This is a genomic window from Prescottella agglutinans (assembly GCF_004011865.1).
Taxonomy (GTDB): Bacteria; Actinomycetota; Actinomycetes; order Mycobacteriales; family Mycobacteriaceae; genus Prescottella; species Prescottella agglutinans.
Genome location: NZ_RKLP01000010.1, coordinates 1 through 56493, shown reverse-complemented (window position 1 = coordinate 56493; position 56493 = coordinate 1). Strand labels below are relative to the sequence as shown.

59 protein-coding genes, 1 rRNA gene and 1 riboswitch are annotated in these 56493 nt (G+C 69.7%); of the genes, 15 read left to right on the top strand and 45 right to left on the bottom strand.

Features of this window, described 5'->3' with window-relative positions; all coding sequences use genetic code 11:
• Positions 1–276 precede the first annotated feature (276 nt).
• The 21 genes from EGT67_RS18525 to EGT67_RS18425 form a co-directional block, all read right to left on the bottom strand.
• Positions 277–1140, bottom strand: a complete 864-nt coding sequence (locus tag EGT67_RS18525; protein ID WP_127917564.1) for an RNA polymerase sigma-70 factor — start codon at positions 1138–1140, stop codon at positions 277–279.
• A complete protein-coding gene (locus tag EGT67_RS18520; protein WP_127917563.1) occupies positions 1137–1715 on the bottom strand; it encodes a carboxymuconolactone decarboxylase family protein in 579 nt (192 codons plus the stop codon). The genes EGT67_RS18525 and EGT67_RS18520 overlap by 4 nt, the downstream gene beginning before the upstream one ends.
• 90 nt (positions 1716–1805) lie before the next feature.
• A complete protein-coding gene (locus EGT67_RS18515; RefSeq protein ID WP_127917562.1) occupies positions 1806–2999 on the bottom strand; it encodes an acyltransferase family protein in 1194 nt (397 codons plus the stop codon).
• Positions 2996–4846, bottom strand: coding sequence for a hypothetical protein (locus tag EGT67_RS18510; RefSeq protein WP_127917561.1), 1851 nt, complete (start codon positions 4844–4846; stop codon positions 2996–2998). The genes EGT67_RS18515 and EGT67_RS18510 overlap by 4 nt, the downstream gene beginning before the upstream one ends.
• A gap of 95 nt (positions 4847–4941) precedes the next feature.
• Positions 4942–5883 carry an esterase/lipase family protein gene (locus EGT67_RS18505; protein WP_164877611.1) on the bottom strand — a complete coding sequence of 314 codons (942 nt, stop codon included), beginning with the start codon at positions 5881–5883 and terminating at the stop codon, positions 4942–4944.
• A 74-nt stretch (positions 5884–5957) separates the two neighbouring features.
• Positions 5958–6311, bottom strand: a complete 354-nt coding sequence (locus EGT67_RS18500) for a histone-like nucleoid-structuring protein Lsr2 (RefSeq protein ID WP_127917559.1) — start codon at positions 6309–6311, stop codon at positions 5958–5960.
• 129 nt (positions 6312–6440) lie between these two features.
• Complete coding sequence (lysS, locus tag EGT67_RS18495) at positions 6441–7949, bottom strand: lysine--tRNA ligase (RefSeq protein WP_127917558.1); 1509 nt, start codon at positions 7947–7949, stop codon at positions 6441–6443.
• A gap of 229 nt (positions 7950–8178) precedes the next feature.
• Entirely contained in the window at positions 8179–8601 is a 423-nt protein-coding gene (locus tag EGT67_RS18490) for a rhodanese-like domain-containing protein (protein ID WP_127917557.1), read from the bottom strand.
• Positions 8598–9155 carry a cysteine dioxygenase gene (locus tag EGT67_RS18485; RefSeq protein ID WP_127917556.1) on the bottom strand — a complete coding sequence of 186 codons (558 nt, stop codon included), beginning with the start codon at positions 9153–9155 and terminating at the stop codon, positions 8598–8600. The genes EGT67_RS18490 and EGT67_RS18485 overlap by 4 nt, the downstream gene beginning before the upstream one ends.
• Positions 9156–9308: 153 nt before the next feature.
• The gene (locus EGT67_RS18480) at positions 9309–10121 is read right to left on the bottom strand and encodes a type III pantothenate kinase (protein ID WP_127917555.1); all 813 of its coding nucleotides are present in this window, start codon (positions 10119–10121) and stop codon (positions 9309–9311) included.
• Positions 10122–10125: 4 nt separating this feature from the next.
• Entirely contained in the window at positions 10126–10548 is a 423-nt protein-coding gene (gene panD, locus EGT67_RS18475; protein WP_127917554.1) for an aspartate 1-decarboxylase, read from the bottom strand.
• Positions 10549–10580: 32 nt separating this feature from the next.
• Complete coding sequence (gene panC / locus EGT67_RS18470) at positions 10581–11525, bottom strand: pantoate--beta-alanine ligase (RefSeq protein ID WP_127917553.1); 945 nt, start codon at positions 11523–11525, stop codon at positions 10581–10583.
• Positions 11526–11532: 7 nt separating this feature from the next.
• Positions 11533–12459: a Rossmann-like and DUF2520 domain-containing protein gene (locus EGT67_RS18465; RefSeq protein WP_127917552.1), complete on the bottom strand. Its 927-nt coding sequence runs from the start codon at positions 12457–12459 to the stop codon at positions 11533–11535.
• Between the two features lie 159 nt (positions 12460–12618).
• Complete coding sequence (locus EGT67_RS18460) at positions 12619–13692, bottom strand: DUF6779 domain-containing protein (protein WP_127917551.1); 1074 nt, start codon at positions 13690–13692, stop codon at positions 12619–12621.
• 80 nt (positions 13693–13772) lie between these two features.
• On the bottom strand, positions 13773–14240 hold the full coding sequence (locus EGT67_RS18455) for a DUF3180 domain-containing protein (protein WP_127917550.1): 468 nt from the start codon (positions 14238–14240) through the stop codon (positions 13773–13775).
• Positions 14241–14245: 5 nt separating this feature from the next.
• The gene (gene folK, locus EGT67_RS18450; RefSeq protein ID WP_127917549.1) at positions 14246–14752 is read right to left on the bottom strand and encodes a 2-amino-4-hydroxy-6-hydroxymethyldihydropteridine diphosphokinase; all 507 of its coding nucleotides are present in this window, start codon (positions 14750–14752) and stop codon (positions 14246–14248) included.
• The gene (folB, locus tag EGT67_RS18445) at positions 14749–15150 is read right to left on the bottom strand and encodes a dihydroneopterin aldolase (protein ID WP_127917548.1); all 402 of its coding nucleotides are present in this window, start codon (positions 15148–15150) and stop codon (positions 14749–14751) included. The genes folK and folB overlap by 4 nt, the downstream gene beginning before the upstream one ends.
• Complete coding sequence (folP, locus tag EGT67_RS18440) at positions 15143–15991, bottom strand: dihydropteroate synthase (RefSeq protein ID WP_127917743.1); 849 nt, start codon at positions 15989–15991, stop codon at positions 15143–15145. The genes folB and folP overlap by 8 nt, the downstream gene beginning before the upstream one ends.
• 32 nt (positions 15992–16023) lie before the next feature.
• Entirely contained in the window at positions 16024–16641 is a 618-nt protein-coding gene (gene folE, locus EGT67_RS18435) for a GTP cyclohydrolase I FolE (protein ID WP_127917547.1), read from the bottom strand.
• An 84-nt stretch (positions 16642–16725) separates the two neighbouring features.
• The gene (gene ftsH / locus EGT67_RS18430; RefSeq protein ID WP_127917546.1) at positions 16726–19092 is read right to left on the bottom strand and encodes an ATP-dependent zinc metalloprotease FtsH; all 2367 of its coding nucleotides are present in this window, start codon (positions 19090–19092) and stop codon (positions 16726–16728) included.
• A 271-nt stretch (positions 19093–19363) separates the two neighbouring features.
• Positions 19364–20716 (bottom strand): amidase, encoded by a 1353-nt coding sequence (locus EGT67_RS18425; RefSeq protein WP_127917545.1) that lies wholly within the window; start codon positions 20714–20716, stop codon positions 19364–19366.
• A gap of 121 nt (positions 20717–20837) precedes the next feature.
• Between EGT67_RS18425 and EGT67_RS18420 the strand changes: the two genes are divergently transcribed.
• Positions 20838–23132: a serine/threonine-protein kinase gene (locus tag EGT67_RS18420; protein ID WP_127917544.1), complete on the top strand. Its 2295-nt coding sequence runs from the start codon at positions 20838–20840 to the stop codon at positions 23130–23132.
• A gap of 4 nt (positions 23133–23136) precedes the next feature.
• Here EGT67_RS18420 and hpt read toward each other — a convergent pair whose 3' ends face one another.
• From hpt to dacB, 4 genes are read right to left on the bottom strand one after another with little or no spacing between them, the layout of a single operon-like run.
• Positions 23137–23691, bottom strand: a complete 555-nt coding sequence (hpt, locus tag EGT67_RS18415) for a hypoxanthine phosphoribosyltransferase (protein WP_127917543.1) — start codon at positions 23689–23691, stop codon at positions 23137–23139.
• Positions 23692–23703: 12 nt separating this feature from the next.
• A complete protein-coding gene (tilS, locus tag EGT67_RS18410) occupies positions 23704–24675 on the bottom strand; it encodes a tRNA lysidine(34) synthetase TilS (protein ID WP_127917542.1) in 972 nt (323 codons plus the stop codon).
• On the bottom strand, positions 24672–25724 hold the full coding sequence (locus EGT67_RS18405) for a zinc-dependent metalloprotease (RefSeq protein WP_127917541.1): 1053 nt from the start codon (positions 25722–25724) through the stop codon (positions 24672–24674). Before EGT67_RS18405 ends, tilS begins: the two co-directional genes overlap by 4 nt.
• Before the next feature lie 24 nt (positions 25725–25748).
• Positions 25749–27158, bottom strand: coding sequence for a D-alanyl-D-alanine carboxypeptidase/D-alanyl-D-alanine endopeptidase (dacB, locus tag EGT67_RS18400; protein WP_127917540.1), 1410 nt, complete (start codon positions 27156–27158; stop codon positions 25749–25751).
• Between the two features lie 188 nt (positions 27159–27346).
• Here dacB and EGT67_RS18395 point away from each other — a divergent pair, with 188 nt between their 5' ends.
• Together EGT67_RS18395 and lexA are read left to right on the top strand one after the other, a co-directional pair.
• Positions 27347–27838, top strand: a complete 492-nt coding sequence (locus EGT67_RS18395) for an inorganic diphosphatase (protein WP_114723448.1) — start codon at positions 27347–27349, stop codon at positions 27836–27838.
• Positions 27839–27927: 89 nt separating this feature from the next.
• Positions 27928–28590, top strand: coding sequence for a transcriptional repressor LexA (gene lexA / locus EGT67_RS18390; RefSeq protein ID WP_127917539.1), 663 nt, complete (start codon positions 27928–27930; stop codon positions 28588–28590).
• Between the two features lie 20 nt (positions 28591–28610).
• Here the strand turns inward: lexA and EGT67_RS25135 are convergent, their stop codons facing one another.
• Entirely contained in the window at positions 28611–28778 is a 168-nt protein-coding gene (locus tag EGT67_RS25135) for a hypothetical protein (RefSeq protein ID WP_164877602.1), read from the bottom strand.
• A gap of 62 nt (positions 28779–28840) precedes the next feature.
• Positions 28841–29320: a hypothetical protein gene (locus EGT67_RS18385; RefSeq protein ID WP_127917538.1), complete on the bottom strand. Its 480-nt coding sequence runs from the start codon at positions 29318–29320 to the stop codon at positions 28841–28843.
• Positions 29321–29557: 237 nt separating this feature from the next.
• Between EGT67_RS18385 and EGT67_RS18380 the strand changes: the two genes are divergently transcribed.
• On the top strand, positions 29558–30031 hold the full coding sequence (locus tag EGT67_RS18380) for a carboxymuconolactone decarboxylase family protein (RefSeq protein ID WP_127917537.1): 474 nt from the start codon (positions 29558–29560) through the stop codon (positions 30029–30031).
• A 124-nt stretch (positions 30032–30155) separates the two neighbouring features.
• Here EGT67_RS18380 and EGT67_RS18375 read toward each other — a convergent pair whose 3' ends face one another.
• Complete coding sequence (locus EGT67_RS18375) at positions 30156–31154, bottom strand: GDSL-type esterase/lipase family protein (RefSeq protein ID WP_127917536.1); 999 nt, start codon at positions 31152–31154, stop codon at positions 30156–30158.
• Positions 31155–31461: 307 nt separating this feature from the next.
• Here EGT67_RS18375 and EGT67_RS18370 point away from each other — a divergent pair, with 307 nt between their 5' ends.
• The gene (locus EGT67_RS18370) at positions 31462–31968 is read left to right on the top strand and encodes a hypothetical protein (protein WP_127917535.1); all 507 of its coding nucleotides are present in this window, start codon (positions 31462–31464) and stop codon (positions 31966–31968) included.
• Here EGT67_RS18370 and EGT67_RS18365 read toward each other — a convergent pair.
• The 5 genes from EGT67_RS18365 to EGT67_RS18345 are packed head-to-tail and all read right to left on the bottom strand — an operon-like array spanning position 31947 to position 36074.
• On the bottom strand, positions 31947–32627 hold the full coding sequence (locus tag EGT67_RS18365; protein WP_127917534.1) for an SMI1/KNR4 family protein: 681 nt from the start codon (positions 32625–32627) through the stop codon (positions 31947–31949). The genes EGT67_RS18370 and EGT67_RS18365 overlap by 22 nt on opposite strands.
• A gap of 44 nt (positions 32628–32671) precedes the next feature.
• Positions 32672–34360 carry an MDR family MFS transporter gene (locus EGT67_RS18360; protein WP_127917533.1) on the bottom strand — a complete coding sequence of 563 codons (1689 nt, stop codon included), beginning with the start codon at positions 34358–34360 and terminating at the stop codon, positions 32672–32674.
• Between the two features lie 33 nt (positions 34361–34393).
• Positions 34394–35224 (bottom strand): crotonase/enoyl-CoA hydratase family protein, encoded by an 831-nt coding sequence (locus EGT67_RS18355; protein WP_127917532.1) that lies wholly within the window; start codon positions 35222–35224, stop codon positions 34394–34396.
• Between the two features lie 39 nt (positions 35225–35263).
• Positions 35264–35701 (bottom strand): carboxymuconolactone decarboxylase family protein, encoded by a 438-nt coding sequence (locus tag EGT67_RS18350; protein ID WP_127917531.1) that lies wholly within the window; start codon positions 35699–35701, stop codon positions 35264–35266.
• A gap of 19 nt (positions 35702–35720) precedes the next feature.
• Entirely contained in the window at positions 35721–36074 is a 354-nt protein-coding gene (locus EGT67_RS18345; RefSeq protein WP_127917742.1) for a VOC family protein, read from the bottom strand.
• A 230-nt stretch (positions 36075–36304) separates the two neighbouring features.
• Here EGT67_RS18345 and EGT67_RS18340 point away from each other — a divergent pair, with 230 nt between their 5' ends.
• Positions 36305–36826 carry a 2-oxo-4-hydroxy-4-carboxy-5-ureidoimidazoline decarboxylase gene (locus tag EGT67_RS18340; RefSeq protein WP_127917741.1) on the top strand — a complete coding sequence of 174 codons (522 nt, stop codon included), beginning with the start codon at positions 36305–36307 and terminating at the stop codon, positions 36824–36826.
• Positions 36827–36830: 4 nt separating this feature from the next.
• Here EGT67_RS18340 and EGT67_RS18335 read toward each other — a convergent pair whose 3' ends face one another.
• Positions 36831–37475, bottom strand: coding sequence for a TetR/AcrR family transcriptional regulator (locus EGT67_RS18335; RefSeq protein WP_241566111.1), 645 nt, complete (start codon positions 37473–37475; stop codon positions 36831–36833).
• 182 nt (positions 37476–37657) lie between these two features.
• Here EGT67_RS18335 and EGT67_RS18330 point away from each other — a divergent pair, with 182 nt between their 5' ends.
• The 3 genes from EGT67_RS18330 to EGT67_RS18320 all read left to right on the top strand — a co-directional run bounded on the left by EGT67_RS18330 (position 37658) and on the right by EGT67_RS18320 (position 39827).
• Entirely contained in the window at positions 37658–38659 is a 1002-nt protein-coding gene (locus tag EGT67_RS18330) for an ABC-2 transporter permease (RefSeq protein WP_241566123.1), read from the top strand.
• Between the two features lie 15 nt (positions 38660–38674).
• A complete protein-coding gene (locus EGT67_RS18325) occupies positions 38675–39148 on the top strand; it encodes a YbaK/EbsC family protein (protein ID WP_127917530.1) in 474 nt (157 codons plus the stop codon).
• Between the two features lie 127 nt (positions 39149–39275).
• Entirely contained in the window at positions 39276–39827 is a 552-nt protein-coding gene (locus tag EGT67_RS18320; RefSeq protein ID WP_127917529.1) for a flavin reductase family protein, read from the top strand.
• On the opposite strand, the gene EGT67_RS18315 is transcribed toward EGT67_RS18320, so the two are convergent.
• On the bottom strand, positions 39821–40321 hold the full coding sequence (locus EGT67_RS18315; RefSeq protein WP_127917528.1) for a hypothetical protein: 501 nt from the start codon (positions 40319–40321) through the stop codon (positions 39821–39823). The genes EGT67_RS18320 and EGT67_RS18315 overlap by 7 nt on opposite strands.
• A 239-nt stretch (positions 40322–40560) precedes the next feature.
• Positions 40561–40704 carry a hypothetical protein gene (locus EGT67_RS25365; RefSeq protein WP_241566125.1) on the bottom strand — a complete coding sequence of 48 codons (144 nt, stop codon included), beginning with the start codon at positions 40702–40704 and terminating at the stop codon, positions 40561–40563.
• Here EGT67_RS25365 and EGT67_RS18310 point away from each other — a divergent pair.
• From EGT67_RS18310 to EGT67_RS18300, 3 genes are all read left to right on the top strand, one after another.
• Complete coding sequence (locus tag EGT67_RS18310) at positions 40664–41791, top strand: alpha/beta hydrolase family protein (RefSeq protein ID WP_241566122.1); 1128 nt, start codon at positions 40664–40666, stop codon at positions 41789–41791. The two genes, EGT67_RS25365 and EGT67_RS18310, sit on opposite strands and share 41 nt — an antisense overlap.
• Positions 41792–41881: 90 nt before the next feature.
• Positions 41882–42667, top strand: coding sequence for an SDR family NAD(P)-dependent oxidoreductase (locus tag EGT67_RS18305; RefSeq protein WP_127917526.1), 786 nt, complete (start codon positions 41882–41884; stop codon positions 42665–42667).
• A gap of 18 nt (positions 42668–42685) precedes the next feature.
• Positions 42686–43444 carry a class I SAM-dependent methyltransferase gene (locus tag EGT67_RS18300; RefSeq protein ID WP_127917525.1) on the top strand — a complete coding sequence of 253 codons (759 nt, stop codon included), beginning with the start codon at positions 42686–42688 and terminating at the stop codon, positions 43442–43444.
• Positions 43445–43455: 11 nt separating this feature from the next.
• Here EGT67_RS18300 and EGT67_RS18295 read toward each other — a convergent pair whose 3' ends face one another.
• The 4 genes from EGT67_RS18295 to EGT67_RS18285 all read right to left on the bottom strand — a co-directional run bounded on the left by EGT67_RS18295 (position 43456) and on the right by EGT67_RS18285 (position 46584).
• Positions 43456–44091 carry an LLM class oxidoreductase gene (locus tag EGT67_RS18295; RefSeq protein WP_127917524.1) on the bottom strand — a complete coding sequence of 212 codons (636 nt, stop codon included), beginning with the start codon at positions 44089–44091 and terminating at the stop codon, positions 43456–43458.
• A 42-nt stretch (positions 44092–44133) separates the two neighbouring features.
• Positions 44134–44217 (bottom strand): putative leader peptide, encoded by an 84-nt coding sequence (locus EGT67_RS25635; RefSeq protein WP_421958147.1) that lies wholly within the window; start codon positions 44215–44217, stop codon positions 44134–44136.
• Positions 44218–44282: 65 nt separating this feature from the next.
• A complete protein-coding gene (locus tag EGT67_RS18290) occupies positions 44283–45599 on the bottom strand; it encodes an aminotransferase class V-fold PLP-dependent enzyme (protein ID WP_127917523.1) in 1317 nt (438 codons plus the stop codon).
• 54 nt (positions 45600–45653) lie between these two features.
• Positions 45654–45768: riboswitch (SAM riboswitch) on the bottom strand.
• A 213-nt stretch (positions 45769–45981) separates the two neighbouring features.
• Positions 45982–46584 (bottom strand): phosphatase PAP2 family protein, encoded by a 603-nt coding sequence (locus EGT67_RS18285; RefSeq protein WP_127917522.1) that lies wholly within the window; start codon positions 46582–46584, stop codon positions 45982–45984.
• A 314-nt stretch (positions 46585–46898) separates the two neighbouring features.
• Here EGT67_RS18285 and EGT67_RS18280 point away from each other — a divergent pair, with 314 nt between their 5' ends.
• Positions 46899–50831 carry a Pls/PosA family non-ribosomal peptide synthetase gene (locus tag EGT67_RS18280; RefSeq protein ID WP_127917521.1) on the top strand — a complete coding sequence of 1311 codons (3933 nt, stop codon included), beginning with the start codon at positions 46899–46901 and terminating at the stop codon, positions 50829–50831.
• A complete protein-coding gene (locus tag EGT67_RS18275) occupies positions 50828–52156 on the top strand; it encodes a M1 family metallopeptidase (protein ID WP_127917520.1) in 1329 nt (442 codons plus the stop codon). The genes EGT67_RS18280 and EGT67_RS18275 overlap by 4 nt, the downstream gene beginning before the upstream one ends.
• Here the strand turns inward: EGT67_RS18275 and EGT67_RS18270 are convergent.
• Genes EGT67_RS18270 through EGT67_RS18255 form a run of 4 tightly spaced genes read right to left on the bottom strand, consistent with a single transcriptional unit; the run spans position 52142 to position 55678 of the window.
• The gene (locus EGT67_RS18270) at positions 52142–53428 is read right to left on the bottom strand and encodes an MFS transporter (RefSeq protein WP_127917519.1); all 1287 of its coding nucleotides are present in this window, start codon (positions 53426–53428) and stop codon (positions 52142–52144) included. The genes EGT67_RS18275 and EGT67_RS18270 overlap by 15 nt on opposite strands.
• Complete coding sequence (locus tag EGT67_RS18265) at positions 53425–54078, bottom strand: GntR family transcriptional regulator (protein WP_127917518.1); 654 nt, start codon at positions 54076–54078, stop codon at positions 53425–53427. The genes EGT67_RS18270 and EGT67_RS18265 overlap by 4 nt, the downstream gene beginning before the upstream one ends.
• Before the next feature lie 50 nt (positions 54079–54128).
• Positions 54129–54950, bottom strand: a complete 822-nt coding sequence (locus EGT67_RS18260; protein WP_241566110.1) for an ABC transporter ATP-binding protein — start codon at positions 54948–54950, stop codon at positions 54129–54131.
• Positions 54947–55678, bottom strand: a complete 732-nt coding sequence (locus tag EGT67_RS18255) for a FadR/GntR family transcriptional regulator (RefSeq protein WP_421958146.1) — start codon at positions 55676–55678, stop codon at positions 54947–54949. Before EGT67_RS18255 ends, EGT67_RS18260 begins: the two co-directional genes overlap by 4 nt.
• 46 nt (positions 55679–55724) lie before the next feature.
• Here EGT67_RS18255 and EGT67_RS18250 point away from each other — a divergent pair, with 46 nt between their 5' ends.
• Positions 55725–56309, top strand: a complete 585-nt coding sequence (locus tag EGT67_RS18250; protein ID WP_127917516.1) for a hypothetical protein — start codon at positions 55725–55727, stop codon at positions 56307–56309.
• 61 nt (positions 56310–56370) lie between these two features.
• On the opposite strand, the gene rrf is transcribed toward EGT67_RS18250, so the two are convergent.
• A 5S ribosomal RNA gene (gene rrf, locus EGT67_RS18245) occupies positions 56371–56487 on the bottom strand.
• Positions 56488–56493: the final 6 nt, after the last annotated feature.

The window sequence follows — 56493 nt, the reverse complement described above, 5'->3', positions numbered from 1 at the left end:
CTCCGAGACCTGATGTCTCGTACCTTCCCGCCGCGTCTCGCTCCGGCACAACAGGCTGACGGCCTCCGGAACCGAAGGTTCCACGACCCCACTTCACACTCTAGTGGGCGACCCTCCGGCCTGCCGCTCCTCCACCCGTCGAACGCGCGGAGCCGACCTGCATAAAAGTCTCAACGCCGCAGGTCGCGGAATCGTTTCCCGCGCGCTGTACGCCTGAAGCGAACATCTCCGCGGGACGCGTCCGCGGCAGGAACCTCGCCGGTGCCCGGCGGGGCATCAACGCCGCAGTTCCGCCGCCTTGTCGAGCGACCCCAGCTTGTGCGGGTTGCGGATGGCGAAGATCCGGGTGATCCGCCCGTCCTCGACCACCACGCTCACCGCGGTGGGCTCGCCCCCGACGTCGATCCGGATGCCCGGCATCCCGTTGAGGTACGTCGACGTCGTCACGAAGTCCGGGAACGTCGCGGCGCGAGCCAGGAACGCCGCCACCCGCGCGGCGCCCACGATCGGCTTGCGCGCAGCCGCCGCGATACCGCCGCCGTCGGCGATCACCACCACGTCCGGCGCGAGCACCTTCACCAGCGCCTCCACGTCACCGGTGGAAACGGCGGCCAGGAACTTCTCGACCGCCGCCTGCTGTTCGTCGCGGTCGACGCGCATCCTCGGCCGGCGCGCGCCGACGTGCTCGCGCGCGCGGTGCGCGATCTGCCGGACCGCGGCCGGGGTCTTGCCCACCACTTCGGCGATCTCCTGGTACGGCGTCTCGAACACCTCGTGCAGCACGAACACCGCCCGCTCGACCGGACCGAGGGTCTCGAGCACGGTGAGCATGGCGATCGACACGTTCTCCGCGAGTTCGACGTCGTCGGCGACATCGGGGGTGGTCAGCAGCGGCTCGGGCAGCCACTCCCCGACGTACTCCTCCCGACGGCGGGACTCCGACCGGAGCCGGTTGAGTGCCTGCCGGGTGACGATGCGGACCAGATAGGCGCGCGGGTCGCGGACCTCGCCCTGGTCGACGTCCGCCCATCGCAGCCAGGTCTCCTGCACCACGTCCTCGGCGTCGGCCGCCGAGCCGAGCATCTCGTACGCGACGGTGAAGAGCAGGCTGCGATGGGTGACGAACGGGTCGCCGGTCATGTCGTCGAGCGTAGGGCGAGTGGCTTCAGCCCACACGACGCCGAGAAGCCCTGCGATTCGATGCCGAACGCGGTGTTGGTGCGGGTCATGAGGTTCGCCACCGCGATGAACGCGGTCAGTTCCACCAGCGCGGCCGGGCCGAGCGCGTCGAGCAGCCTCGCCGACAAACCGTCGGTCACGGTCGGCGGGGTCAGGGTCATCGCCTCCGCGTACTCCATGACGTCCCGCTCCAGGGGTGTGAACACCTCGGACTCTCGCCAGCGGGGAACCTCACGGGCCTTGGTCAGATCGAGTCCCTCGTTGTGGGCGTGGAAGTAGCCGAAGTCCAGGCAGAAGCTGCAGCCGACGAGGCCGGCCACCGCCATGTGGGCGAACGACTTCAGGTTCTCGTCGCACTTGTCCCACTTCTGCGCCTTGCGACCGACGGTGAAACTGAAGTTCAGCACCTTCCGGTTGTGCCACGTCACCTCGACCGGTTCGGCCACGTCGCCGAGCATCTTGCGGGACATCCGCTTGACCACCGCGCCGTAGACACCGGTCAGTTCGGCCTTCGGGATCCGGGTATTGCTGGTCATGATTCCTCCTCCGATCGCGTGCTCTCGGCATGAAGACACCGGCGGCGGAGGAAATGTGACACCGGAAACGAACGCGTCGGGCGACCTACGTCAGTCGACTCGCACGGGCGTCGGCTCGACAGCGCCGTCCGGGTCGGAATCGTCCGGGCCGGAATCGTCGCGCCGCACCACCGTCATCGCCCGCCGCTCCACGCGCGGGCCGGTGGGGATCACCCGTTCCAGGGTCCGGTGCAGCGCCCACGCGATGGGGACGGTGAACGCGACGGTGACGACGAAGACCCCGACCGTCGAGCCCTGGAACGTTCGGTAGCCGAGCATGTCGACGACCAACTCCATCACCACGAGGTGCACGAGGAAGATCTCGTAGGAGATCTCGCCGAGCCACACCATCGGGGCCGACGAGCACAGGCGCCCGAGCGGCCCCGGCCGGTCGCCGATCACGAGCGGTGCCATCAGCGTGGTCGCGAACAGCAGGTAGAGCATCGACTTGGTGACCGCCTCGGTGGCGTTCATCGGGACGATCGTCGCCTCCCCCGCCAGCGGCGTGCACGCCAGCAGAAGGAAGTACAGCGCGAGCAGTCCCGCGCCGTACGGGTTGCAGCGCTTCAGCGTCACCGATGCCAACGCGAGCAACATGCCGCCGGCGAACCACGCGACGAACCCCGGCAGCCACAGCCGGGCGGTGAACGAGATGTCGGTGTGGTGGGTGATCGACGTCCACAGCGGCGTGATCGCGACGACCCCGAGCAGCGCGAGCGCCAGCCGGACCGGATGCCACTCCCGCCGGCAGACCACGACCACCAGCAGCCAGCCGAGGAGGGGCAGCAGCAGATAGAACGTGGCCTCGACCGCGAGACTCCACATCTGGGTGAGCCCGGTGTGCAGGTGCCCGGGCCCGTAGATCTGGGTGAGCGTCATGTTCCGCAGGAAGCCCGACCAGCCCAGCCCGGTCTCCCCGGCGTCGTCCCGGAACAGGTAGATCGCGTACGTCGCGACGACGGTGATCCAGTACGCCGGCAGGATGCGTCGCGCCCGATGCCACAGGTAGGTGCGGGTCGACGGAAGTTCCCGCTCCCCCGCCGCTGCCCGCAGCCACGGCCGGAACAACAGGAATCCCGACAGGACGAAGAAGATCGCCACCCCGATCTCGAGGCGGGAGAAGGCACCGCCGGCGAGGTCGGGCGTGTACCGCCCGGTCCAGAACGCCGCGTGGGCGCCCACCACGAGCAGCGCCGCGATCGCCCGCAGGCCCGTCAGCGACCGGACGTAGCCCGACGCGCTCACGACCCCGCACCCGGTGCCGGTGCGACGGACCCGACCGGGCCGGCCCCCACGCACAGCTCGAGTCCGGGCGTCACGGTCCGCACCCGCAGCGCATCACCCGCACCGAACAGTCGCACGAACACCTGGTTCAGCCCGGCCTCCACCGACACCGTCGCGGTGTCGCCGCTGCGGTTCAGCCCCACCTCGACGACGCCGTCGGCGCTCGCGAAGTAGTTGAGTTGCGCCGTCCACTCCCAGTCGATGAGCGGGCCGTCCAGCGGCAACTCGACCGACTCGTCCTCGACGCGGTAGCCGCAACCCGGCACCGGGCCCTGCCCGATGTTGCGGGCCGGTGTGACCGCGGCGGGGATCAGCTTGCCGGAGTCGTCGAACAGTTGCAGATAGTTGGTGGACCGCGCGAACTCGGGACGCTCCCGCAGCGGCCCGAAGATGTGACTGGTCGTGTTGTGCGGGTATGCGACGGGCAGCAGCACGTAGATCGACACCGGCTGGTCCAGCAGCGGGGTGTCCTGATTCGCGGCGAGCGCCGCCCGCCCGTTCGCGAGGTAGTCGACGGTCGGGTTGTCGCGCCATCGTGCCGTGAACGTCGCCGTCGACCACAGGCTGCTCGCGACGAACAGCACCGCCAACGCGGCCACGAACACCGGGTGCGGCCGCAACAGCGGGCGCACCCCGGGCCGCCGGGGCGCGCGCACGATCAGCGCCGAGCCGATCGCGATGACGACCGCGCTGTCGGCGACGTATCTGAGGGTCTGCGCCAGTTCGTACGCGGTGTCGGGCCCGGACCGGGTGAGGACCATCGCGGCCTCGGAGACGGCGACGTAGGCGACCATCGACACCCAGATGCCCGCGGTGCGCTGCCGGTACCGCAGCGACCACGCCAGGGCCGCCGCCACGGCCAGCCATCCCAGCACCACCAGCACCGCCGGCGGCGTCGCCCACGGCGGGCTCGGCGGCCACCGATCCCACGCCCACGGCCCGCCGAGCAGGGTCGGCACCAGACCGAGGGACGTGCCGTGATGCGCCAGCCCGACCGTCTGCGTCGCCGACGGCACCACCAGGCGGGAATGGGTGAAGTACATGTATGCCGCGGCCCACCCGGCCACCACCACCGCGAGCGGGACCCACAACGCCCGCCCGCGCACCAGCGCCGCCCGGACCGGACGCTCGATCCCGTCGACGCGGTACATCAGCGCGACGACCGCGAACGCGACGAACGGCACCAGCGCCGACTTCTCGAAGAACGCCAGCGACAGCGCCGCCACGACCGCCCCCGACACCGCGAAGCGGATTCGTCCGGTGCGGCACAGCCGGATCGCGTCGCCCGCCACCCACGCCAGCCCGATCTGCATCGGCAGCGAGTTCAGGCCCGCGGCCCACCACGCGAACGACGGCAGCGTCAGCGGCGAGAACAGATAGAACGTCAGCGGCAGCAACACCACCGGCCGGGTCCCCAGCAGCAGCCGGAGCACCCGCAACACCGCGAACGACGCGAACGCCTGCAGCGCGATCAGCGTCAGCGCCGGCACCGTCCAGTTCAGCGGCGCCACCGCCGTGGAGAGCCACGCGACCAGGAACGCGGCAGGCATGAAATGACCGTCGTGGTCGTAGAACAGGAACTCGCCCGACAGCGCCGGCCACTGCCCCGACCGGCTGACGAGGATCAGGTCGTCCCAGTAGAAGTCGCCCGCGAACGCGACCACGCCCCGGACCACGAGTTGCGCGGCGACGAGGACCGAGGCCATCACCAGCACCTGCCGGGCCGACAGCCGCCACGTGCGGTTCCGTGTCGCAGGCACGCACGACTCGAGATCGTCACCCGTCGCCGCCTGCGGAACCGCTCGCACGCGCATACTCCTTCCCCCGGCCGGATCGCCGGAGCGGAACCTTACCCACGCAAATTAATGCGTCTCTGAGGGTCCGTGAGGAGGCCTGTGGAGCGTCAGCCTCCCGTGATCGGTGCGACGAACTGGCACGGCACCGGTCGCTGACGACCCGGGTCCAGCGCATTGAGCACGTACGCCGCGGCCACCGGTTCCGCGGCGATCGCCGCATGCTCACCGTAGTTCGTGCTGCACCCGTCCTGCACGACGACGTTGGTCGCGTTGGGCGCGACGAGGAACCCGCTCGTGTAGGGCACGACCAGTTCGTCGTAGCGGGTCATGATGTTGGTATAGGTCACCTGCGGCACGTAGATCCCGTCGGACTCCAGCGCCGTCATGAAGTCGGAACCCGCCACCATCTGCGTGCACGCCTCGCACAACGCCCCGATGCTGTCGTCGACGAGCGCTCCGGCGCCGGCCGCCCGCACGGCCCCGACCATCTGTGCGGCACCGAACGCGTCCGTACCGTTCCACAGCGGCGCGAGCGACACGTACTTGTCGACCTTGTCGGCTCCGCCGAGACGCTTGACGTAGTACGTCGGCATCAACGTGCCCTGCGAATGCCCGACCAGATCGACCTTCCGCGCGCCGGTCGACTGCAGGACCCGATCCACGAAATCGCTCAACTGCTGAGCACTCTGCTCGATGGGCTTCATTCCGCCGATTGCCAAAATGGGCCAGGGCAGATCTTCGAATGCGCCGTAGGTGAGGGCGAAGACGCAATACCCCTCGTTCGCGAGGAGTGGAGCGTAGGTTCCCCAATTGTCCTGTCGGTTACCGCCGGTTCCGTGAACCAACACAACTGGATTCGGGTGCCGATCGGACGGTTTACACGACCAGTCGTTCGACCCCGGCGCAGACCCGCCCGGATTGCCCAATTCCAAGGGGATTCCCGCAAGGAAGTTGTAGGACACCGGGTAGGTCTCCTGCGCCACCGCCGGCCCAGCCATACATGCCAGCGACAAAACCGAAAGCACCGCGCCCGTAATGAATCGCCTCAGCTGCACATCGCGGACCCTAGCAGTCGATCTTTACGCCCGGATCCGAATCGTCGGAAGACGTGCTCCGACCGCAATCAGTGAGCCTTGTTGTACGCCTCGGTGATTTCCGCGGAGATTCGGCCCCGAGAGGACACCGTGAAGCCATTGCGACGGGCCCATTCCCGAATCGCTGCACTCTGCTCGCGGTCCACCGATGCGCGCGTCGAGGACGCCGCAGCACCCGAGGCCGCCTTACCGCCACGACGACGATTCGTCACCTTGCGCGCATGCGAAACCCACACGTCGAGCTGCTCGCGCAGCTTTGCCGCATTATCGGAAGACAGATCGATCTCGTACAGAACCCCATCCAGTCCGAACTCGACCGTTTCATCGGCGGTGGCATCCTGATCGACGTCGTCGATGAGCGTTACAGTGACCTTCTTTGCCATGGGGTCAATTCCTTCCGAATGACGCGTCGATGCCCGGACGCGATGCGCCCCAGCCGGTAACTCGAAAGCAATGGTACCCCCGAATCACCGATTTCGAAGACTCGTCAATAGCGAATTGAAAACTCCCGGTCAGCGCGAGGGCCGGACAATTGGGAACAAGATGGTTTCCCGGATTCCCAATCCCGTGAGAGCCATGAGGAGACGATCGATTCCCATACCGGTACCGGTGGTCGGAGGCATGCCCTGCTCCATCGCGGCCAGGAACTCCTCGTCGAGGACCATGGCCTCGTCGTCACCCGCCGAGGCGAGTCGCGCCTGATCCATGAAACGCTCGCGCTGGATGATCGGATCGACCAGCTCGGAATACCCCGTCGCGAGTTCGAATCCGCGAACATAGAGATCCCACTTCTCCGTCACGCCCGGCAGGCTCCGGTGCTGACGGGTGAGCGGCGACGTCTCGACCGGGAAGTTCCGGACGAACGTGGGCTCGTACAGCTGATCGCCGCACTGGTGCTCCCACAGCTCCTCGACCAGCTTGCCGTGGCCGTATCCCTTGTCCTTCGGGACCTCCAGGCCGACCTTGGCGGCCAGCGCCAGCAGTTCCTCGACGGTGGTCTCCGGGGTGACCTCGACGCCGATCGCGGCGGACAGCGACGGATACATCTCCATCGTCTTCCACTCACCGCTGAGGTCGTACTCGGTGCCGTCGGCGAGGGTGACGACCTGTGTACCGAACGCCGCCTGCGCGACCTCCTGGATCAGCTCCCGGGTCATCTTCGCCGAGTCGTCGTACGTGCCGTAGGCCTCGTACGTCTCGAGCATCGCGAACTCCGGCGAGTGCGTCGAGTCGACGCCCTCGTTACGGAAGTTGCGGTTGATCTCGAAGACCTTCTCGATACCGCCGACGACGCAGCGCTTGAGGAACAGCTCCGGTGCGATGCGCAGGAACAGGTCGATGTCGAGCGCATTCGAGTGCGTGACGAACGGGCGGGCGGCGGCGCCACCGTGCAGGGTCTGCAGCATCGGGGTCTCGACCTCGAGGAAGCCGCGACGCTCGAGCGCGTTGCGCAGCTCGCGCACCACGGCGACGCGCTTGCGCGCCATGTCGCGGGCCTCGGGGCGGATGATCAGGTCCGCGTAGCGCTGACGCACGCGAGACTCCTCGCTCATCTCCTTGTGCGCGACCGGCATCGGGCGCAGCGACTTCGCCGCCATCTGCCATGCGTCGGCCATGACGCTGAGCTCACCGCGACGCGAGCTGATCACCTCACCGTGGACGAACACGAAGTCGCCCAGGTCGACGTCGGACTTCCACGCCGCGAGCGCGTCCTCGCCGACGTTCGCCAGGCTCAGCATCGCCTGCAGCTGGGTGCCGTCACCCTCCTGCAGCGTCGCGAAGCACAGCTTGCCGGTGTTGCGGACGAAGATGACGCGGCCGACCACGCCGACGATGTCGCCGGTGCTCGCATCCGGCTCCAGGTCGGGGTACTTGGCACGGATCTCCGCGAGCGAATGAGTGCGCGGAACCGACACCGGGTACGGCTCCTGACCCTGAGCGAGCAGACGCTCCCGCTTCTCGCGGCGGATCCGGAGCTGCTCGGGGGTGTCGTCGACTGGCTGGGCGGGTGCTTCACTCACGGGGTACAAGACTATAGGGCGGCATCAGTCGAGATGGCGCCGGTAGCACGGCGACGCTCTCGGCCACCGCACGGGATGCCGGCGCGGGGCGGAACGGACGCCCGTCCGGAGCGTCCGGACGGTTCGGTTCCCGTCCGGGCTCGCCGGACGGCACCCCGCTCCTCTGACCGAATGTCACACGCGTTCAGTCGAACTGAACCGATGTGACATTCGGCCACGGCGGCAGCGGTCAGTGCGCGGAGACCGTCGCCAGCTCGCGGACGCAGTGCGTCTGCGCGATCAGGGCGCCGAGCAGGCCGGCCGACTTGATCGCCTTGTAGCCGCCGACCAGATCGGTGACCTTGTTCAGACCCAACTGCCGCAGCGACGCCGCCGCCAGGCTCGAGGTGTAGCCCTCGGAGCACACGATCACCCACTCGACGTCGTGGTCGACGGCCAGCGCCAGGTGCGCGCTGCTGGTGGGGTCGAGCCGCCACTCGAGGACGTTGCGCTCGATCGCGAGCGCCCCGGGCAGGGTGCCTTCGAGCGCGCGCTGGGCCTGCGGGCGGATGTCCACGAAGATCGCGCCGCGGCGGACGGCCGCCGCGATCTCGAACACGTACATGCGGTCGAGCTGAGCGCGGGCGTCGTCGAGCATTTCGTCGATGGTCACTTGTGGCCCCCTTCGGGCAGATCGGTCAGCTCGGTGCGGGTACGGCGCAACGCGCTCTGCCCGGTGACCTCGTAGAAGGACATTGCGGTGAGCGGCGGCGAGTATGCGTGCACGCTCAGCGTGGGTTCGGTGCTGTCGGTGACGGGTCCGGGGGCACGCATCACGTCGTGCACCCACCCGAGCGGGAACGCCGCCTGATCGCCGGCCTCGAGCGTCCGGCGACGGAGTTCGCCGCCGGTCCAGCGGTACTCGGCGAGGGTGCCGCTCAGCACCGTCAGCGCGCCCAAAGATCCTGCGTGGTCGTGCAATTCGGTCGACCGGTCCGGGACCCAGCTGATCAGCCAGAGATCGACGTCGTCGTCGGAGTGGAGGCGGGTCGACCAGCGCTCGCCGGTCGGGAAGGACGACGGCAGCAGGTGGTCGTGGCGGCCCTCGAGGACCTCGGCGGCGGCCTGATCGGTGAGACGCAGCAGGTCAGCGGGGCGCAGCCGGGTCGGCAGCGAGCTGAAATCGGACGTGGACGTGGAAACGTCGAGAGAATACGCAGAAAGCATGAGCAGAGCTCCAGGAAAGTGAAATTGGTCGAGGCGGCGTTCAGCCTCGACAACACTCCTGGGCGCTCATGCAACGGAACATGTCGAACAGTGTGACACAACATCGGCGCGGACGGAACCCCACGCAGCCCTGCCGCCCCGGTGACGCCCGTCTCAGATCTCGGTGCGGCGCGCTCCGCGACGGGCGAGGTTGCGCTCGTACACCAGTCGCAGCCCCTCGAGCGTGAGGTCCGGTTCGTGATGCTCGACCGTCTCGCACTCCGGCATGATCAGCGGCGCGCTGTCGCCCGTCGCGATCACGGCGACGTCCGTGCCTCCGAATGCCGTGAGCTCCTGTCGAACTCGTCTGACCAATCCGTCGACCAGGCCGGCGAACCCGAACACGGCACCGGACTGCATGCATTCGACGGTGTTCTTGCCGACCACCGACCGCGGTCGCACCAGTTCGACTTTGCGGAGCGCGGCGGACTGCTGCGCCAGCGCGTCGGTGGAGATCTCCAGACCGGGAGCGATTGCGCCGCCGAGGAATTCCCCCTTCGCGGACACGACGTCGACACACGTCGAGGTGCCGAAGTCCACGACGATGCACGCACTGTCGTAGAAATGGTGCGCCGCAAGACTGTTGACGATGCGGTCGGCACCCACCTCCTTGGGGTTGTCGACCAGGAGGGGAACCCCGGTGCGCACTCCGGGCTCGACCACGACGTGCGGGACGTGATCCCAGTAGCGGCCCAGCATCACCCGGATCTCGCGCAGCACCGACGGCACCGTCGACAGCGCCGAGACGCCGGTGACCTGTTCGGCGTTCGCGCCCAGCAGTCCCCGGAACTTGAGCGCCAACTCGTCGGCGGTCAGCCGCGGGTCGGTGCGCATCCGCCAGTCCTGCACCAGCTTCGAGTGGGAACCGCTGCCGGTGAACAGTCCGAGAACGATGTTGGTGTTCCGGACGTCGACGGTGAGGAGCACCGCCCTACACCAGACTGGAGAGCATCCGGGGCGTGATCAGGCCGGAACCCTCGGGCGCGTGCGCGGGGTCCGAACCGAGCTCGACCGGCTTGTTGTCGGCGTCCACGAACACGACGCGCGGCGCGTACTCGCGGATCTCCTGCTCGTTCATCACGCCGTAGGCGATGAGGATGACGAGATCACCGGGGTTGACCAGATGCGCTGCGGCACCGTTGATTCCGATGACACCCGAGCCACGCTCACCGGTGATCACGTACGTCTCGAGGCGGGCGCCGTTGTCGATGTCGACGATCGTCACCTGCTCGCCCTCGAGCAGGTCGGCCGCCTCCATCAGATCCTGGTCGACGGTCACCGAACCCACGTAGTGCAGGTCGGCGTGGGTGACCGTGGCACGGTGGATCTTCGACTTCATCATGGTGCGCAGCATGTTCGGCCCTTCGGTTTCGGTGGGACTGGAGGTCAGTAGATGTCTGCGACGGCGGGATCGCTTGCCTGCGCGTCGCGTTCGAGGAATCCGGTACCCACCGCGACACCGACGTTGTCGATCAGTCGGGTGGTGCCGATCCGGGCCGCGACGAGGAGTCGGCCGTCGCCCCGCTCGGGGGCCACACCGAGATCCGCCGCGCGGACCTCGAGGTAGTCCACCTCGACCTCGGGCACGGCTGCGAGCACCTCACGCGCGGTCGCGAGGATCGCGTCCGCACCGCCGGCGGCGGCGTGGGCGCCGGCGACGAGCGCCGCCGACAGCGTGGTGGCCAGCTGCCGCTGCTCCGGATCGAGGTAACGGTTCCGGGACGACAGCGCCAGGCCGTCCTGCTCACGGACCGTCGGCACGCCGACGATCCGCACGTCGAAGTTGAGGTCGCGGACCATCTGCCGAATGAGCGTGAGCTGCTGGTAGTCCTTCTCACCGAAGAACGCGGCGTTGGGGGCGGCGATCTGCAGCAGCTTCGCGACGACGGTGAGCATGCCGGCGAAGTGCGTCGGCCGGCTCTGCCCCTCGAGGTCGGCGCCCAGCGGACCGGGGAGCACGGTGGTGCGCGGGCCCTCCGGGTACATCGCCGACGCGGTGGGCGCGAACACCAACTCGACTCCCTCTGCGCGCAGCAGTTCGAGGTCGGCGTCGAGCATGCGGGGGTACGCGTCGAGATCCTCGTTCGCGCCGAACTGCAGCGGGTTGACGAAGATCGACACGATCACCACCGCGCCGGTCAGCTTGGCCTGGCGCACCAGCTCGATGTGGCCGGCGTGCAGTGCACCCATCGTCGGGACGAGCGCGACCTGGCGGCCCACGCCGCGCAGCGCCTTCGACACCCGCGTCAGGATCGCGGGGTCGTGGTGCACGGTCAGTTCGCCGCGCTTGTATCCGCCCTGCAGTGCAGATGCTTCGGTCACAGTGCCCATTCCTTGCTCATCCTCGATCCTCGAGTACATCCATCAGTGCCGGCTTCGAGCCCGTGCGCTGCGCGGTTCGCAACGACAGTGCCCGGTATCCGGCGGCCAACTGCGGGTCGACGTCCCCGAGAACCTCGAGGTGCTTGGCTACCGCGGCGGCATCGCCACGCGCGACGGGCCCGGTCAGCGCCGACTGCCCGCGCCGGAGCGCATTGTCGAGCGCCGCGGACAGCAGCGGACGCAACACCCGCTCCGGCAGCCCGTTGGGATCGCCGCCGACGAGTTCCTGACCCATCAGTTCCTGGCCCTCGAGCGCCACGCGCAGCGCCTCGACCGCGTCGACGACCAGCGTGACCAGGTGGTTGCTGCCGTGTGCGAGGGCCGCGTGGTACAGCGCGCGGACGTCCTCGCGGACCCGAACCGGCTCGCCACCGATCTCCAGCACGAGCGACTGGCCGATCGCGTAGCCGATGTCGTCGGCGGCGGTGATCCCGAAGCAGGCGTCGGACAGCCGGGCGGTGTCCTCGGCGTGACCCGTGAAGGTCATCGCGGGATGGATCGCCAGCGGCACGACGCCCTGCGCGGTGAGTGGTTCGAGGATCCCGATGCCGTTGGCACCGGAGGTGTGGACGACGATCGTGCCGGGGCGCACCGCCTCGGTCGCGGCCAGACCCTTGATCAGGCCGGCGAGTTCGTCGTCGGGAACGGCGAGGATCAACAGTTCGGCGCGGGCCGCGACGTCGGGCACCGGCAGGATCTCGGTGTCCGGAAGGCGCGTCTCGGCGCGGTGGATGGATGCGTCGGAGACCGCGGCACACGCGACCACGACATGTCCGACCCGCTCGAGTGCGGCACCGATTGCTGTTCCGACCCGTCCCGCCGAGACGAGTCCAACCGTCAATCGTGCAGGCGCGGGTCCGTTAGTGATCCCGAAGGAGGTCACTTTCGTCCTCTCGTTCGTTCCAGTCCCGCTCGGCGGGTACCAGACGTCCTGCGGAGAGAATAGCGCCGCGCGAAGACGCGCCGCCACGTGCCGTCGACGTGATCTATCACTCACTCGAGCCGGGGACCGGGCCCGCGGCCCGGCCGAGCACCAGTCGGCCTACTCGGCGCGACGACGCCGGCGCGGCTCTCCGTCGCCCGAATTCGCGGACTCGAGGTTGGCCATGATCTCGGCGACCGACAGGCCGTTCGAGTGCGCGCCGCCGGAATCCTCGGCGTCCTCCGCCAGCCGGCGCGAGCGGCGCGGCGCCGGCCGCGAGTCCCCCGCCTGCGCATCCGACTCCACGACCTGATCGGGCGCGCCGACAGGCGCCTCTTGCACCACCGGAACAGGGGTTTTCGCCGGAGCCGCTTCCCTTGCGGGTGCCGGCGCCTGCACCCGAGGCGCTTCCTTCGCCGGTGCCGGCGCCTTCCCGGGGGTCGGTGCCTTCGTGGGCGCCGTCACGCGAACGGGCTCCGGCGCCTTGGCGGGTGCGGGGGTCTTCGCGCGCACGGGTTCCGGCGCCTTCGCGGGCGCCTCGGCCTCGGCGGCGTCGACTGCCTCGACGTCGATCGGCGGGATCACCGTCGTCTCCGCCGTGACGGGGTCGTCGTACGGGTTCGCGAAGCCCGGGCCCTGCGGCGCCGGCTGTCGCGACTGATCACGGGCGGACTTCTGAGCCCCGGGGACGAACAGGCCCGACGCGGCCGGCTGGTAACTGCCCGCCAACTCCTGGACCCGCGTCGACTCCGCGCGCAGTGCGACGCGGTCCTCCGGGAGGCGGCCGTCGAACAGCACCTCGAGGTTGCGGCGGAGCGCGGCAAGTTCCTCGCGCAGCGCCTTCATGGTCTCGGCCTCGGCTCCGAGTTCGCCGCGCACCCGCGCCTCGACGCCCAACTCGTACTCGCGGCGCGCGCTGATCTCGCGTTCGAGTTGCAGTTCGTACACCTTCTGCAGGTCACGAACCTTTGCCTTGTCCAGAGCCGACTCGCGGCGGTACTTCGTCATCGCGATGGCGCCCAGCGTCGCGGCCCACAGCGCGATCACCAAACCCACGCGGAGCAGTTGGACACTCTCGCTGAAGATCAGCAGCAGAGAAGCGGCAACGGCCAGCACCACGAGCCCGGCCACGATCATCTGGCTAGCACTGCGGCGGTTGCGGCGTACAGACTTAGCGCGACCCGGAACCGTCATGCAGATCAGGGTAGCGGCACTCAAGGAGGAACTCAGCGGAGCTGAACGGGGCGTTCATCCGATTTGCCCGTTTACACAGGTCAGTGGGCAGGCTGGTCCGGCGGCTCGTCCGGCGTCCGGCAACAGTGTTCGAGCCACAGCGCCGCTCCCACCAACAGAATCGCGGCGATCAATCCGATGATCGCGCCCGGGCTGTCCGAGACCGCCGCCGACAGCTCCGAGCGCTTCGGCCACAGGAAGACCAGAAAGCCCGCCCACACCCCCGCACTCGCGGCGCCGACCAGCGCCGACGCCTTCGCCAGCGCCGCGGCACGGGCGGCGGTGATCGGATGCAGCTGACGCGGACCCGGGCCGATCGCGTGGTCCCGCACCCGCGCCCGGATCACGAATGCCAACACCACCTCGATCAGCGCCACCGGGTATAACGAGGCCCCGGCGTAGGCGGGGACGGGCGGCAGCGAACCGTACGAGACGCGGACCAGCAACCAGGTGGCTACCGCGGCAACGAGTGCCAGCGACAACAAGTCCCAGATCCGCGTCGGCTTCATCACAGTTACCGTAGTTCCAGCTGCAGCGACGTCCGGCGAACTCCGGCCACTTCCTCCGCGTCGAGTCGCGCGAGCAGCGCGTCCACCCGCTCGGTGTCCCCTCCGACCGCGAGCGTCGCGTCGGGTTCCACGTCGAGCCACGGCACCAGCACGAAAGCCCGCTCGTGGGCGCGCGGATGCGGCAGCGTCAGCTCCGGGTCGTCACTGCGGATCCCGTCGCACGTCACGACGTCGACGTCCAGCGTGCGCGGCCCCCACCGCAGCTCACGCACACGGTCGGCGTCGGCCTCGAGCCGCTGCCCGCGCCGCAACCATCCCCGGCAGTCGGTGCCGGGGTCGTCGACGATCAGCGTCGCGTTCAGGAAGTCCTGCTGCTCGACACCGCCCCACGGGGCCGTCGCGTAGACGGGCGAGACCGCGACGATCCACTCGCGCAGCCCGTCGACGACGCCCTGCAGGTGCGCGAGGCTGTCCCCGATGTTGGATCCGATGGACAGCACCGCCCGGCTCACCGGGCGACCCCGACCGCGGCCCGCGAGCGCGTCGCCACGACGGCGACATCCTGGAACGTCAACGGGATCGGCGCCGACGGCTTGTGCAACACCACCTCGACCCGTCGCACCCGCCCGTCGCGCATCACGTCGTCCGCGATCTCCGCGGCCACCGTCTCGATCAGGTCCCGCGACGGACCCCCGACGATCGCGGCGGCGCGCTGCGCCAGCTCGCCGTAGTCGAACGTGTCCTTCAGATCGTCCGACGCCGCGGCCGGCGCCAGGTCCATCCACAGGGTCACGTCGACGAAGAAGTCCTGCCCGTCACGCTTCTCGTGCTCGAACACGCCGTGGTTGCCGCGAACCTTCAGTCCCCGCAACTCGATTCGATCGCCCGCGACATCACTGCCGTCACTCACTGCCACCTCCTGGCGTCTCCCCACCGCGACTCGGGCTCTGGGACCCGCGCGTCCACGCCTCCGCGACCGCGATCGCGTCGAGCGAGGCCTGGGCGTCGTGGACCCGCACACCCCACGCGCCGTGCGTCGCGGCGAGCGCCGAGATCACCGCGGTCGCCACCTCGCGGCCCGCCGGCGGCCGGACGACGCCGTCCGCGTCCGCGAGCAACGAGCCGAGGAACCGTTTGCGCGACGCCCCGATCAGCACCGGGAACCCCAGCTCGACCAGCTCCGGCAGGCGGTGCAGCAGCTGCCAGTTGTGGTCCGGTTCCTTGACGAACCCGAGCCCCGGATCCAATACCAGCGACGTGGGATCGACGCCCGCCGCCACCGCTGCGTCCACCTGGACCATCAGCTCGTCGCGCACGTCACGGACCACGTCGTCGTAGTGCGTCGATCCGCCGGCGTGCACGAACTCGCCCGCGGGACGCCAGTGCATCAGGATCCACGGCACACCCGCGTCTGCGACCACCCGGGCCATGTCGGCGTCCGCGCGGCCACCCGAGACGTCGTTGACGATGGAGACGCCCGCCTCGATCGCCGCCTGCGCCACCGACGCCCGCATCGTGTCGACGCTGACGGTGACGCCCTCCGCGGCGAGCGCCGCGATCACGGGCGCGACACGCGCCGCCTCGACCTCGGGATCGACCCGCACGGCGCCGGGGCGCGTGGACTCACCGCCGACGTCGACGATGTCGACGCCGAGTCGGTGCAGGTGCAGGCCGTGCTCGACGGCCACGTCCCGGTCCAGGAATCGACCGCCGTCCGAGAACGAATCGACGGTCACGTTGAGAACGCCCATCACGATGGGCCGGCCGGGGTTCGGTAACGCGATCACTTGCGGAGAATCAGATCCAGAGCTTCGGCACGGGACGCGGAGTTCGACTGGAACAGTCCGCGCACCGCCGACGTCGTGGTGCTCGCGCCGGGCTTGCGGATTCCGCGCATCGCCATGCACAGGTGCTCGGCCTCGATGACGACGATCGCGCCGCGCGGGTCGAGCTTGCGCACGAGCGCGTCGGCGATCTGGCTCGTCAGACGCTCCTGCACCTGGGGCCGCTTGGCGTACAGGTCGACCAGCCGCGCCAACTTCGACAGGCCGGTGACCCGACCCGTCGGCCCGGGGATGTAGCCGACGTGCGCGACACCGTGGAACGAGACCAGGTGATGCTCGCAGGTCGAGTACATCGGGATGTCACGGACGAGGACCATCTCCTGGTGCCCCTCGTCGAACGTCGTGTTCAGCACGTCGTCCGGATCGGTGTACAGGCCCGCGAACACCTCGCGGTACGCCCGCGCCACCCGACCCGGGGTGTCGAGGAGTCCCGGACGGTCGGGATCCTCGCCGACCGCGATCAGCAACTCACGAACGGCAGCCTCGGCGCGCGCCTGGTCGAACGGCCTACCCGTCATGAGCGCGACCGTCTCACTCCCCAACTGATTCACCGACAACCGACCGCACCTCCAGTATCGGGGCTGAACGCCCAGGCCCACACCAGCACGGGTGGGCCTGGGCCAAGCCTAGTTGCGAGCGAACTACTGCGAGCCGCTCGGGCCCTCCCAGACCTGAGTCGGAGAGTCACCGTCAGACCGTCCGGTCCCGTTATCGCCAGGTGGACGACCCGAACCGTTCTCGGGGCCCGTCGGTCGCTGCTGCTGCGGGGGCTCCCACTGCGGGTACGGCTGCCACCCGCTCTGCTGACCGTGCTGACCGTGCTGCCCGGTGCCGTGGTCGGTCGGCTCCCGCGGCGGCCAGCCCGGCGCGGACCATCCGGCGGGGGCGCCGTAGTCGGGTCGGGTGCCCTGCACCGGCGCCGACGGCGGCGACGGCGGACCCGCCGGGTGGGCGGGATAGCCGTATGCCGGCTCGGGGGCCGTGTGACCGTTGAGCGGCGGCGCGGTCTCGCGCTGCGCGAACGTGGGCTGCGGAGCCCGGGGCGCCGCCTGCGCGGGCTCGGTCTCCGGCGGCCACGTCTCGCCGCGCTCGATCGCGAGCTCGCGCGGCGTCTTGATCGGCGGCTTGTCGGACGGGACGCGATCCCCGAACTCGTTGAACGCGGTGATCCGCGGACGCTTCTCGACCGTCGTGAAGATCTCCTCGAGGTCCTTACGGGTCAGCGTCTCACGCTCGAGCAGCTGGCGCGCCAGCTCGTCGAGGACGTCGCGGTACTCGTTGAGGATGGCCCACGCCTCGGTGTGCGCGGCCTCGATGAGGTTGCGCACCTCCTCGTCGATCTCGCGGGCGACCTCGTGCGAGTAGTCGGAGTTCATCCCCATCGAACGACCCAGGAACGGGTCGCCCTGCTCCTGGCCGTACCGGACGGCGCCGAGCTTGGCGCTCATGCCGTACTCGGTCACCATCGCGCGGGCGATCTTGGTGGCCTGGTCGATGTCCGACGACGCACCGGTGGTGGGCTCGTGGAACACGAGTTCCTCGGCGGCACGGCCGCCCATCGCCATGACCAGTCGCGCGATCATCTCGGACCGCGTCATCAGGCCCTTGTCGTCCTCGGGAACGGTCATCGCGTGACCGCCGGTGCGGCCGCGGGCCAGGATCGTGACCTTGTAGATCGGCTCGATGTCCGGCATCGCCCAGGCCGCGAGCGTGTGACCGCCCTCGTGGTAGGCGGTGATCTTCTTCTCGTGCTCGGAGATGATCCGGCTCTTGCGGCGCGGGCCGCCGATCACGCGGTCGACGGACTCTTCCAGGGCCGCCTCGGTGATCACGGTGCCGTTCTCGCGGGCCGTGAGCAGCGCGGCCTCGTTGATGACGTTCGCCAGGTCCGCGCCCGACATGCCGACCGTGCGCTTGGCCAGCCCCTCGAGATCGGCGTTCTGGTCGAGCGGCTTGCCCTGCGAGTGGACCCGCAGGATGGCGCGCCGGCCCGCGAGGTCGGGGTTGCCGACCGGGATCTGACGGTCGAAGCGGCCCGGTCGCAGCAGCGCCGGATCGAGGATGTCGGGGCGGTTGGTCGCGGCGATCAGGATGATGCCGGTGCGGTCGCCGAAGCCGTCCATCTCGACGAGCAACTGGTTCAGGGTCTGCTCGCGCTCGTCGTGGCCGCCGCCGAGGCCCGCACCACGCTGGCGGCCGACGGCGTCGATCTCGTCGACGAAGATGATGCACGGGCTGTTCTGCTTGGCCTGTTCGAACAGGTCGCGCACGCGCGAGGCGCCGACACCGACGAACATCTCGACGAAGTCCGAACCGGAGATCGTGAAGAACGGGACGCCGGCCTCGCCCGCGACGGCGCGCGCGAGGAGCGTCTTACCGGTGCCGGGCGGGCCGTACAGCAGCACACCCTTGGGGATCTTGGCGCCCAGCGCCTGGTACCGCGCCGGGTTCTGCAGGAAGTCCTTGATCTCGTAGAGTTCCTCGACCGCCTCGTCGGCACCGGCGACGTCCGCGAAGGTCGTCCGCGGCATGTCCTTCGACAGCTGCTTCGCCTTCGACTTGGAGAAGCCCATCATTCCGCCGCGGCCGCCACCCTGCATGCGGTTCATCACGAAGAAGAAGATGCCGAGCAGCAGCACCATCGGCAGCACGAACAGCAGCAGCGACGTCAGCCAGCTCTCCTGGGTGACGCTGGTGTTGTACTCCTGCGCCCCGGAACCGGAGACCTTGTCGAAGATCTGCTCGGACGCCGCACTCGGGTACTTGGCGATGATCTCGGTCTTGCCGTCGGTGGAGTCGTTGCCACTCTTGAGCCACAGACGCACCTGCTGCTCGCGGTCGTCGATCTGCGCCTTGTCGACGTTCTTGGCGTCGAGCTGCGAGATCGCCACCGAGGTGTCGACCGACTTGAACCCGCGCGTGTCGTTGCCGAAGTACGTGAAGGCGTAGATCACCAACAGGACTCCGGCGACTATCGCCAGGTTGCGGAACACAGTCTTGCGGTTCATACAGGTTCGGCCACGGAGGCCGGTCCTTTCGGTAGTGCGGGCTACGCTCGTGCAGGTACTGAGTCACCGGTCCGGCTCGGCCGGCAGGTGGACCTTCCGGCTGTCCGGACACCTCAGATTACCGCGACGACGATGCTCGATGCCTGGTAGCAGCCAGCCACGTCGGAGAAGTCTCCGAGGAGTGGCGTCAATGGTTTCAACGCACGCCACCCCCGCTCCGGTTCCCGTTCCGGGAGGAAACCGCCCATCGAGGGACCGTTCGTGCCGCATCTCACACAGGAGCGTGGCGCGGCCAGCCCTGTCGACGCTCGAGTTCGGCGGCAACCGCGAGGACGGTCCGTTCACCGCCCGGCGGCGCGACGATCTGCACCGCGAGCGGCGTCCGGGACTCGGAATGCATACCGACCGGCACGCTCGCGGCGGGCCAGCCGAGCACGTTCCACATGGCGCTGAACGGTGCATATCGTACATTCGCGACAACGTTGGCCGCCCATGACTTCTCGCTCCACGCGAGCGCTTCGATCGGCGGCTGGGCGAGCGACGGCGTCAACACGACGTCGAACGCGGAGAAGAAGCAGAGCATCCGCTGCTCGAGCCGGTCCACCTGGGACTGCCGCACCAGACCCGCACGCTTGATCGCCCGGCCGAGAGCGACGTGCCGGCGGGTGCGCCGCTGCAGCAGCGCCGGATCGAGATCGGCGGCGTCGTCGGCGGTGCCGGCCAGCCAGCGAGCGAAGGCCGCCGTCATGTTCGGCGGATACGGCACGCGTGTCGTCTCCGTCCGGTGACCCGCCTCCGCGAGTGCCGCCGCGGTCTTGTCGAGCCCGGCCGCCCACTCGGCGTCGACCCGCAGGATCGGCGACGGCAGGCTGGCCGAGACCCCGATCCGCAGCGGCCGCGGTTCCGGGATCAGTCCGACCTCGGGGTCGTCGGCCAGCACCGACAGCATCAGTGCCGCGTCCTCGACGGTCGAGGCGATCGGTCCGTTCTCCGCCAGCCCGAACCAGGAGCTCGCACCCAACTCGGACGGCACCACCCCGCGGCCCGGCTTGATGCCGAAGACGCCGCACGCGGCCGACGGGATCCGGATCGAGCCCATGCCGTCGGCGGCCAGCGCGATCGGCACCATGCCGTCGGCGACGGCGGCGGCGGAACCGCCGGACGAACCGCCCGGGACACGATCCGGGTTCCACGGGTTCCGGGTGATCGTGCCCGGCGAGTCGACGGCGCCCCACACGCACAGTTCCGGCACCGCGGTCAGCCCGATCGGGATCGCCCCGGCCGCCCGGAGCCGCGCCACCGTCGGGTGGTCGTGCGCCGACGGGGTGGGATCGGTCGCCGCCGAGCCGTCTCGCATCGGTTCGCCCTGGACCCGGACGTTGTCCTTGATCGCGACGGGAACCCCGGCCAGGGGCAGGTCCGCGAGGTCCGGGCGCTGCGCGAGCGCCTCGGCCTCGGCGCGGGCCCGCTCCCCCCGGACCCGCACGAAGGCGTGGATCCGGGGGTCGCGTCGTTCGATCCGGCGGAGCGCATCGTCGACGGCGGCAACCGGCGACAGCACGCCGGAGCGCACCCGGGCGGCGATGGAAACGGCGGTGAACTCCACGGTCAAGGGATCTCGCACCTGCCGAGTATGCGTCCGTCGGCGATATCATTTCGAGTACCCCGAGGGGTGAGTTCGCCCCACCTTTCGTAACCTTGCGAAAATCCGGCGCACCTCCCCCATCTGCGGACGGTGGCGAGCGATGGACGGTCCAGTTCGATCGAGAGACGCCGATCCGGCGGGTACCGCGACGACGATCGACGGCGGACCCGCTCCGGATCCGGGCTCCCGCACGGTCTCGTTCCTCGCCGACGTGGTCGCCCGGTTCGCCGCCGAATGGGAGGCCACCGACGCGCCCCCCGACATCGAGTCGTTCCTGCCCGGCGGTCTTCCGGTCGGTGACGCGTTGCGCCGGGCCGCGATCGTCGAACTGGTGAAGGTCGATCTCGAGTACCGGCTGCTGCACGCCGACCTGCCCAAACCGCTGTCGGCGTACCGCGCGGAGTTTCCCGAACTGCAGTCGAAGCCGCTGCCGGTCGACCTGATCTACGAGGATTTCCACCTCCGGCGCCGCGGCGGTCACGCCGTGGACGCGGACGCGTACGTCCGCGAGTTCCCCGAGAACGCGGGACAGGTGGCGGCGATGATCGACGGCCCCGACGACTACCGCAGCACTCTGATCGCGCAGCCGGGCGCGCAGCGCGCCCTCGAGCAGGTCGACGTCGGCGACTGCATCGACGACTTCGATCTGCTGACCGCGCTGGGCCGGGGGTCCTTCGCCCGCGTGTTCCTGGCCCGGCAGCGGTCGATGCAGCGGATCGTGGCGGTGAAGGTGTCCCACGATCACGGCACCGAACCGCAGACGCTGGCCCAGCTGGACCACGACTACATCGTGCGGGTGTTCGATCAGCGGCTCCTGAGCGACCGCGAACTCAAGTTGCTGTACATGCAGTACGTGCCGGGCGGCACGCTGCTCGACGTCCTGCGGCGGGTGCGGGACAACCCGCCCGATCCGGAACATCCCCGGTCGGGGCGGCTGCTGCTCGAATCGATCGACGCGGTCCTCGAACGCAAGGGCGAGATCCGGCCGAGCGATTCGAGCGTCCGCGACGAGATCGCGGCGCTCAGCTGGCCGGAGACGGTCGCGTGGCTGGGCCGCCGCCTCGCCGACGCCCTCGACTACGCGTACGACCACGGGGTCCTGCACCGCGACATCAAGCCCGCGAACGTGCTGCTGACGTCGGAGGGGGTCCCCAAGCTGGCGGACTTCAACATCAGTTTCAGCGACCGCGTCTCGGGGACCAGTCCGGTCGCGTATTTCGGCGGATCGCTGGCCTACATGTCGCCGGAGCAGCTCGAGGCCTGCCATCCGGACCTGCCCGGCACGGCGACGGACCTCGACGCCCGCAGCGACATCTACGCGCTCGGGGTGATGCTGTGGGAGCTGCTGACGGGCCGGCGCCCGTTCGCGGACGAAAGCGGCGCCGGCGAGTCGGCGACGTCGCTCGAGCGGATGCTGGAACTGCGCCGACGCGAGATAGACCCGCGGTTCCAGGACGAGCTGCCCGACGACTGCCCGGCGGCGCTGCGCCGGGTGCTGCTGACGTGCCTGGAACCGGATCCGGAGGACCGCTGGGCGACGGGCGCGGAACTCGCGCAGCAGCTGGACCTGTGCCTCGACGCGCGGGCCCGCGACCTCGTCGATCCGCCGCCGAACAGCTGGCGGTACCGGCTTCGGCCGTGGATGATCCCGATCGTCGCGCTGGGCGTGGGTGTGCCGAACGCGCTGGCGGCGGTCTACAACTACCACCACAACCAGACGCTCATCATCGACGAACTGTCCCCGCACGCGCAGCAGCGGTTCGTCGAGATCTCGCAGGTGATCAACAGCATTCTCTTCCCGCTCGGGTTCCTGTTGATCGTGTACCTGTGCCGGCACGTGATCTCGGTTCCGCGCGGTCTGCGCAAGGGCCGGAGCTACGACGCCGCGGCCCTCGCGCGAGCGCGCGCCGACACCTTGCAGATGGGCGACCGGATCGTCGCGGTCGTCTTCGCGCTGTGGGTCGTCGCCGGTATCGCGTTCCCGGTCGCGCTGCAGATCGCGGCGGGCGGGCTGCCGCAGGGCGCCTACGTGCATTTCCTGGGATCGCAGATCGTGTGCGGCGCGGTGGCGGTCGCGTACCCGTTCTTCCTGGTGACGTTCTACGCGGTGCGCTGCCTGTATCCGTCGTTGCTGCCGCACGGCATCACCAGCAGCAGCGACGAGCGGCGGCTACGCGGGCTCGACCGTCGCAGCACCCTCTACCTCGCGGTGGCCGCGTCGGTGCCGCTGGTCGGGGTCGCCGGGGTGACGTTCCTGTCCCCCGACGAGATCTCCCTCGTCGTCTACGCGGTGCGGGTGCTGTGCGTCGGCGGCGTGATCGCGTTCGTGCTCGTGTACTGGCTGTTCCGCCTGCTCGAGGAGGATCTGCGGGCGCTCGAACGCGTGGTGTCGTAGCGGACTATCCGCCGTACACCTTGGGGTCGAGGGTGCCGATGTAGGGCAGGTCGCGGTAGCGCTCGGCGTAGTCCAGGCCATAGCCGACGACGAACTCGTTGGGGATGTCGAAACCGACGTGCGCGACCTCGACGTCGACCTTGCACGCCTCGGGCTTGCGCAGCAGCGTGACGACCTCGAGCGACGCCGGGTTGCGGGTCTTGAGGTTGCGCATCAGCCACGACAGCGTCAGACCGGAGTCGATGATGTCCTCGACGATCAGCACGTGGCGGCCGGCGATGTCCTTGTCGAGGTCCTTGAGGATCCGCACGACGCCGGACGACGACGTCGACGAGCCGTACGAGCTGACGGCCATGAATTCCATCTGGGTGGGGATCGGCAGGGCCCGCGCGAAGTCGGTCATGAAGAAGATCGCGCCCTTGAGGACGCCGACCAGCAGCAGGTCGCCCTCGGGCGCACCGACCGGATAGCGCTCGGCGATCGCCTCGGCCAGTTCGGCCGTGCGCTCCTTGATCTGCTCCTCGGAGATCAGTACCGATGCGATGTCGCCCTCGTACACGGAGCATTCCCTTCAGTCGTTCACGAACCCCGCCGACAGCCTGCCACGCCGCCGGGAAGCAACCAACCTGACTCCCGGTCTACCGCCTCCGACGGCGACCCCACCCTGCCCGCGCCACCGCCCGATCAGCTCGTCGACGGCCCGTAACTGCTTGTCGGTCAACGCCTTGGCGCCGCGCTCGAGCAGCCACAGCCGCAGCGCCCGGCGCCGCACCGCGACGGGGACCGGGGCGAGGCGCTCGACGACGAGGTCGTCGCCGTCCTTCGCGGACGCCAGCGTCTGCCCGGCGAGTGTGTCGAGCACCTCACCGTCCTCGCGGAGGTGTTCGGCGGTGCGGGCGAGCGCGCCGGCGACACCGCCGCCGAGGGCGTCCTCGAGCAGCGGGAGCACCTCGGTGCGCAGCCGAACCCGGGTGAAGCCGGGGTCGGCGTTGTGCGGATCCTCGTGGGGCCGCAGCCCCAGCTCGGCGCAGGCGCGCCGGGTCGTGTCCCGTCGCACCCCGAGCAGCGGCCGGCCCCACGGGGCGTCGTACTCGGCCATGCCGCGGATCGACCGTCCGCCCGATCCGCGGGCCAGCCCCAGCAGCACGGTCTCGGCCTGGTCGTCGAGGGTGTGGCCGAGCAGGACGGGATGCCCGCCGCGGCCTGCCTCGAGCGCCGCGTACCGGGCGGCGCGGGCGGCCGCTTCGAGGCCGCCGGGTCCGGCGACGTCGACGGGCACGACGTCGGCGCGGGCGCACCCGAGGTCGAGGGCCCGGGACGCGGCGACGGCGGCCACCTCCCCCGAGCCGTCCTGCAACCGGTGGTCGACGACGAGCGCCCGCACCGACGGTGCCTCCGCCGCGGTGGCGGCGGCGAGGGCGAGGGAGTCGGCCCCGCCGGACAGCGCGACGACCACCCCGCCGGCGGGCTCGTGGCGTGCGAGCCACGCCCGGACCGCGTGCCGCACCTCGAGGATCGCGGGCGCCTCCGGCAGGAGGGTCACCCCAGCACCCGGGCGATCCAGGCGTCGGGGTTCTCGATCTCGTCGAGGGTGGGCAGGGTGTCGGGCCCGGTCCAGACCGTGTTGAAGCGGTCCATCCCGACCCGGTCGACGACGGCGTCGACGAAGCGCTTGCCGCGCACGTACTGCGCCATCTTGGCGTCCATGCCCAGCAGCGCGCGCACCAGTCGCTGCACGGGGTTCGTCCGGCGCCGGCGGCGCGCGTCGAACGCCTGGCGGATGCGCACGACGGACGGCACGACGTCCGGTCCGACGGCGTCCATCACGTGGTCGGCGTGGCCCTCGAGCACCGTGCCGAGCACGAGCATCCGGTCGAGCGCCAGGCGCTGCGGTTCGGCCTGCGTGGCGCGGACGAGCCCGACGATGCCGCGCTGGTCGGCGGGCACGTCGTCGCCGCGGCGGCGTTCCCGCAGGGCGGCGGACAGCCGCGCGACGAACTCGGACATCGGTTCGTCCGACGCCTCGCCGAGCGTCGCGACGGCGTCGCGCATGTAGTCGGCCATCCACGGCGCCGACGAGAACTGGACGCGGTGGGTGACCTCGTGCAGGCACACCCACAGCCGGAAGTCGGCGGGCGGCACCTTCAGGGTCCGTTCCACCTGCAGCACGTTGGGCGCGACGAGCAGCAGCGTGCCGTGTTCGCCGGTGAACGGGTCGTACTGGCCGAGGATCGCCGACGACAGGTACGCGAGCATCGCCCCGGCCTGCACCCCGCCGGGTTTACCGGAGATCAGGGAACGCTGCGCGGGATCGATGTCGGATCCGGTGAGCTGCGCCATCGAGTGGGCGGCGGCGCGGATCCAGCCGGCCCGGTCCACCACCTGAGCGGACGGGATCGGCAGCCCGTCGGCCAGTCCGGTGACGTCCCGGACGGGTCCCTCGGCGCGGATCGATGCGCTCTCCAGTTCGGCGACGACGGCCTGCGCGGTGTACCGGGACGTCGACGGTCCCGCCGGAGCCAGGCGCGCGCCCGTGCGCGCGGCCAGACCCCAGTCCACCGCGCCCGCGAACCCGCTCTCCGACTCCGTCACCTGTGGCTCACTTCCCCTTGCAACTCACCTGCATCCACACTGCCGCAGAACCGCGGCGACCGCGTCGAGTGCCGGACGGCTCACCTCCGGCGGGCGATCGTTGGACATCAGCGTGAACGTCAGCACTCGGCCGTCGACGTCGACGACGTATCCGGTCAACACGCTGGCGACCGACAGCGTTCCCGTCTTGGCCCGCACCCATCCGGCGCCGGTCCGGTCGCCGGACGCGTACCGGTCGGACAGGGTGCCGGTGGCGCCGGCGACGGGCAGGTCGTCGAGCATCGGCCGCAGCTGCGGCTTCGCGTCGCCGGCCGCCGCGGTCAGGACGTCGGTGAGCAGGCGGGCCGGGATGCGGTTGTCGACGGAGAGGCCGCTGCCGTCGTGCAGGATCAGCCCGTCGGTCTTGAATCCGGCGTCGTAGAGCGCCCGCGTCACCGACTCGGTGGCGCCGGCGAACGACCGTTCGGCGTTCTTCGCGGCAGCCACCTCGCGTGCGATCGCCTCGGCGAGCACGTTGTCGGACTTGCGCATCATCTGGCCGAGCCGGTCGCGCAGCGGCGCGGACAGCACGCTCGCGACGGGGGCGGCGCCGGATTGGGCCTTGCCGAGCGTCACCCGGGCCGGGTCGACGCCGAGCGCCTGGGCGAGGACGCGTCCGGCGTCGAGCGCGGGGGTGTCGCTGCGCGGCGAGTCGTCGCCGAACGGGTCGATCCGCGCACCGTCGATCATGACCGGTTCGGTGGGCGCGATGTAGCCGGCGGCGACGTCGGCGGGCATCCAGCCTTCCGCCATCGTCGGCCCCGTGTACGCGCCGGTGTCGACGACGATGCTGTCCACCTGGGCGCCCGCACGACGGATCTGTTCGACGAGATCCGCGATGCGGGGCGAGCCCGGGTAGTAGCTCGGCTGCCCCACCGGCTGCGCGGTGAGCGTCGGATCGCCCTCGCCGACCAGCACCAGCTCGCCGGGCCGCGATCCCTGCACCACCTGGGTCGCGACACGGTGGTCGGCGGGCAGGGTGAGCAGCGCGGCCGCGGAGGTGAGGATCTTGGTCGTCGACGCCGGCGTCATCGGCGCATCGGGATTCTGGCTCCACAGCACGGTGCCGGTCTCGGCGTCGGCCACCGAACCGGTGAACGCACCGAGCTCGGGGTTCGCCACGACCGGCGCGAGTGCCGCGGCCAGGGCCTGCGGGGTGGGGACCGGGGCGTCGTCGGGCACCGGGACGACCTGGGGTGCGGCGGTGATCGGGGACGGCTCCGGCGAGGTCGCGGCGACCTCCTGCGCGGCGGTCGCGGTCCCCCGCTGCACCAGCACGATGGTGGTGCCGGCGGCGGCCAGGACGAGGACGGCGGCGAGCGACATCAGGATCCGGACGTTGCGCCGTCGGCGTTCGGCCAGAATGCCGATCTTCTTCTTTCCCTCGCCCGCCAACTTCCCTCCGAATCGCACAGCATTCCCGTTCCGCACGTCCGCGGACCGCTCAGACAGTTTCGCGCGAGGGCCGGGAGAGCGCCCGGCACCTGCATCACACAGTATCTCCGACCCGCTACCCTTTTCCCGAACCGTCACCCAGGCGGGCGAGGCAGACAGCCGGAACACCCAGACAGTGAGGACAAGACGTGGAGTTCGACGTCACCATCGAAATCCCCAAGGGCCAGCGCAACAAGTACGAGGTCGACCACGAGACCGGCCGCGTGAAGCTGGACCGCTACCTCTACACCTCCTTCGGGTACCCGGCCGACTACGGCTACATCGAGAACACCCTCGGCGAGGACGGCGATCCGCTGGACGCGATGGTGCTGCTGCCCGAGTCGGTCTTCCCCGGCGTCATCGTCGAGGCCCGCCCGGTCGGCATGTTCAAGATGGTCGACGAGGCCGGCGGCGACGACAAGGTGCTGTGCGTGCCGGCGGGCGACCCGCGCTGGGATCACATCCAGGATCTCGCGGACGTCGCGCAGTTCGAGCTGGACGCGATCAAGCACTTCTTCGTGCACTACAAGGATCTCGAGCCGAACAAGCACGTCACCGGCGCCGACTGGGTCGGCCGCGCCGAGGCCGAGAAGGTCATCGCGGAGGCCGTCGAGCGCCTGAAGGCCAACGGCGGGCACTGAGCTTCCCGGTGAAGGGGTGGGACCACGGATGTGGTCCCACCCCTTCACTGTTTCCGGGGCCGGTCACCGGCCCCACTACGATTCGCCGGGTGACCGGTTACGACGATCTCGACATGTTCGGCGGCCTCGACGCCAACACCCTGCCGCCCCGCCAGCAGCGGATCCTGGTGACGATCCGCGACTGGGCGGACGCACACGGGTGCCCGCCGAGCACTAGTGAGATCGCGGACGCGGTGGGCCTGCGGTCGACGTCGTCGGTGTCGAAGCACCTGAAGAGCCTGGAGGACAAGGGGTTCCTCCGTCGCGGTGGGTCGATGACCCGGCAACTGGACGTGCGGCCGTTCCTGGCCGGGTCGGCGCCGGGCCGGTCGGCGGAGAACTCGGTGGCGGTGCCTGTCGTCGGTGACATCGCCGCCGGCGCACCGATTCTCGCGGAGGAGCACACCGACGAGGTGCTGTCGCTGCCGCGTGAGCTGGTCGGCTCGGGCACCGTCTTCGCGCTGCGGGTGCGCGGCGAGTCGATGGTCGACGCGGCGATCTGCGACGGCGACACGGTGGTGGTGCGCCGCCAGGACGAGGCCCACTCGGGCGAGATCGTCGCCGCGATGATCGACGGCGAGGCCACCGTGAAGGTGCTGCGCCGGCGGAACGGGCACGTCTACCTCGAGCCCCGCAATCCGGCGTACGAGGTCATCGACGGCGACGAGGCGGTCATCCTCGGCAAGGTGGTGTCGGTGATGCGGCGGATCTGAGCTCCGCTCGCACCGGATGCTCACGAGCCCTTCAGGAACCTCATGTAGAAACCCGTGAACACCAGCACGATTCCGATGTTCACGATCAGCCGTGCCCAGAAATGGTTCCTGAGGAACAGGACGTCCACCGCGACCACGACGGCGACGAGGGTGAGCACGTAGAGCACGACGGTTCCCTGCCTCCCCATCCTGCTTTTCTACTCGCTGCGCGACGAGATCGCAGGCCTCGAGCACCCGCGCCGGCACGACATCAGAGCGAGATGACGGCCTCGATCGGCGGCGCCGACACGTGGGGGGTCTCGGTGCTGAGCCAGAACCGCACCCGCCCGAGTCCCGACGCGACGGACGCGGCGTTCCCGGAGGTCTGGTAGACGCGGTTCTCCCGGCTGTCCATCGGATACACGGTGCGGCTGCCGGTGACGCCGGTGTCGAGGTTCTCCCAGTGCACGGTCACCGCGATCAAGCACTGGGTCACCTGGTGGGTCAGGTCCGGGCCGTAGAACTCCGGGGACAGCAGAATGTACGCCTCGGCACCGGGCCATCCGCTGGTCAGTCCCACGGTCATCGGGATCCGGACGATGCCGCACCGCCCGATGTCGTCCGACAGCGCCCAGGTGTCCAGGGCACGCACCGGCACCGGTGCCGCGGCAGCCGCCCCGGAGCCGAGCAACGTCGCTGCCGAGAGTGCGGCAACGGCGATCGCGATGCGGCCCCCGATTTGCTTCCTCATGCGGTTCCTCCCCAATTCCGCTGCTGTGCAGCGCGACCGATCCCCATGACAGGAGATCGTTTTCGGAAGGGTACCCGCGCCGCGACGTCGGGCGGCCGGCACTGCGAGGACGAAAGGGAACCGGAGCGTTCAGCCACGTCCCCCGCGGCGATGTGTCCTGCATCACACTCGGTCACACATTTCGAACCTGCCTCGTCCTCCTTGTGACCGCGAAACAACGCACCAGGAGGAAGCACGATGAACGCGCGTCTCGACTTCTACAGCAACGAAACCGCCGTCAAGTTCGCCAAGTACATCAACTCGGCGAACAAGGTGATCAGCGACTCCACGTTGCCTGCCGCGACCCAGGAATTGGTCAAGCTCCGCGCCAGCCAGATCAACGGCTGCGGCTTCTGCACCGACATGCACACCAAGGACGCCGCCCACGCCGGCGAGACCTCCGTGCGGTTGAACCTGGTCGCGGCCTGGCGGGAGGCCACCGTGTTCACCGACACCGAGCGCGCCGCGCTGGAACTGGCCGAGCAGGGCACCCGCATCGCCGACGCCGCGGGCGGCGTCCCGGACGACGTCTGGGCCAACGCCGCCAAGCACTTCGACGACGAACAGCTCGCGGCGCTGATCGGACTGATCGCCCTGATCAACACCTACAATCGGATGAACGTCATCGCGGCCACCCCGGCAGGCAGCTACACCCCCGGCCAGTTCGGCTGAGACGTCTGCCGCGGCCGAAATCGACGACCTCACCGGATGGCTGGTCCACTACCACCTCACGGCTCGCGCTGGGCCCTGGTTGCCGGAGCCGGGTCGCTGACGAGTGATTTCCGATCGACCGCGCCTACGACCCTGACCCGGTCGAGCTGCTGGAACCGAGTGAGCCACTGGATCCCAGCGACCCGCCCGAGCCGCTGGAACCGCTGGAACCGAGCGACCCGGAGGAGCCCGAGGAACCGTTCCCACCGTCGTCCAGCAGCGGCAGGAAGGTGTCGGCGATGACCTGATGCCCCGTCGGGTTCGCGTGGATGTCCTGGTACTGCGTGCACATCCACGTCCACTCGCAGATCCGTGCCACGTTCGTCGGCAGGGTGCCGAAGCCGGGGACGTCGATCGGGGTGAAGTCGTTGTTCGAGAACGCTGTCAGCACGTTCGCCGTCTTCCAGTCGGCCGACGAGTTGGCGCGCGTGATCGTGTCGCTGAACAGATTGTTCAACGCGGCAGTCCCGGATGCCACCACGCGGGTCAGGCCGCCCTTCAGCCAGCCGGCCAATGCCGGGTCGTAGTAGTTCATACCGACGTATCGCGGCTCGTTGCCGCCGGCGTCGCGCAGCTGACGGTTCATCTCGGCCAGGTTCTGCCCCACCGTGGCGAGCGCCTGCGCGATGCAGCCCGCATCCGGAACACCGGACGAGCCGAGGGATCCGGAGCCGCCCGACAGGCAGTGATACACGTCGTTGGCGCCGATGCCTTCGGTCACGTACTTGACCTTGCCTCGGTGCGCCTCGAGGAACTTTGTCGCGGCGTCGAGCTGCGACGTCGCACCCGGATAGGTGCATCTGCCGCCGTCGATCATCGTTGCCGTCGTCTCGCCGTCACATCCCAGGTTGACGAATTCCAGGTTCGGATCAGACGCCTTCAGCGCATCGTAGATGTCGTTGGTGTAGGAGACCGGCTCGTCGTGTCCAGTGTTCGGTTGATACCCCGCCGCCAACGAATCACCGAGTGCCAGATAGTAGGTCGGCCCTCCCCCGGGGTCCGCCGCAGCAACTGTCGGCAGTCCGACCGACCCGATCGCCAGCGCCGCGGCAACCACCACGGACCGCAGAACCTTCACACGCATGTCGACCCCTCATCGCGAACCGATCGGGCCTCCGGGACCTGACCCACCGGCGGCATCGGGCTTGCCTGACAGCGTCGACCTGTAACGGTCGGCACACGAAACCGTAACAGCCGCAACGCACATCGTTCGGTCAAGTCCGGAAAGAGAGAATTCGGAGAGGGAACGGGACGAGGGACCGGGACGATCGGGAGTCGACCACCGAAGTGCTCCACGTGCCCGCACCACCAGCGGTGGCGTGAACGCAAACGCGGCAGCTCCGGTTGGTGATTCGGGCCGCCGACGCGGCCCTGGGTGCGACAATCACGACATGAGCACCGATGGGAACATGACCGGTCGGGCGGCCGTATTCACCGGCGGCAGTTTCGTTTCGGCCCGCTGCGTTGCCGCGCTGGCTTGGTTGGGCGCTCTGGGCACGCTCATCGGGCTCATCATCATGGATGCCGCCTGGTGGGAGAAGGCCCTCTACGGGTTCCTCGGCGTACCAGTCTTGATGGTCGTGGGCGCCTCCTTGTGGAGCGATGCGGGTGAGGAGAGAGCGGACTTCGCGCGACTGCGACGATCCGGCCGGCCCGCGGTCGCGGAGATTGTCGACATGGAAACGACCACCGACGGCGAGACCGAGTGGGCGGTGCTGACACTGCGGATCGCCGGGCCGGACGTACCACCGTTCGAGGGCTGGTTCCGGTGCGAACCCGAACCGGTCATGCGAGTCGGCGCCCGCCTCCAAGCTGTCGTCGACACCTCCGACAACCTGTTCACACTCAGGCCGGTTCGAGTCGGGAACGGGACGACTCAGGGGCGGTTCGCGCCGTGATCGGCGAACTCGGCGAAGCTTCCCACCTGGCCCAGTTCCGGGTCGAGCGCGCGGGCGAGCCAGAGTTCGTACCAGTCGAGGAAGGTCAGCGGCTCCTGGGTGTCGGGGTGGAATATCGGCAGCGCGGCGGCGTGCTCGTAGCTGTGCCACCACACTTGCCCCGCGGCCGGTCCGCGCAGGACCAGGAGGTCGTACATGCCGTCTCCCTCGTTCGCGAGAATGGTCGCACCGCGGTGGATCCGGCCTATGTTCTCCGCCCACTGGAACTCGGAGTCCTCGGCGGCGGGCAGGCAGGGTTGCTCGCCGGTGAAGGGGAAGTCCGCGGCGTAGTCGATCGCGGCGTCCTCGGCCTCCTGCGACAGTGGGAGCAACCCGAGCATCGGGCCGGCTCCGCCGTCGCCCACCCGGGTGATCCACTCGCGGTAGTCAGCCGGTAGGCCCACCCCGAGTCTGTTCTCGAATGCCGCGAGCACGTTCGGGTCCGCGGGCGCGGCAAGCTCGTAGCGATGCACGGCCGCCCCATGGATGCGACATCTGTAGCCGATGACCTCTCGGTCGCCGAGCGAGACGACAGTGGTCCTCAGATCGACTGCTCGTAGTCGATCGAGTCCGGTCAGGATCTCGGCGATCCGGTCCGCGTGCGTCCGCGCGTGTTCCATACGCACATCCTGACGGATGCGGAATTCCATCCGGCGGGCGCTTGTCAGCCGACGCCCGATCCCTCGTCGTCGATGCCGGACTTGCTGCGCAGCGGCACCTCCCGCCAGATCAGGATCAGCACCAGCGACGCGACGGCCAGCACCACGATCGGCGGGTAGATGGCCTCGAACGCGGTCGCGAAGCCGTTCTTGAACGGCGCCGCGAGCGTCGCGTCGAGTTGCTGGATGAACGACGTGTCCTCCAGCGCCGCCCGCGCGGCGCCCGGATCGCCGTTCGCGAGCGAGTGGGAGATCCCGGCCTCCACCGGGTTCGGACTGTTCGCCCCCTCGGCGACGGCCTGCCGGAACTCGGGCGACTGCGCCGCCTCCTGCAACTCGGTGCTGATCGCGGGGGTCAGCTTCGCGAAGAGGATCGAGAGGAACAGTGCGACACCCATGGTGCCGCCGATCTGCCGGAAGAACGTCGCGGCCGCGGTCGAGACGCCCATGTCCTTGGGCGGCAACGCGTTCTGGATCGCGAGGGTCAGCGGCTGGAGCAGGTTTCCGAGGCCCAGGCCGAGCACGAAGATGTACAGCATGAAGATCGGCAGGCCGGTGTCGGCGGTCACCGAGTGCAGCAGCAGGGCGGCGAGCGCGATCAGCACCGCGCCGGCGACCGTGAAGATCCGATAGCGGCCGGTCCTGGCGATCAACTGTCCCGACAGCACCGACGCGATCGCGATGCCCAGCACCGCCGGCAGCATCTGGAAGCCGGCCGTCGTCGGGGTCGATCCCTTCACCACCTGGAGGTACTGCGGGATCACGGTGATGGCGCCGAACATGACCGCGCCGACCAGGAAGCTGATGAGCACGCCCAGCGCGAAGGTCTGGTTGCGGAAGAAGTGCAGCGGGAACAGCGCGGAGTCCCGCATGACGTACTCGACGGCGACGAAGCCGAGGATGCCCACGACCCCGATCGCGTAGCAGGTCAGCGCCTGCGGGCTGCTCCATCCCCACGAGCGGCCCTGCTCGGCGACCACCAGCAGCGGCACCAGTCCGACGGCGAGGACGACGGCGCCCCACCAGTCGATCCGCATGGGCCGGTGCACCGGCGGCAGGTGCAGCACCCGCCACACCACGGCCAGCGCCACCAGCCCGATCGGCACGTTCACCAGGAACACCCAGCGCCATCCGGCGATCCCGAGGATCGACTCCTGCCCGGACAGCACGCCGCCGATGACGGGGCCGAGCACGCTCGACGTGCCGAACACGGCGAGGAAATAGCCCTGGTAGCGGGCGCGTTCGCGGGGCGGGACGATGTCACCGATGATCGCGAGCGCCAGCGAGAACAGGCCGCCGGCGCCGAGTCCCTGGATCGCGCGGAACACGGCCAGCATGTACATCGACTGGGCGAAGGTGCACAGGATCGAGCCGATGACGAACAGCACGATCGCGGCCATGAAGAACGACTTGCGGCCGTAGATGTCGGACAGCTTGCCGTAGAGCGGGGTGACGAGCGTCGCGGTGATCAGGTACGCGGTGGTCACCCACGCCTGCAGCGCGTACCCGTTGAGGTCGTCGGCGATGGTGCGCATCGCGGTCGCGACGACGGTCTGGTCGAGGCCCGCGAGGAACATGCCGAGCAGCAGGCCACTGAGGATCGCCAGGATCTGGCGATGCGTGAACGTGGCCTGCGGCCCGGCCGCGACGTCCGGTTCGGGGTCCTGGTCAGCGCCTCGCGCTTCCTCGGTCATGCCGACCCCTCACCGTCGCCGTCACATCGTCGGTCAGCGCCCCTTGAACTCGGGCGGACGCTTCTGGAACACCGCCGTGATGGCCTCGGTGAGGTCCTCGGACGGCAGGAAGGCCGCGTTCCAGGCGGCCACGTAGCGCAGGCTGTCGTTGACCGCGGCGGAGCGGCCGTGGTCGAGCACGTCCTTGATGCCGTGCACCACGAGCGGCGGGTTCGCGGCGATCTCGGCGGCGGTCGTGTGGGCCGCGGCGAGCACCGCGTCGGCGTCCTCGAACACGTCATTGACAAGTCCGATCTTCTCCGCGCGTGCGGCGTCGATGTCCTTGCCGGTCAGCGCGAGTTCACGCAGGTGCCCGTCGCCGATGATCGCGGGCAGACGGGCGAAGCTGCCCATGTCGGCGACGATAGCAACCTTGACCTCGCGGATGCTGAACTTCGCGTCCGCGCTCGCGTAGCGGATGTCCGCGGCGGAGATCAGGTCGACGCCGCCGCCGATGCACCAGCCCTGGATGGCGGCGACGACGGGCTTGCGGCAGTCCGCGACGGCGTTGATGCCGGACTGCATGCGCTTGATCAGTTCGTGGAAGTCGGTGCGCGGACCCGCCTGCGCCTTGTCGGCGAGGACCGCCCCGAACCCGCTGCTCATCGCGGGCAGGTCAAGGCCGAAGGAGAAGTGCTTGCCGGAGCCGGCGAGCACCACCGCACGCACCTCCGGGTCGGCGTCGAGTTCGGCGAAGACGCCGGGGAGTTCGTCCCAGAAGTCCGGCCCCATCGCGTTGCCCTTGCCGGGGCCGATCAGGGTCACCTGGGCGACGTGCTCCTTGCGCTCGACAGTGAACGCCTTCCAACTCTGCATTTCCGTCATTACTCGAGAGTAACCTTTGGCGCCGGCACGCACATCAGGTCAGGGGGCGACCGGGTAGTGGCTGGTGATCGCGACCCGGTTCCACGCGTTCATCACGACCGCGAGCCAGCTGACCGCCGAGGCCTGATGATCGGTCAGGGATGTGTCGTCCCAGGTCCGCACTTCCGGGACCGACAGTCTGGTGACCTGCTCGGCCAGGGCCAGGGCGGCGCGCTCCTGCGGGGCGAAGTACTGCGACTCCCACCAGGCCGCGAGGACCGCCAGCCGGTCGCTCGTCTCCCCCTTGGCGATCGCGTCGCGGGTGTGCATGCGAAGGCAGAACGCGCACCCGTTGATCTGCGAGACCCGGATCTTGACCAGCTCGCCGAGCAGCGGGTCCAGCCCGGCCGCCCCGATCGCCGCATCGGCCTCGGCGCTGAAGCCCATCAGTTGCTTGTAGATGTCGGGGTGTTGCTTGCTGAGGTTCACGGCGCACATGAGCGTTCCTTTCGAGACGTCATTCGCGGTGTTGCACGACGTTCAGGACATTGCCGTCCGGCGCTCGGACGAAGAAGCGGCGCACACCCCACGGTTCGGTGGTCAACGGGTACACGATCTCGTAGCCGAGCCTCCGGGCCTCCTCGTACGCGGCGTCGACGTCGTCGGCGTGCACCGACACGACCGGATTCTCGGGTGCAGACGCATCACGGGTCACGAGCTGGACGTTCGCCCCGGAGTCGGGTGAGGTGTAGCGGGCCACCCAGCCCATGTCGAACTCCTCGGTACTCAGACCGAGGTAGTCGGTGTAGAAGTCCTTGGCGGCCTCGACGTCTGCGACGCGAAGATTCGCCGTCACTCGCACAACGCGCATGCCGTCCTCCTGCCCCACGAGTTCGTCGGACACTCGAAATCCTCCCAGGCCGAGGCGGATCAGGGGCCTGGACCGGCGAAGAACGTCGTCCGGACTCCGGGAGCCTCTCGTTAAATGTGCGCAAAATCCGCGCCGACCGGCCGGTTCCCGGCGCCGGCCGGCGCATGATCGAACTGCCCGCCCGGATCCTCGGCCGGGCGGGTCCACTGTCGACGAACGGAGGACGCGCCGTGCTCATGCATCAGGGAATCGGCCTGGACCGGTTCAACGACCTGCCGCGCCGGCGCGCGGTGCACGCCCTCTTCGAGTGCTGCAGCTGCCTGTCGTGGTCGGCCCGCCTCGCCGACGGGCGCGCGTACGCCACGCACGCGGCGCTGCTGTCCCGCGCGGACGAGGAGTTCTCCATGCTGCCGGAATCCGAGATCGTCCAGGTGCTGCAGGGACATCCCCGGATCGGTGCGCGGAGGCGGAGCCTGACGTCGTCCCGGGAACAGTGCGCGGTGTGGGTCGACGACGCCGCCGTCATGCGCACCCTCGACGAGGCCGCCGCCGTGTACGAGGAACGCTTCGGGTTCCGCTACGTGTGGTGCTCGGACGGCCGCGACGGCCGGGCGCTGCTCGCCGATCTCACCACCCGGATGGGCAACGACCTCGACGGTGAACGCCGGGTCCGGACGGCGGAACTCGCGAAGGTCACACGCACCCGGCTGGAGCGAATGCTGGGGCCGGAGGGCGGTTTTCCGGACTACTGAACGACTACCGAACGTCGCCGAGGTTCCACTCGGCGCGCGCGACGGCGCCGGCGAACAGCGCTGTGACGGCGGCCCCGATCGCCTGCTGGTCGACGTCCTCGGGGTCGACGGTGTGCTCGAGCACCAGGCCGGAGATCAACGCCGTCAGCGACAGCGCGGTGGTGCGGACGTCGATGTCCACTCCCCACTCGCGGGCGCGGTCGGCGATCAGCTCGACGAGTCTGCTTCGCAGATAGCGCCGTTCGCGGATGTACGCCTGCTTGATGCTGGGGTCGCGGACCGCCTGGACCCCGAACTCGAGCACGAGCAGGGACCACTCGGAATCGGCGATGAGGGCCGCCGCGACGGCGGCACCGCCCTTGCCGACCGCGTCGGCGAGGGCGAGTCCCGCGATCTCGGCCAGCACCCGGCCGGCGAGCTCGAGGGATCGCTGGGCGAACAGTTCCGCGAACAGGTCCTGCTTGGACTCGAAGTTCGAGTACACCGCACCCTTGGTGAATCCCGCGCGGCGGGCGATCTCGGCGAGCCGGGCGGCCGCGAATCCCCGCTCGGCGAACTCCTCGGCGGCCGCCTCCAGAATGCGGGCACGGACGACGTCCCGTCCCGGACGCGCCGTCGCTGCCACCTCTTCTTGACGACTACCAGTCACGATACCTACGGTATTCAATACCCGCGGTATCGACAAGACGTTCGGTGCCGCCTCGACCCCGGAGACATCGAGGACAACCCGTGACCGCACCGACCATCACAGCCCCGGAAGCCGCCGCCGGACCCGCCGCGCCGCGCCACTCACAGAGCGATCCGCTCGCGCGCTTCGGCAGCGGCAAGGTGATGGCCGCGCTGGTGGTCGGCGTCCTGGCGCTGCAACTCGGCTTCATCCTCAGTTACGTCGCGGCCTTCCATCAGCCGACGCCGCGCGACATCGAGATCGCGGTCGTCGCGGGTCCCGGCCTGCCCGAGGGCATCGCCCAGCAGTCGGCCGACAAGCTCAACGCGCTCGACGGGCATCCGCTCGACGCCCGAACTGCGACCGACACCGCCGAGGTCCGGCGACTGCTGAGCGAACGGGAGATCCAGGGCGCGTATGTGATCGAACCGAGCGGCACGGACACGCTGATCACCGCGAGCGCGGGCGGCAGCTCGATCGCGACGGCGCTCGAGTCGATCTTCGACCGGGTGGCCGACGATCAGCACCGCCAGGTGACGGTGCGCGACGAGATCCCGGTCGGCGCGCACGACAACCGCGGCCTGTCCGGGTTCTACCTGTCGATCGGCTGGGTCGTCGGCGGATACCTGCTGGCCGCGGCGATCGGCCTGATCATCGGGGCGCCGGCGACGCTGCGGCAGGCCTGGACCCATATCGCGGTGATGTTCGGCTACGCGGTGGCCTCGGGCGCGCTGGGCGCCCTCATCACGACGCACGTGCTGGGGACCTTCGCCGGGCACTGGTTCGCGCTGTGGCTGCTGGGTACCGGCGTGGTGTTCGGCACGGGCCTGTTCACGCTGGGCCTGCGGGCGGCCGTCGGCATCCTGGCCGTGCCGCTCGCCATCGCGGTGTTCGTCGTTCTGGGCAATCCGAGTGCCGGTGGCGCTTTCGGTGCCAACGTGATTCCGAGTTTCTACGCCGCGATCGGCCAGTGGATCACGCCGGGCGCGGGGACCGAGGGCGTGCGCAGCATCGTGTACTTCGACAACGTCGGGCTGGGTCAGCCCGTGGTGGCGCTGGCGCTGTACGCGGCGGTCGGCGCCGCCCTGCTGCTCGGGTTCACCGCGTGGCGCGCGCGCCGAACCCCGAGTTCGGTCGCGCATACGGCTGCCCACGCCGCGAAGTAGTCCTACTCTGAATCCATGCCCAGGCTGCTGCATCCCAATGCGGCGCACGTCGCCGATACCTTGATCGCGCGCGGCCATCACGGGGTGATCGTCAGCCAGCCGGCGCCGACGCACAGCGCGGTCGAGGCGGCCACGGCCCTGGGCGTGAAACTGGGTGCCATCGTCAAGTCTCTGGTGTTCCTGCTCGACGACGACCCTGTGCTGCTGCTGGTGTCCGGGGCGCACGAGGTGAACATGGCGACGACCGGCGCGCGCCTGCAGGGCACCTTGACGCAGGCACCGCTGGACCTCGTCACCGAGGTGACCGGTCAACCGATCGGCGGAATCGCCCCGCTGGGGCATCCGACGAACCTGCCGACCTACCTGGACAGCGCGCTCGCCGCCTACCCGGAGCTGTGGGCGGCAGCGGGACATCCCGACACCGTCTTCCGCACCACGTTCCCGGAGCTGTTGCGGGTGACGGCGGGGCTGGCCGTCGACATGGACTGACGGTCGACCGCACCGCCGGATCGAACTCGGAAGCCGTAGTTGCCCGCTGAGTGAACGGAACCCTGGTTGACAGGTGAGCCTGGACTTATAGTGGCGACAGTCCACCAGGTTCGAATCGGAGAATGCCTTGTCACAGTCTGTCGAGAACGCGCCCGAACTTGCTGTCGTCCCCGCCGAGCCGGGTGTCAGCAACGACGAGTACAAGGCCGCGATGCGCCGCCACCCGGCAGGCGTCACCATCGTGACCCTCGATTCGCCGAACGGTCCGGTCGGCTTCACGGCGACGTCGTTCGCGTCGCTGTCGATGGATCCGCCGCTTATCTCGTTCAACATCGCGCTGAACTCGTCGAGCATCGATGCGCTGCGCGCCGCCGACTCGCTCGTCGTGCACCTGCTCGGGGAGCATCAGCAGCACCTGTCGCAGCGTTTCTCCCGCAGCGCCGACCAGCGCTTCAGCGACGAGTCGCTGTGGGGCCGCCTCGAGACGGGTGAGCCGGTCCTCCACGGCACCCCGATCTGGATGCGCACCACGGTGCACCAGTTGATCCCCGCCGGCGACCACACGCTGGTGATCGGTCTGATCACGCGTCTCCACAACGAGAACGACGACGAGGCGTCCTCGGCCCCGCTGCTGTACCACGAGGGCCGCTACCACCGGCCGACGCCGCTCGATCAGTAACCGAAGAACGCGACTCCCACGCAGTCCGCGGCACAGCCGGGGGTGCTGACGAACGTCCAGCGCACGTTCGGGTCGATCCCGCGTGGGTCCCACGTGGCGATCGGCCCGGCGAGTCCCGCTGCGCCGAGCGGTCCGGGCGCGACCGCAAAGGTGTCCGGGGGCCGTTGTCCGAGCACCACGAGTTTGGCGGACGGCGAGGACAGCGCGGCGCGGTCGTGGACGATCCGATAGAAGACCGTCGGCGTCGAGTACCACGGCGGTTTCTGGGTCCCGAAGGCCTCGACGACCGGTAGTCCGGCGTCGAACGCGGCGGCGAGTGCTCCCGCGGTGAGCGATCCGGTGGTGCTGCTGCCCGCGGACGAGAATTCTGCGGACGACAGCGGGTGCGGCGGCGGGTTCGCTGCCGCGGTCGGCGCAGCGGCGATCCCGATTCCCACCCCGGCCGCCACCACCGTGGACATGAGCCCGACCGAACACTTTCCGATGATCGACATCGTCCCCTCCGTTCGATTGTGGATCAGCGCGCGATCTCGCCGCCGACGGGTTCGGGCTCGCCGGCGATCGTGACGCGTACACCGGCTTCCTCGCTCCGGAGCCACGTCTCGTTACCGAATCACAGCCGCGCCGGGTCGAACACTGGGCTGGCCGTCGACAACGGGGACATGTAGGAATGGTTCGACTGTGCGGCGTGCGCGGACGCCGCATGCCTGACGATCGGGGGCTACATGGCGCGTCATCGCGCCCGAGTGGTGTGTGCACTGGCATCGGCGCTGATCGCGTCGTCCACCGCCTCGGCGGCCACCGCTGCGGCGGAGCCCGGATCGAATCCGACCATCGTGCTGCCCGCACCGTCGGGTCCGAGCGACGTCGGAAGCACGACCCTCCACCTGGTGGATGAGGAGAGGGCGGACCCATGGAGGCCCGACCGACGGCGCGAACTGATGGTCACCGTGACCTATCCGGCCGCGGACGCCGAGGACTTTCCGCTGGCGCACTACGTCTCGACCGAGTTCGCGACCGGTGCCACGCGGGATCTCGGTGCCGCACTGAACCTTCCGATCGAGGTCCAGAACCTGCTCGGCGTCCACTCGAACGCTCACAGCGGTGCGCCCGTCCTGCCGACTGCCGATCGCAGCCTTCCCGTCGTCCTGTTCTCCCCCGGCGCGGCCGTGCCTCGCATCCTCGGAACCGGTGAGGCCGAAGACCTGGCCAGTCGCGGGTACGTGGTGGTGTCGATCGACCACACCTTCGACGCGCAGGCCGTCGAGTTTCCCGGCGGCCGCATCGTCGAAGGCACCGCGCCGCCCGAGGACTCCGCGCAATCGGCGCAGTGGCTCCGGACTTCCCTCGATGCGAGGATCGCCGATACCGAGTTCGTCCTGAACGAGATCACCGCACTCGCAGACGGACACAATCCCGACGCCGAACAGCGCGAATTGCCGACAGGCTTGAGTCGGGCCGTCGATCCCTCGCGGATCGGAATGTTCGGGCATTCGCTCGGCGGCTTCACCACGGCCGAGGCGATGGCCCGCGACCCGCGCATCGATGCCGGAGTGAACCTCGACGGCATGCTGGGGTTCGGCGACGACCTGGGCCTGGCAGCGACACGCGGTCTCGACCAGCCGATGCTGCTGATGTCGAGCCAACAGGTGTCGGACGCGGGCGTGTTCACACGCTCGTGGAACGCCTTCCAGGACAACACGCGGGGCTGGACGCAGGAACTCGAACTGGCGCAGTCCGGCCACCACAGCTTCACCGACCTCCAGACCCTCATCCCGCCCGTCGCCGCGGAGGTCGCCCCGGAGGTGACCGGGTCCTACATCGGAACGATCGCGCCCGCCAGGGCGGTTCACGCCGTCCGCCAGTACGTGGCTGCAACGTTCGACCGCTTCCTCCGCAACCAGGACACCGGCCTCCTCGACGGTGCCGACGGGAGATTCCCGGAAGTCCGCTACGCCCGATAGGTCCTGAGTAGCAACCCGATTCCACGGGACGGCCACCCACGCGTCGGTAGACTCGACTGCGGCACTGTCCGATCCACGGATCGAGGCGTCATGGACCTTCACCTGGCCGGCAAGACCGCCGTCGTCACCGGCGCGAGTAGGGGCATCGGGCTGGCGGTGACGACCGCGCTGGCGGCCGAGGGCGCTCACGTGGTGGCCGGATCACGAACCCTCACAGCCGAACTCGAATCGCTGATTCCGGGCGGATCGGTCACGTTCGTACCGTGCGACCTCGCCACCCCGGCCGGACCCGACGCGCTGGTCGCGGTCGCCGCCGACCTGGGTGGTGTCGACGTCCTGGTCAACAACGCCGGTTCGGCGACGCCGCGACTCGGTGGCTTCGCTAGCGTCACCGACGACGACTGGCTCGCGACGCTGACCGTCAACTTCATGTCCGCGGTGCGCACCACCCGCGCGGCGCTCCCCCAGTTACGGCGCCGCGGAGGCGGATCCGTCGTCACGGTCAGCTCCGTCAACGCATTCCTGCCGGACCCGGGGGTGATCGACTACTGCGCCTCGAAGGCCGCGCTCACGAACTTCTGCAAGGCCCTGTCCAAAGAGGTTGCTCGACAGGATATTCGGATCAACACGGTCAGCCCCGGCCCGGTCTCGACCGCCCTCTGGCTCGGCGAGCAGGGCGTGGCGAGCGTCGTCGCGGGCGCCAGCGGCAGCACTCCGCAGGCGGTCAGGGACGCGGCGGCCGCCGGATCCGAGACCGGGAGGTTCACCCGACCGGAGGAGGTCGCGGACCTGGTGCTGTTCCTGGCGAGCGAACGGGCCGGCAACATCACCGGAGCCGACTTCGTCATCGACGGCGGCCTGATCAAGACCCTCTGATCGCGGGGACCGACAGTCATGGATCGCACATTCGACGACCTCGTCGCGGAGGCCGCGGCGGCCCCGGTCGACGGCTGGGAGTTCTCGTGGCTGGACGGGCGCGCCACCGAGCAGCGCCCGTCGTGGGGATATCAGCGCCTCCTGGGTGAGCGCCTCGCGCGAGCGACGGCCGCACTCGATATCCAGACCGGTGGCGGAGAGGTCCTCTCGGGCGCCGGCGCGATGCCCCCGACGATGGCCGCGACGGAGGCCTGGCCGCCGAACATCGCGAGGGCCACCGCGTTGCTCCACCCGTTGGGCGCGGTCGTGGTCACCGCCCCGGAAGAAGGACCATTGCCGTTCGCGGACAATGCCTTCGATCTCGTCACCAGCCGTCACCCCAATACCGTGTGGTGGCCGGAGATCGCGCGGGTGCTCGCGCCCGGCGGAACCTATCTGGCCCAGCACGTGGGACCCGCGAGTGTCTTCGAGCTCGCCGAGTTCTTCCTCGGTCCGCAACCGGAGGCGCGACGGCACCGGCGTCCGGACACGGCCGCTTCCGAGGCGCACGCGGCCGGGCTCGACATCGTGGATCTGCGGTTCGAGCGACTGCGCGTGGAGTTCTTCGACGTCGGCGCCGTGGTCTACTTCCTGAGGAAGGTGATCTGGATCGTGCCCGGGTTCACCGTCGACGCCTACCGCGACCGGCTGCGGACCCTCGACGAGCACATCCGCGCGGAGGGCCCGTTCGTCGCCCACTCCACCCGATTCCTCATCGAGGCCCACAAGCCGGGCTGAAACCGGACCGCTCAGGACGCGCGGGCGTGCCCGATCAGCCCGAACCGGGCGAGCGCCTCGTCGACCGCGTCGGACGCGGTGACCAGACCACGACGTTCGAGCCAGGGCAGGGTTCCGTCGACGACGCGCTCGAGGACCTTCGGCAGCGCGAGCGGAAGCACGGTGACACCGTCGGCGACGTCGGCCGCATGGATGTCGGCGATCAGACTCGCCAGACCTTCCGCGGTCCCGACGTAGGACAGGGACGAGGACTGGTGCGGCACCCCGAGCGTCTCGTCGAGCAGTGCGAGTTCCGCACGGGCGCTGCGTGAATCGACGGAAACGAGGGTTTCGACGTCGACCAGCACGGCGATGGCGTCGGGGTCGCGTCCCTCGGCGGCCACCCGCGCGCGGATACCGGCACGGGCCTGCTGCGCGGCACGCAGGTCGGCGGCGCGGATCCGGTAGACGACCGGAGGCTGGGCGGCGAGGTCGAGGATGTCGGGGCCGACGGTCAGGTCGACCCAGTAGTCGGGGCCGGTCAACGGGATGTTCCCGGCGACGCGGGCGGCGGCGGGATGGTGGCCCGCGCCGGTCAGTTCGACGGCCACGCGCAGCGGGCGGCGCGGGGTGGCGGTATGGGCGGAGGCGAAAACGGACTGGGACATGGCGATTCCTCGGGGAAGGCAGGTGGTGGACGGCGCGGGGCGTCAGCGCGTACACATTCCCGAGGAGGTGCGGCACAGGTCGACATGGCGGCGGGACCACTGGCTGCCCACGTGTGTCGACTCCATACGCGTCACGTTATCCCCCGATTCTCTCCCCCACGACAGTTCGAATCACTCGGATTCCGAGTCGGTTACACGCACTCGGAGGCGCCGGCGGTCTGCGTCGAGAAGCCGCGCGTCTCGGGCACCGGGTTCCACAGGCCGTCGGTCTTGCCGTAGTTCCAGGTCGCCTCGCCGGCGACGAGCTGACGGACGGCCGCGATGAGGCGCTCGACGTCGTCGGCCGCGGTGCCCAGGCCGAGGCTCGCGCGAACGGCACCGTCGCCGTAGCCGATTCGGTTCAGGATGGGGTGGGCGCAGAAGCGGCCGTCGCGCACGCCGATTCCGTGCTCGGCCGACAGGTAGGCGGCGATCTCGCCGGGCTCGAAGCCGTCGATCGCGAAGGTGACGATGCCGACGCTGTCCGGGGCGTCCGACCACAGACGCAGCAGCTGCACACCGTCGATCTCGGCGAGTCCCTCCGCGAGACGCGTCGACAGGACGCGCTCGTGCTCGACGACCTTCTCGAAGTCCAACTCGGACAGCGCATCGCACGCAGCGGCGAGAGCAGCGACGCCGAGGACGTTGGGGCTGCCGGCCTCGTGACGGGCGGGGGCGGGGGCCCAGCAGGTCTCGTCGATCTTCACCTCGCGCACGGCGCCGCCGCCGGCGAGGTAGGGCTCGGCCTCGTCGAGCCAGTCGCGGCGGCCGACCAGCACGCCGGCGCCGAACGGCGCGTACAGCTTGTGGCCGGAGAAGGCCAGGTAGTCGACGCCCGTCTCGGCCAGGTTCACCCGGCGGTGCGGGGTGAGCTGTGCGCCGTCGATGAGGACACGGGCGCCGCAGCGGTGCGCGACCTCGGCCAGCTCGGCGATCGGCAGCACCTCACCGGTGACGTTCGAGGCGCCGGTGATCGCGAGCAGCGCGGCGGGCTTGGCGCACAGTTCGGCGACGATGCGACGGATGGTCTCGGCAACCGTGTCACCCGCCTCGACGATGCGGGAGTTCTTCCACGGCAGCAGGTTTGCGTGGTGCTCGATGTCGAGCACGACGACGTCACCCGGGACGCAGCTCGCGAGGAGGTTGAGCGAGTCGGTGGTGTTGCGGGTGAAGACCACCACCTGGTCGGCGTCCGCGCCGACGAACCGTTCGACGGATCCGCGGGCGTTCTCGTAGGCCTCGGTGCTCACGCGGGAGGCGTAGCCGGCGCCCCGGTGCACGCTGGCGTAGAACGGCAGCAGTTCCTGAACCCGATCGGTGACCTGCGCCAACGCGGGTGCGCTGGCCGCGTAGTCGAAGTTCGCGTAGGTGCAGGTTCCACCCCCGACGAGCGGAACCTGCAAGTCACAGCCCGACACACGGGCGAGAGGGGAGGTGGCACAAGCGTCGGTGGTCAGTACAGCAGTCATCGCAACATCCTTCGAGTCCTGGGACTCGTCGGCGATGAGGGTTGATGCCATCGGAGTCCGCGCTTGCCATGTCCTTGTGGACCATGACCTGGTCGTCACCCGGAGCACCCCACCGCGGTTGGAGGGTTGCCGACCAGCTAGCCGGGGCTTGACGCTGGTACTCGTGACCTGGCAACGAGAATGGCAGAGCGATTCGAGCGGTGTCAACCCGGACCCGCCGACCTGCGGATGAGATGGCGGTCACACCCGTGGGGTTCGACGAGTCGGGCGGGCGTCCAGCATCACGCCGCGGACCGGTCCGCGTCAGCCTCCGCAACGGGCGTCGAAACCGATCCGAAACGGCTCTGCCGCAACATGATCGATACCGTGACGCGATCCCGCGCTAGGCGATCAGGGCGTAGGTCACGCCGGCGGTGAGCGCCCCGGTGAGCGCGCCGACGACGACCTGCCCCCTCGTGTGGTCCCCGAGATGGATCCGGGACCAGCCGATCAACGGCGTGAGGACCAGTGCCGGCAGCCACCACGGCGACACCGCCAGGGCCAGCACCACTGCCACGCCGGCGGAGACACCGGTGTGGACGCTGACCTTCCAGTGGAAGATGCTCGTGACGACGCCGGCCACCGTCAGAGCGGCCAAGCCGGCCGACATGAACGCGATCATCTCGATCGGCGCGTGCGCGGCGATCAGCACGACCAGCCCCGCGACCACGACGACCAGCAGCGCGACGATCAGCAGGTGCCGCTCGTCGATCTTGGTGACATGGTGATCGCCGATCTTCGCTCGCCGAATGCCGGCCAGGATGATGGCCATCGGCACGACGCCCGCACATACGGCAACGAACGCACCCCAGCCGGGCGCGCCCACCGCGATACCGATCACCATCGACGAGACGATGTTGACGACCCACGGCGCCCCGGCCTCGGTCAGCACTCGAGCGACCACGTCGACCAGGTTGCGTCGTTCCCGCACACCGACGTTCGTCATCGATCCACGACCAGCCTTCCGTTCGTTCGGGCTCGAGGAAACGAGCCGCCGGACGGCAGGTCACTGTAGTGGAGGTCCGAGCCGCGGTAGAGCGCCGCGCACCACGTGCCGATCGGTTGGTCCGGCGAGGTCCGGTCCCCCGTGGCGAACACGACGCGCCGCGCGGGCGCATTTCGTCGCGTCCGGGGGAGAATCGTCGGAAAGGACCGAGCCTGACGGACGGGTACGCGACGACAGGGTGTTCATCCACCGGACACCTTGCCGTGAGAGAACCGGATGCCCGTTCGACCAGGCACAGAGAGGGACAGCCCGGATTGTCTGCCCAGCCCGCAACAGACCAGACGGATCGACAGGCCCGCGACCTGCCGGAAGGGGTTCCGGCCCAGTTGCTCAGGTCGTCCATGGCGCCTGCGCCCCGCACGCTCGTCGACATCCTCGAGGCCACCGCGGCGGCCCATCCGGATGCGACGGCGATCGACGACGGCACCGCGCCGCTGACCTACCGCGAACTGCTCGACGAGATCGCCACCGGGGCCCGCTGGCTCGCCGACGCCGGCGTGGGTGCCGGCGACCGGGTCGGGGTGCGGATGCCGTCGGGGTCGCGCGATCTGTACGTCGCGATCCTGTCGGTCCTGGCGGCCGGCGCGGCGTACGTGCCGGTCGACGCCGACGACCCCGACGAGCGCGCCGAACTGGTGTTCGGGGAGGCGCAGGTGGCGGCGATCCTCACCGCCGACGGCGTCCGACCCGGCACCGCGCCGCGCCGCGCCGCCGCTCCCGACGTCCGACCACCGACACCCGACGACGACGCCTGGATCATCTTCACCTCCGGGTCCACCGGCACCCCGAAGGGCGTCGCGGTCACGCACCGCAACGCCGCCGCGTTCGTCGACGCCGAGGCGCGGATGTTCCTGCAGGACACCCCGATCGACACTCGCGATCGGGTGCTTGCGGGACTGTCGGTGGCGTTCGACGCGTCGTGCGAGGAGATGTGGCTCGCGTGGCGACACGGCGCCGCCCTGGTCCCCGCGCCCCGGTCGCTGGTGCGCAGCGGCATGGACCTCGGGCCGTGGCTGGTCTCCCGCGACGTCACCGTCGTCTCCACCGTCCCGACGCTGGCGGCGCTGTGGCCCGCCGAGGCGCTCGAGGCGGTGCGGCTGTTGATCTTCGGCGGCGAGGCGTGCCCACCGGAGTTGGCCGAGCGCCTCGCGGTCCCCGGTCGCGAGGTGTGGAACACGTACGGCCCCACCGAGGCCACCGTCGTCGCGTGCGGCGCGCTGATGGACGGCACCGGCCCGGTGCGGATCGGCCTACCGCTCGACGGCTGGGACCTCGCGGTGGTCGACGCGTCCGGTGAGCCGGTCGCCGACGGCGAGGTCGGCGAACTCGTCATCGGCGGCGTCGGGCTGGCCCGGTATCTCGACCCGGCGAAGGACTCCGAGAAGTACGCACCGATGCCGACGCTCGGGTGGGACCGCGCCTACCGCAGCGGTGACCTGGTCCGACTCGACACCGCCGGCCTGCTCTTCCAGGGCCGGGCCGACGACCAGGTGAAACTGGGCGGACGCCGCATCGAACTCGGTGAGGTCGACAATGCGCTGCAGAACCTGCCCGGGGTGAGCGGTGCGGCGGCCGCGGTCCGCAAGACCGCGGCCGGCACGTCGATCCTCGTCGGCTACCTCGCCAGCACCGACCCGCACTTCGACCTGAAGGCCGCCCGCGACCACCTGGCGGAGCAACTGCCCGCCGCCCTGGTGCCCCGGCTCGCACTGCTCGACGACCTGCCCACCCGCACGTCCGGCAAGGTCGACCGCAACGCGCTGCCGTGGCCGCTGCCCGGTGCCCGCGAAGACACGGTCGATCCGGCCCTCAGCCTCGACGGCACCGCCGCCTGGGTCGCGGGGCTGTGGGCGTCGATCCTCGGCGCGAGCATCACCGGCCCCGGCGACGACTTCTTCGAACTGGGCGGCGGCTCCCTGTCCGCGGCCCAGCTGGTGACGGCGCTGCGCGAGCGGTTCCCCGAGGTGACCGTCGCCCAGTTGTACGACCACCCCCGTCTCGGTTCGCTCGCCGAGTTCCTCGACGACCTCTCGCCCGCCGAGACCGTCGCGCCCCGTCACGTCGCTCCCCTGCACCGACGTGCCCAGGCCGCGCAGATCGCGGCCACCGTGCCGCTGATGACCCTCACCGGCCTGCAGTGGGTGACCTGGCTGGCGATCACCGGCAACGTGCTGGCGTGGTTCGACGTCGACTGGGCGCCGACGCTGTCGTGGTGGTGGGTGACCCTCGCGTTCCTCTTGTTCATCACGCCGCTCGGTCGCATGACGATCGCGGTCGCCGGGGCCCGTCTGCTGCTGCGCGGCCTGAAACCGGGCACGTACCGGCGCGGGGGGCCCGAGCACCTGAGGCTGTGGATCGCGCTGCGCCTCGTCGAGGCCAGCGGCGCCGACAACCTGTCCGGTGCGCCGTGGATGCTGTACTTCGCCCGCGCCCTGGGTGCGCGGGTGGGCCGCGGTGTCGACCTGCACACCCTGCCGCCGGTCACCGGCATGCTCGTGCTCGGCGACGGCTGCTCCGTCGAACCCGAGGTGGACCTGTCCGGCCACTGGATCGACGGCGACGTCGTGCACATCGGCGAGATCCGCATCGGCGCCGGCGCCGCCGTCGGAGCCCGCTCGACGCTGCTGCCCGGCGCCCGCATCGGCCGCGGCGCCGAGGTCGCCCCGGGTTCGGCGGTGTTCGGGAAGGTCAAGGCCGGTCAGCACTGGGCCGGCTCGCCGGCGGTCAAGGTCGGCAAGGCGACGCACCCGTGGCCCGGTCACACGCCGCGCCGCGCAGCGCACTGGGTGCCGATCTTCGGCGTCACCTCGGTCCTGCTCGCGGGCATGCCGATCTTCGGCCTGGCCGCCGGCCTGATCCTGATCGGATGGCGGGTCCGCGACGCCGCGGACCTCGCCGACGCGTTCTGGCGGGCACTGGCGATCCTGCCGGTGGCGACCCTGTTGAGCCTGTTCGTGTTCGCGGCCCTGACGGTGATCGCGGTGCGACTGCTGTCGATCGGACTCACCGAGGGCTACCACCCGGTGCGCAGCCGTGTCGGCTGGCAGGCGTGGGCCACCGAGCGGCTCATGGACTCGGCCCGCACGTTCCTGTTCCCGCTGTACGCGAGCCTGCTGACCCCGCTGTGGCTGAAACTGCTGGGCGCCAAGGTGGGCCGCGACACCGAGATCTCGACGGCCCTCGTGCTGCCCAAGTTCACGACCGTCGCCGACGGCGCCTTCCTCGCCGACGACACGATGGTCGCCAGCTACGAACTCGGCGGCGGCTGGATGCGCATCGAACCGGCCAAGGTCGGCAAGCGCGCGTTCCTCGGCAACTCCGGCATGGCCGGACCCGGTCGGCGCGTCCCCAAGAACGGCCTGGTCGCGGTGCTGTCGGCGGCGCCGAGCAAGGCGAAGTCCGGATCGTCGTGGCTCGGCAGCCCGCCGGTCCGGTTGCGCCGGGCGGCGACGGAGTCCGACACCGCGCGCACGTTCGATCCGCCGCTGCGTCTGAAGATCGCCCGCGCGTTCGTCGAGACGTGTCGGCTGGTCCCGGTCATGGTGACGTTCGGCATCGGTCTCGGCGTGCTGTTCACCCTCGCGTGGCTGGTCTCGGTCGGCGGCTTCTGGCTCGCGGCGCTCGCCGGCGGGGTGGTCCTGATGCTCGCCGGCGCGGTTGCCGGCGGCGTGTCGGTCGCCGCGAAGTGGCTCGTCGTCGGCCGCATCGGCGCCGTCGAGCACCCGCTGTGGAGTTCGTTCGTGTGGCGCAACGAGGTGTCCGACGCGTTCGTCGAGACCGTCGCCGCGCCGTGGTTCGCCCGCGCCGCCAACGGCACGGCCGTCATGAACGTGTGGCTGCGCGGCCTGGGCGCGACCATCGGCCGCGGCGTCTGGTGCGAGACGTACTGGCTGCCCGAGGCCGACCTCGTGACGCTGGGCGACGGTGCCACCGTCGAGCGGGGGTGCGTCGTGCAGACCCACCTTTTCCATGATCGGATCATGTCCATGGACACCGTCACGTTGGGCGCGGGCGCCACCCTCGGCCCGCACTGCGTCGCGCTGCCCGCCGCCGGACTCGGCGACGGCGCCACCGTCGGCCCCGCGTCGCTCGTCATGCGCGGCGACGTCGTGCCGCCGTCCACACGCTGGCAGGGCAATCCGATTGCGCCGTGGACGGATTCGACCGCCACCGGAGGGGCTCGATGAAGCCCGGCAAGGTGTCCGGAAAGGCAACCGAAGGACCGCTCGACCCGTACCTGCCGCAGAACGGCAATCGCGGCTACCGCGTGTCCCGGTACGAGCTCGATCTCACCTACAAGGTGCACAGCAACCGCCTGTCCGGCAAGGCGTCGATCACCGCGACCACCACCGACGTCCGCCCCCGGTTCGCGCTGGATCTCGCGCAGACGATGCAGGTGTCGAAGCTGTCGGTGAACGGCCGTCGCGTCGCGAAGTACACCCACCGCGACGGCAAGCTGACCGTCACCCCGGCGCAGAAGATCCCGGCCGGCGCCGCACTGGCGATCGTCGTCCAGTACGCGGGCAACCCGCAGCCGATCGTGACCATGTGGGGCGACGTCGGGTGGGAGGAACTCACCGAGGGATCACTCGTCGCGAGCCAGCCCAACGGGGCGGCGTCGTGGTTCCCGTGCGACGACCACCCGAGCTGCAAGGCGAGCTACCGCATCTCGATCACCACCGACTCGCCGTACCATGCCGTCGCGAACGGCACGCTGGTCCGCAAGCAGACAAAGGCGAGTCAGACCACGTGGGTGTACGAGCAGACCGAGCCGATGGCGAGCTACCTGGCGACCATCCAGATCGGCCCGTACGAGCGCCGACGCGTCGACGGTGCTCGCGTCCCGATGTACGCACTGCATCCCACGGACCTGCGGGCCCGCTTCGACCACGATTTCGGCCGCCAGCCGCAGATGATGGAGGTCTTCGAGAAGCTCTTCGGCCCGTACCCGTTCGACGACTACTCGGTCGTCGTCACCGGCGACGATCTCGAGATCCCGATCGAGGCCCAGGGTCTGTCCGTCTTCGGCGCCAACCACTGCGACGGCCGACGCGGTTCGGAACGCCTGGTGGCACACGAACTCGCGCACCAGTGGTTCGGCAACAGCCTCACCCTCGGGGCGTGGCGGGACATCTGGCTGCACGAGGGTTTCGCGTGCTACGCCGAGTGGCTGTGGTCCGAGAACTCCGGTGGGCCCGACGCCCACACCCACGCCCTGCAGGCGCACCGCGGACTCGCCGGCAAGCCGCAGGACATCGTCCTCGGCGACCCGGGACCCCAGTTGATGTTCGACGACCGCATCTACAAGCGCGGCGCCCTCACCCTGCACGTGCTGCGCCGGGAGATCGGCGACGACGCCTTCTTCGCCCTGCTGCGGAAGTGGACCGCCAAGCATCAGCACTCGACGGTGTACACCGAGCAGTTCACCGATCTGGCAGCGCATTTCACCGACAAGCCGCTGCGCCGCCTGTGGGAGGCCTGGCTCGCCGAGAAGCCGCTACCCGCGCTCTGACGCCGTCGGCGCTGCCGATTCCGGCAGGTGCCGACGCCACTTGGCCAGCACGAGCGCCAGGCTCGCCGCGGCGACCAGCGCCCCGAACACGAACATCATGGGGTAGGTCAGCGCCGGGTTCGTCTCCGCGATCATCGCCATCACGGCGGGCACCGCGAAGCCGAGGTAGCTGAGCGAGTAGAAGACCGCGGTCAGCCCGGCCAGATCGTCCGGGCCGGCGATCCGCTGGATCTCCTGCAACCCCGACACCAGTGCGAGGCCGTAGCCGCAGCCGAGGATCACCGCGGCGATCATCGACACCGGTACGGTGAGGACGTGCGACGCGACGGCCGCGACGGACATGCCCACCACGAGCACCGCGAGGGCCACCGCGACGGCCCGGGCGTTCGACGGGGTGTCGATCCTGCGGCCGACCGCCTGGATCGCGAACCCCGCGCCGAGCCCGATCATGCACAGCAACGCCGAGAACGCTACGGGCGCACTGCCACTGCGGCCCGTCATCAGCGCCGGCATCACCGCGTACGCCGACGCTGCGGCACCGAACACCCACGGGGCCACCGGGGCGACGACGTAGAGGAATCGGCGATGTCCGGCTGCCGGAATCTTCAGATCCTGTGCGAGCGAACGACGCTCGTCCTTCGGGACCGCCGGACGGGTCTCCGGCGCCCGCAACAGCGCGACGCCGGCCGCCAACGCGAGCGTCGAGTGGACCAGGTACGCGAGCACACTCGGCCACGGCGCCCACTGCGCGAGGATCCCGGCGACACCGGCGCCGATGCCGAAGCCCGCGGTCAGGCTCATCGCGGCGCGCCGGGCCCCGGCCCCTGGCCGGGCCGACGGGTCCCGCTCCGGCGTCGAGAGCTCCTTGAGCCAGCTCCCGCCGACGGCCATGCCCAGCCCCAACGCGACGCCGGACAGCACACGACCGACGATCAGCCACGCCGCCGAGTCCGGCCCGGTGGCCAGCACGAGCGAGCCGGCCACCGCGATGAACGGGGCCGGGAGCATCAGCGGGCGTCGCCCCAGCCGGTCCGACAGCGGTCCGCCGATGAGCAGCGCCGGCACGATCCCGAGCACGTACGCGAACAGGAAGGTGTCGACCACCACCTGGGTGAAACCGTGGTCGAGTTTGTACATCACCAGCAGCGGCGTGAACTCGTTCCCACCCCACGCCACCGCGAACATGCCCGCCGCCACGAGCATCCACGGACTCAGGCGTGTCGACGATCGGGTATCGACGGCCTCGACTGTGTCTTCTCCGACAGCCGTCATCGCAGTCCTCCCTCACCGAGCGCGTGAACGTCCCGCATGTGCCGGCGTACCGCCGACGCGAACCCTCCGGCGTCACCGGCCTCGATCAGGTCGGTCAGGCGGGTGTGGTCCTCGATGATCTTGGTGATCTGTTCGGGGTCGCGGGCCAGCGACGACGCCGTCATCCGCCGCTGGCGCTCCCGGAGCCCGTCGTAGAATGTCTCGAGCAGCGGGTTGCCACCGGCCCGCACCAGGGCCCGATGGAAGTCGGCATCGAGCACACTGAACTGCGCAGCATCGCCGCTCGACGCGACCAGGTCCCGCTGGCGCGTCAGGTTCTCCCGCAGCACCGCCACCAGCGCGTCCCGGGCCCGGGGGTTCGCGGCGACCGCCTCGGCGGCGTGCACCTCGACGAGCAGACGCGCGTCGACGACGTGCTCGGCCTCACCGTCGGCGACCGGCACGATCAACGCACCCCGCTTCGGGTACAGCCGCATCCATCCTTCGGCCTCGAGCCGGAGGAACGCCTCGCGCACGGGTGTCCGGCTGGACCCCATCCGCGTCGCGATCTCGCCCTCACTGATCAGCTCGCCGCCGGGGAGTTCCCCGGACAGGATGAGCTCCTTGACCTCGCGGTACGCGAGCTCGGCCGCCGAATACAACTTAGACACAAGATGTATTTATACGCCTTGCGAACGACCTTGGGGAACGCGGGGTGCGGTCAGGCCGTCGTCCCCAACCCGACCGGCCTCGACTGCGCCGAGTACCGCCCCCCGTTGCGGAGGATGGCGATCGGGTGGTCGAAGCACTCGCTGATGCGCTCGGTCGTGATCACCGCCTCCGCGGGACCCTGCGCGGTCACCCGCCCGTCGCGAATCAGCAGCGCGTGTGTCGTGGTCGTCGGGATCTCCTCGATGTGGTGGGTGACGAGGATGCTCGCCATCGCCGGGTGCTGTGCTCTCATCTCGTCGAGCGCACTCAGCAACTGCTCGCGCGCGGCGAGATCGAGGCCGGTCGCGGGTTCGTCGAGCAACAGCACCGGAGGCTCCGGCATCAATGCGCGCGCGATCAGCGCGCGCCCCCGCTCCCCCTGCGACAGCACCGGCCAGCGCGCCTCGATGCGCGACGACATCCCCATCATCGCGATCAGTTCCTCCGCACGATCGCGGTCCGCATCGGTGGGCTGCCACCGCTGCACGAACTCGGGGGTGTTCGTCAGCCCGGTGAGCACGACGTCACGCACGGTCAACGGGCGATCGATCGCGTGACGCGGGTTGACGTGACCGATGTGCGCGCGCAGTTCACGCATGTCCACCCGGCCGAGGCGATGTCCGAGCACGTGGACGGTGCCGCGGGTCGGATGAGCGACGGCACCCAGCAGGCTCAACAGCGTGCTCTTGCCGGCGCCGTTGGCTCCGAGCAGCACCCAGTGCTGGCCCTGTTCGATCTGAACGTCGATGCCGCCCAGGATCGTTCGCCCGTCGCGGACCAGGTCGACGCTCTCGGTGCTCAGCACCACCTCGCCGTGGATACGGGTACTCACTCGCCCTGCCCTCCGTCGCGCAGCTCGGCCATCATCGGATCCAGATTCGCGGCGGTCGCCGCCACCGCCGCCGCACCGTCGCCGGCCTCGAGCGCGTCGACGAGGGCGTCGTGGGCGTCGCCGGTGTCCGGAACCTGCGGCTCGTTCTCGACCATCTCGACGAGCGCAGCGTGCAGCACGGGTCGCACCGAGTCGAACAGCGCCGTCAGCACCGAGTTGCCGGCCAGCGCGACGACCGAACGGTGGAAGTCGAGGTCGGCGGTGACGAACGCGGCGGCGTCGGCCGCGTGCTGTTCGTGGCGATCGTGCCGATCGTCGAGTTGCCGCCGGATCTCGGCGAGATCCTCCGGCCTGGCACGATCCGCGGCCAGACGAGCGGCCTCGACCTCGAGTGCGCGCCGAACCTCCAACACCTCGAGCACGCGAGATCGGCGCAGCAACGTTTCGAGCGCCGGCTCCGCCGGGGGTTCGGCGACGAACGTGCCGACGCCGTGACGGACGTCGAGCAGACCGTCCCGCGCCAGCAGCTTCACCGCTTCACGGACCGACGAGCGCCCCACGCCCACCTCCGCAGCCAGTTCCGTCTCGCTGGGCAGGCGCTGGCCCACCGTCCACTCGCCGTTGTCGATCCGCCGCCGGAACAGCTCCTCCAGCTGTGGCACGAGCGGGCCGCTCCGCAACGCGTGTCCTGTCACCGTCCTCACCTCCGACCCGGAGTCTACAGACATCAGACGTCTGATGTCTTTGTTCGGACCGGTTGCCTATATTCACGGGATGAAGACAGCGCACCTCGACATCGGATTCGCCGACACCGATACCGGTTCCCGCGTCGGCGGCAACCCACCGGCCTGCTTCGACTCGGATCCGATCCTCGACACGCACGACTACCTACTCACACTCGGCGCGGCGACGGCGGAATGGCTCGGCGACCGGGAGGTGTCGGTGTTCGTCCGGCGAGGATTCACGATCGGCGGCGACGATCTGGACTACCCCGATATCGGCGTGCGCGCGGTTCTCCATGGGCCTTCCGCGCGTGGTGCCGGGACCCGCGGCCGGCACCCCGGTTTGGGAAGTGCCGGACTGGTCGTCGCCGACCCGGGCGCGGAGACTCCGCCGTTCGTGCGTATCGGTCGGGCGCCCGTCCTCATCCAGAACGAACCGACCTACGCGGCAAGGGTGGAAGCCGACGGCTATCGCTTCCTGTTCCAGATGAACGAGGAGGGGTGGCCCGTGACGTCGGATCCGGAGGCCGAGTTCGTCGAGGAGTACCTGTTCGGCTACGGATCGGTCTACTTCTACGGAAAGTTCGACGAAACCGGGCAGGCCGGCGACATCGTCGCGGGATTCCTCGATTTCTGACCGTATACGAAAAACGCCGAAGGCCCCCACCAAAAAATGGTGGGGGCCTTCGGGAAAGGATGTTCGGCGGTGTCCTACTCTCCCACACCCTGTCGAGTGCAGTACCATCGGCGCTGGAGGGCTTAGCTTCCGGGTTCGGAATGGGACCGGGCGTTTCCCCTCCGCTATGGCCGCCGTAACTCTA

Coding starts and splice junctions, on each gene's coding strand:
- EGT67_RS18365 (WP_127917534.1), bottom strand. CDS start 32,627: ATGGAACACGCGCGGACGCACGCGGACCGGATCGCCGAGATCCTGACC.
- ftsH (WP_127917546.1), bottom strand. CDS start 19,092: ATGAACCGCAAGACTGTGTTCCGCAACCTGGCGATAGTCGCCGGAGTC.
- EGT67_RS18345 (WP_127917742.1), bottom strand. CDS start 36,074: ATGCGCGTTGTGCGAGTGACGGCGAATCTTCGCGTCGCAGACGTCGAG.
- EGT67_RS18380 (WP_127917537.1), top strand. CDS start 29,558: ATGAACGCGCGTCTCGACTTCTACAGCAACGAAACCGCCGTCAAGTTC.
- EGT67_RS18375 (WP_127917536.1), bottom strand. CDS start 31,154: ATGCGTGTGAAGGTTCTGCGGTCCGTGGTGGTTGCCGCGGCGCTGGCG.
- EGT67_RS18360 (WP_127917533.1), bottom strand. CDS start 34,360: ATGACCGAGGAAGCGCGAGGCGCTGACCAGGACCCCGAACCGGACGTC.
- EGT67_RS18355 (WP_127917532.1), bottom strand. CDS start 35,224: ATGACGGAAATGCAGAGTTGGAAGGCGTTCACTGTCGAGCGCAAGGAG.
- EGT67_RS18460 (WP_127917551.1), bottom strand. CDS start 13,692: ATGACGGTTCCGGGTCGCGCTAAGTCTGTACGCCGCAACCGCCGCAGT.
- EGT67_RS18525 (WP_127917564.1), bottom strand. CDS start 1,140: ATGACCGGCGACCCGTTCGTCACCCATCGCAGCCTGCTCTTCACCGTC.
- EGT67_RS18325 (WP_127917530.1), top strand. CDS start 38,675: ATGCCCAGGCTGCTGCATCCCAATGCGGCGCACGTCGCCGATACCTTG.
- EGT67_RS18285 (WP_127917522.1), bottom strand. CDS start 46,584: ATGACGAACGTCGGTGTGCGGGAACGACGCAACCTGGTCGACGTGGTC.
- EGT67_RS18500 (WP_127917559.1), bottom strand. CDS start 6,311: ATGGCAAAGAAGGTCACTGTAACGCTCATCGACGACGTCGATCAGGAT.
- EGT67_RS18385 (WP_127917538.1), bottom strand. CDS start 29,320: ATGAGGAAGCAAATCGGGGGCCGCATCGCGATCGCCGTTGCCGCACTC.
- EGT67_RS18455 (WP_127917550.1), bottom strand. CDS start 14,240: ATGAAGCCGACGCGGATCTGGGACTTGTTGTCGCTGGCACTCGTTGCC.
- EGT67_RS18255 (WP_421958146.1), bottom strand. CDS start 55,678: ATGTCTGTAGACTCCGGGTCGGAGGTGAGGACGGTGACAGGACACGCG.
- folP (WP_127917743.1), bottom strand. CDS start 15,991: ATGGGCGTTCTCAACGTGACCGTCGATTCGTTCTCGGACGGCGGTCGA.
- EGT67_RS18270 (WP_127917519.1), bottom strand. CDS start 53,428: ATGACGGCTGTCGGAGAAGACACAGTCGAGGCCGTCGATACCCGATCG.
- EGT67_RS18305 (WP_127917526.1), top strand. CDS start 41,882: ATGGACCTTCACCTGGCCGGCAAGACCGCCGTCGTCACCGGCGCGAGT.
- EGT67_RS18300 (WP_127917525.1), top strand. CDS start 42,686: ATGGATCGCACATTCGACGACCTCGTCGCGGAGGCCGCGGCGGCCCCG.
- EGT67_RS18520 (WP_127917563.1), bottom strand. CDS start 1,715: ATGACCAGCAATACCCGGATCCCGAAGGCCGAACTGACCGGTGTCTAC.
- EGT67_RS25135 (WP_164877602.1), bottom strand. CDS start 28,778: ATGGGGAGGCAGGGAACCGTCGTGCTCTACGTGCTCACCCTCGTCGCC.
- EGT67_RS18350 (WP_127917531.1), bottom strand. CDS start 35,701: ATGTGCGCCGTGAACCTCAGCAAGCAACACCCCGACATCTACAAGCAA.
- EGT67_RS18370 (WP_127917535.1), top strand. CDS start 31,462: ATGAGCACCGATGGGAACATGACCGGTCGGGCGGCCGTATTCACCGGC.
- panC (WP_127917553.1), bottom strand. CDS start 11,525: ATGGGCACTGTGACCGAAGCATCTGCACTGCAGGGCGGATACAAGCGC.
- EGT67_RS18420 (WP_127917544.1), top strand. CDS start 20,838: ATGGACGGTCCAGTTCGATCGAGAGACGCCGATCCGGCGGGTACCGCG.
- EGT67_RS25635 (WP_421958147.1), bottom strand. CDS start 44,217: ATGGAGTCGACACACGTGGGCAGCCAGTGGTCCCGCCGCCATGTCGAC.
- EGT67_RS18290 (WP_127917523.1), bottom strand. CDS start 45,599: ATGACTGCTGTACTGACCACCGACGCTTGTGCCACCTCCCCTCTCGCC.
- EGT67_RS18250 (WP_127917516.1), top strand. CDS start 55,725: ATGAAGACAGCGCACCTCGACATCGGATTCGCCGACACCGATACCGGT.
- EGT67_RS18295 (WP_127917524.1), bottom strand. CDS start 44,091: ATGTCCCAGTCCGTTTTCGCCTCCGCCCATACCGCCACCCCGCGCCGC.
- EGT67_RS18485 (WP_127917556.1), bottom strand. CDS start 9,155: ATGCTTTCTGCGTATTCTCTCGACGTTTCCACGTCCACGTCCGATTTC.
- panD (WP_127917554.1), bottom strand. CDS start 10,548: ATGCTGCGCACCATGATGAAGTCGAAGATCCACCGTGCCACGGTCACC.
- EGT67_RS18330 (WP_241566123.1), top strand. CDS start 37,658: ATGGCCGCGCTGGTGGTCGGCGTCCTGGCGCTGCAACTCGGCTTCATC.
- EGT67_RS18315 (WP_127917528.1), bottom strand. CDS start 40,321: ATGTCGATCATCGGAAAGTGTTCGGTCGGGCTCATGTCCACGGTGGTG.
- EGT67_RS18275 (WP_127917520.1), top strand. CDS start 50,828: ATGAAGCCCGGCAAGGTGTCCGGAAAGGCAACCGAAGGACCGCTCGAC.